39 protein-coding genes and 5 pseudogenes are annotated in these 44,760 nt (G+C 61.3%); 12 read left to right on the top strand and 32 right to left on the bottom strand.

What is annotated here, in order from left to right:
• Positions 1-77: 77 nt before the first annotated feature.
• Together NCT04_RS22200 and NCT04_RS22195 are read left to right on the top strand one after the other, a co-directional pair.
• Positions 78-350: pseudogene (locus NCT04_RS22200) on the top strand (IS3 family transposase); the annotation flags it as partial.
• Between the two features lie 177 nt (positions 351-527).
• Positions 528-926 (top strand): annotated as a pseudogene (locus NCT04_RS22195) (transposase); the annotation flags it as partial.
• A gap of 161 nt (positions 927-1,087) precedes the next feature.
• Here NCT04_RS22195 and NCT04_RS22190 read toward each other — a convergent pair.
• The 14 genes and pseudogenes from NCT04_RS22190 to NCT04_RS22125 form a co-directional block, all read right to left on the bottom strand.
• Positions 1,088-1,369, bottom strand: coding sequence for a transposase (locus NCT04_RS22190; RefSeq protein ID WP_250467750.1), 282 nt, complete (start codon positions 1,367-1,369; stop codon positions 1,088-1,090).
• Positions 1,370-1,612: 243 nt separating this feature from the next.
• Positions 1,613-2,545, bottom strand: coding sequence for a mechanosensitive ion channel family protein (locus tag NCT04_RS22185; RefSeq protein ID WP_502800691.1), 933 nt, complete (start codon positions 2,543-2,545; stop codon positions 1,613-1,615).
• A gap of 699 nt (positions 2,546-3,244) precedes the next feature.
• Positions 3,245-3,994 carry a GntR family transcriptional regulator gene (locus tag NCT04_RS22180; protein ID WP_250467749.1) on the bottom strand — a complete coding sequence of 250 codons (750 nt, stop codon included), beginning with the start codon at positions 3,992-3,994 and terminating at the stop codon, positions 3,245-3,247.
• Between the two features lie 47 nt (positions 3,995-4,041).
• A pseudogene (ltnD, locus tag NCT04_RS22175) lies at positions 4,042-4,931 on the bottom strand (L-threonate dehydrogenase).
• A 72-nt stretch (positions 4,932-5,003) separates the two neighbouring features.
• Positions 5,004-5,426, bottom strand: a complete 423-nt coding sequence (locus NCT04_RS22170) for a RidA family protein (protein ID WP_250467748.1) — start codon at positions 5,424-5,426, stop codon at positions 5,004-5,006.
• Between the two features lie 31 nt (positions 5,427-5,457).
• Positions 5,458-6,222, bottom strand: coding sequence for an SDR family NAD(P)-dependent oxidoreductase (locus NCT04_RS22165; RefSeq protein WP_250467747.1), 765 nt, complete (start codon positions 6,220-6,222; stop codon positions 5,458-5,460).
• A gap of 26 nt (positions 6,223-6,248) precedes the next feature.
• A complete protein-coding gene (locus tag NCT04_RS22160; RefSeq protein WP_250467746.1) occupies positions 6,249-7,343 on the bottom strand; it encodes an LLM class flavin-dependent oxidoreductase in 1,095 nt (364 codons plus the stop codon).
• Positions 7,344-7,415: 72 nt separating this feature from the next.
• Positions 7,416-7,913, bottom strand: a complete 498-nt coding sequence (locus NCT04_RS22155) for a flavin reductase family protein (protein ID WP_250467745.1) — start codon at positions 7,911-7,913, stop codon at positions 7,416-7,418.
• Positions 7,914-8,018: 105 nt separating this feature from the next.
• On the bottom strand, positions 8,019-9,170 hold the full coding sequence (locus NCT04_RS22150; protein WP_250467744.1) for a porin: 1,152 nt from the start codon (positions 9,168-9,170) through the stop codon (positions 8,019-8,021).
• A 118-nt stretch (positions 9,171-9,288) separates the two neighbouring features.
• The gene (locus tag NCT04_RS22145) at positions 9,289-10,050 is read right to left on the bottom strand and encodes an SDR family NAD(P)-dependent oxidoreductase (RefSeq protein ID WP_250467743.1); all 762 of its coding nucleotides are present in this window, start codon (positions 10,048-10,050) and stop codon (positions 9,289-9,291) included.
• Positions 10,051-10,086: 36 nt separating this feature from the next.
• The gene (locus NCT04_RS22140) at positions 10,087-10,815 is read right to left on the bottom strand and encodes an amino acid ABC transporter ATP-binding protein (protein WP_250467742.1); all 729 of its coding nucleotides are present in this window, start codon (positions 10,813-10,815) and stop codon (positions 10,087-10,089) included.
• Complete coding sequence (locus tag NCT04_RS22135) at positions 10,812-11,468, bottom strand: amino acid ABC transporter permease (RefSeq protein WP_250467741.1); 657 nt, start codon at positions 11,466-11,468, stop codon at positions 10,812-10,814. The genes NCT04_RS22140 and NCT04_RS22135 overlap by 4 nt, the downstream gene beginning before the upstream one ends.
• Positions 11,469-11,470: 2 nt before the next feature.
• Complete coding sequence (locus NCT04_RS22130) at positions 11,471-12,133, bottom strand: amino acid ABC transporter permease (protein ID WP_250467740.1); 663 nt, start codon at positions 12,131-12,133, stop codon at positions 11,471-11,473.
• A gap of 40 nt (positions 12,134-12,173) precedes the next feature.
• Positions 12,174-12,995 (bottom strand): transporter substrate-binding domain-containing protein, encoded by an 822-nt coding sequence (locus NCT04_RS22125; RefSeq protein ID WP_250467739.1) that lies wholly within the window; start codon positions 12,993-12,995, stop codon positions 12,174-12,176.
• A 338-nt stretch (positions 12,996-13,333) separates the two neighbouring features.
• Here NCT04_RS22125 and NCT04_RS22120 point away from each other — a divergent pair, with 338 nt between their 5' ends.
• On the top strand, positions 13,334-14,233 hold the full coding sequence (locus NCT04_RS22120) for an SMP-30/gluconolactonase/LRE family protein (RefSeq protein ID WP_250467738.1): 900 nt from the start codon (positions 13,334-13,336) through the stop codon (positions 14,231-14,233).
• A gap of 51 nt (positions 14,234-14,284) precedes the next feature.
• Positions 14,285-14,638, top strand: coding sequence for a cupin domain-containing protein (locus NCT04_RS22115; protein ID WP_250467737.1), 354 nt, complete (start codon positions 14,285-14,287; stop codon positions 14,636-14,638).
• Positions 14,639-14,761: 123 nt separating this feature from the next.
• Here the strand turns inward: NCT04_RS22115 and NCT04_RS22110 are convergent.
• The 9 genes and pseudogenes from NCT04_RS22110 to NCT04_RS22070 all read right to left on the bottom strand — a co-directional run bounded on the left by NCT04_RS22110 (position 14,762) and on the right by NCT04_RS22070 (position 23,171).
• A pseudogene (locus NCT04_RS22110) lies at positions 14,762-15,393 on the bottom strand (enolase C-terminal domain-like protein).
• Positions 15,390-16,607, bottom strand: a complete 1,218-nt coding sequence (gene andAa / locus NCT04_RS22105) for an anthranilate 1,2-dioxygenase system ferredoxin--NAD(+) reductase (protein ID WP_250467736.1) — start codon at positions 16,605-16,607, stop codon at positions 15,390-15,392. Before andAa ends, NCT04_RS22110 begins: the two are co-directional and overlap by 4 nt.
• Complete coding sequence (gene andAb / locus NCT04_RS22100) at positions 16,597-16,920, bottom strand: anthranilate 1,2-dioxygenase ferredoxin subunit AndAb (RefSeq protein WP_250467735.1); 324 nt, start codon at positions 16,918-16,920, stop codon at positions 16,597-16,599. The genes andAa and andAb overlap by 11 nt, the downstream gene beginning before the upstream one ends.
• Positions 16,921-16,930: 10 nt before the next feature.
• Positions 16,931-17,404, bottom strand: a complete 474-nt coding sequence (gene andAd, locus NCT04_RS22095) for an anthranilate 1,2-dioxygenase small subunit AndAd (RefSeq protein WP_250467734.1) — start codon at positions 17,402-17,404, stop codon at positions 16,931-16,933.
• A gap of 15 nt (positions 17,405-17,419) precedes the next feature.
• Positions 17,420-18,687, bottom strand: a pseudogene (andAc, locus tag NCT04_RS22090) (anthranilate 1,2-dioxygenase large subunit AndAc).
• A 96-nt stretch (positions 18,688-18,783) separates the two neighbouring features.
• Positions 18,784-19,896: a succinylglutamate desuccinylase/aspartoacylase family protein gene (locus NCT04_RS22085; protein WP_250467733.1), complete on the bottom strand. Its 1,113-nt coding sequence runs from the start codon at positions 19,894-19,896 to the stop codon at positions 18,784-18,786.
• A 20-nt stretch (positions 19,897-19,916) separates the two neighbouring features.
• Complete coding sequence (locus NCT04_RS22080; RefSeq protein ID WP_250467732.1) at positions 19,917-21,203, bottom strand: MFS transporter; 1,287 nt, start codon at positions 21,201-21,203, stop codon at positions 19,917-19,919.
• A 175-nt stretch (positions 21,204-21,378) separates the two neighbouring features.
• The gene (locus NCT04_RS22075) at positions 21,379-22,689 is read right to left on the bottom strand and encodes an NAD(P)/FAD-dependent oxidoreductase (RefSeq protein ID WP_250467731.1); all 1,311 of its coding nucleotides are present in this window, start codon (positions 22,687-22,689) and stop codon (positions 21,379-21,381) included.
• Complete coding sequence (locus tag NCT04_RS22070) at positions 22,689-23,171, bottom strand: DUF3830 family protein (protein ID WP_250467730.1); 483 nt, start codon at positions 23,169-23,171, stop codon at positions 22,689-22,691. The genes NCT04_RS22075 and NCT04_RS22070 overlap by 1 nt, the downstream gene beginning before the upstream one ends.
• 212 nt (positions 23,172-23,383) lie before the next feature.
• Here NCT04_RS22070 and NCT04_RS22065 point away from each other — a divergent pair, with 212 nt between their 5' ends.
• The 5 genes from NCT04_RS22065 (at position 23,384) to NCT04_RS22045 (ending at position 29,239) form a co-directional block, all read left to right on the top strand.
• Positions 23,384-24,010, top strand: coding sequence for a redoxin domain-containing protein (locus tag NCT04_RS22065; RefSeq protein ID WP_250467729.1), 627 nt, complete (start codon positions 23,384-23,386; stop codon positions 24,008-24,010).
• A 23-nt stretch (positions 24,011-24,033) separates the two neighbouring features.
• A complete protein-coding gene (locus tag NCT04_RS22060) occupies positions 24,034-26,007 on the top strand; it encodes an alpha/beta hydrolase domain-containing protein (protein ID WP_250467728.1) in 1,974 nt (657 codons plus the stop codon).
• Positions 26,008-26,012: 5 nt separating this feature from the next.
• On the top strand, positions 26,013-26,747 hold the full coding sequence (locus NCT04_RS22055; protein ID WP_250467727.1) for an SDR family NAD(P)-dependent oxidoreductase: 735 nt from the start codon (positions 26,013-26,015) through the stop codon (positions 26,745-26,747).
• Positions 26,748-26,758: 11 nt separating this feature from the next.
• Positions 26,759-27,994 carry a dienelactone hydrolase family protein gene (locus NCT04_RS22050; protein ID WP_502800690.1) on the top strand — a complete coding sequence of 412 codons (1,236 nt, stop codon included), beginning with the start codon at positions 26,759-26,761 and terminating at the stop codon, positions 27,992-27,994.
• 81 nt (positions 27,995-28,075) lie between these two features.
• Complete coding sequence (locus tag NCT04_RS22045; RefSeq protein ID WP_250467725.1) at positions 28,076-29,239, top strand: pyridoxal phosphate-dependent aminotransferase; 1,164 nt, start codon at positions 28,076-28,078, stop codon at positions 29,237-29,239.
• A 73-nt stretch (positions 29,240-29,312) separates the two neighbouring features.
• Here the strand turns inward: NCT04_RS22045 and NCT04_RS22040 are convergent, their stop codons facing one another.
• Complete coding sequence (locus tag NCT04_RS22040; RefSeq protein WP_250467724.1) at positions 29,313-30,446, bottom strand: porin; 1,134 nt, start codon at positions 30,444-30,446, stop codon at positions 29,313-29,315.
• A 252-nt stretch (positions 30,447-30,698) separates the two neighbouring features.
• Between NCT04_RS22040 and NCT04_RS22035 the strand changes: the two genes are divergently transcribed.
• On the top strand, positions 30,699-31,403 hold the full coding sequence (locus NCT04_RS22035; RefSeq protein ID WP_250467723.1) for a GntR family transcriptional regulator: 705 nt from the start codon (positions 30,699-30,701) through the stop codon (positions 31,401-31,403).
• A 1,019-nt stretch (positions 31,404-32,422) separates the two neighbouring features.
• Here the strand turns inward: NCT04_RS22035 and NCT04_RS22030 are convergent.
• The 5 genes from NCT04_RS22030 to NCT04_RS22010 all read right to left on the bottom strand — a co-directional run bounded on the left by NCT04_RS22030 (position 32,423) and on the right by NCT04_RS22010 (position 37,858).
• Positions 32,423-33,265 (bottom strand): GntR family transcriptional regulator, encoded by an 843-nt coding sequence (locus NCT04_RS22030; protein WP_502800692.1) that lies wholly within the window; start codon positions 33,263-33,265, stop codon positions 32,423-32,425.
• A 109-nt stretch (positions 33,266-33,374) separates the two neighbouring features.
• Positions 33,375-34,349 carry an ABC transporter permease gene (locus NCT04_RS22025; RefSeq protein WP_250467721.1) on the bottom strand — a complete coding sequence of 325 codons (975 nt, stop codon included), beginning with the start codon at positions 34,347-34,349 and terminating at the stop codon, positions 33,375-33,377.
• Positions 34,346-35,314, bottom strand: a complete 969-nt coding sequence (locus NCT04_RS22020; protein WP_250467720.1) for an ABC transporter permease — start codon at positions 35,312-35,314, stop codon at positions 34,346-34,348. The genes NCT04_RS22025 and NCT04_RS22020 overlap by 4 nt, the downstream gene beginning before the upstream one ends.
• Complete coding sequence (locus NCT04_RS22015; RefSeq protein WP_250467719.1) at positions 35,311-36,807, bottom strand: ATP-binding cassette domain-containing protein; 1,497 nt, start codon at positions 36,805-36,807, stop codon at positions 35,311-35,313. The genes NCT04_RS22020 and NCT04_RS22015 overlap by 4 nt, the downstream gene beginning before the upstream one ends.
• A gap of 64 nt (positions 36,808-36,871) precedes the next feature.
• Entirely contained in the window at positions 36,872-37,858 is a 987-nt protein-coding gene (locus NCT04_RS22010) for an ABC transporter substrate-binding protein (RefSeq protein ID WP_284509402.1), read from the bottom strand.
• A gap of 235 nt (positions 37,859-38,093) precedes the next feature.
• On the opposite strand from NCT04_RS22010, the gene NCT04_RS22005 reads away from it, so the two are divergent.
• Positions 38,094-39,212: a lactonase family protein gene (locus NCT04_RS22005; RefSeq protein WP_250467718.1), complete on the top strand. Its 1,119-nt coding sequence runs from the start codon at positions 38,094-38,096 to the stop codon at positions 39,210-39,212.
• Here NCT04_RS22005 and NCT04_RS22000 read toward each other — a convergent pair.
• The 3 genes from NCT04_RS22000 to manD form a co-directional block, all read right to left on the bottom strand.
• Entirely contained in the window at positions 39,202-40,521 is a 1,320-nt protein-coding gene (locus tag NCT04_RS22000) for an MFS transporter (protein ID WP_250467751.1), read from the bottom strand. The genes NCT04_RS22005 and NCT04_RS22000 overlap by 11 nt on opposite strands.
• A 56-nt stretch (positions 40,522-40,577) precedes the next feature.
• On the bottom strand, positions 40,578-41,615 hold the full coding sequence (locus NCT04_RS21995; protein ID WP_250467717.1) for an L-idonate 5-dehydrogenase: 1,038 nt from the start codon (positions 41,613-41,615) through the stop codon (positions 40,578-40,580).
• Positions 41,616-41,678: 63 nt separating this feature from the next.
• On the bottom strand, positions 41,679-42,887 hold the full coding sequence (gene manD / locus NCT04_RS21990) for a D-mannonate dehydratase ManD (protein WP_250467716.1): 1,209 nt from the start codon (positions 42,885-42,887) through the stop codon (positions 41,679-41,681).
• Between the two features lie 106 nt (positions 42,888-42,993).
• Here manD and NCT04_RS21985 point away from each other — a divergent pair, with 106 nt between their 5' ends.
• Positions 42,994-44,484, top strand: coding sequence for a mannitol dehydrogenase family protein (locus tag NCT04_RS21985; RefSeq protein ID WP_250467715.1), 1,491 nt, complete (start codon positions 42,994-42,996; stop codon positions 44,482-44,484).
• Positions 44,485-44,760 lie beyond the last annotated feature (276 nt).

The following is a 44,760-nucleotide window of genomic DNA, read 5'->3' as shown; positions in this document are numbered from 1 at the left end:
GACGCCTGCAGAAGCTCTGGACGAATACCTAAAATCTGTTCAACAATCCAGTGTTGCGACGACCGGTTGAATCCGCCCAATATCGAATGCCGGTCTATCGGAAGGCTTTGGACAAGCATTCTGTCAAACAAAGCATGTCGCGCCGGGGCAATTGCCTCGACAACGCGGCGATGGAAAGCTTCTTTGGCACACTAAAGTCAGAATTCTTCCACCTAAACAAGTTTCGAGACGTTGATGAACTCCACGCCGGACTGAAAAACTACATTCACTACTATAATCACAAACGTATCAAGATGAAGCTAGGAGGCGTGAGCCCGGTCGCATACCGGTCTCTGCTCGCAACAGCATAGCTGTCACACCGTCCAACTTTCGGGGGTCAGTTCAGCCTCGCATGCACCCCACAATATGTACTGGCCTGCAGGAGACGACAGATGTGGAGTAGCCCCTTGAATCTCAGGACACGAGACACCCCTTAAAATAAGAGGGAATCTTGTGACTAGTTTCAAGCTAGGCAAATCGTGAAAAGCATTGAAGTTCTGACCGAGCCGGAGCGCCGTCGTCGACGTTCGGTCCAGGAGAAGGTGGCCATCGTGCAGGAAACCCTGGAGCCGGGAGCAACGGTTTCAGCGGTTGCCCGGCGGCACGGGGTCAACCCAAACCAGGTGTTTGCGTGGCGCAAGCAATACGAGGAAGGCAGCCTGGCTGCGGTGAAGGCTGGAGAAGCCGTGGTACCCGCTTCGCAGTTGGCCACAGCGATGAAGGAAATCAGGGAACTGCAGCGTCTGCTTGGCAAGAAGACGCAGGAGGCAGAAATCCTGAAGGAAGCAGTCGAGTATGGCCGCTCAAAAAATGTATGGTCCGCTCCGGTTTTGCAAGCGGGTTTTTCAGGCGAGACAGTTTGCGTAAATGTATCCGGCCTCTCGCGAGTCAGCTGCTTTTGGCAGCAAGGCCATGATGGGATATGCGCGGTCGGTTCCCAATAAATGGACAGACCTCAGAGGCCGTTTTTTTGTCCCGGGCTTACCGAACGCCAGTGCACTGTTTCGTCATCAATTACCGTCTGCAAACTTTGAAGAGAGTGGGCTGATCATCGCGCTTGGGGCTGTCGCAAGTAGAACGTTCCTTGGCGTGTGAGAATCGTCCACGCGATACGTGCGAGTTTGTTGGCAAGCGCAACAATTACTTTGTTTCGATGGATTCCTTTCGCCTCCATCTGCGAGATCCAGACTCCAAGGTGATCTTTGGTTCGGTCGAGATGGAGAACACAAGCACGTGCGCCGTGGATCAATAGTCTGCGCAGATAGGGGTTTCCACGCTTCGTAATTCCGAGCAGATGTTGTTTGCCGCCGGTGGAAAATTCTCCAGGCACGAGTCCTAGCCACGCTGCAAAATGGCGACCGGATTTAAACTGTGTTCCGGTGCCCGATGCCGTTGGAGCAGCCAGCTTGTCATAAATGAATTAATATTTCGTAATGCGACGTATCTGAACGGGCAGATAACCGATCAAGCTAGATCGTCGACTCCATCAGGCATGTTCGATTGAGATGTTGTTGTTTGGGAGGGACGTCAACTTTGATTACTCTTTGCTGGCGCCCCCGCTTAGCGGCCTAAGCTACTCGCTTGTGGTCACCTCAAACCTTCGTGTACGAGTCTGGGTGTGCGGCTTCGCGTCTCCAACAGACTCCACGTTGTCGCTCAAACCCGCGACATGTGACGTTCTCGTTGGTAGGGCAAACGCAATGCCTCGCTTACTGAGTTCGGTCATGATCTCGAGGTTAACGCACTGCTGAATGTCCATGTACAAGTTGTAGCTGGGATCGGTCACGTAATACACAACTTCGTATTCGAGCGAGCTTTCGCCGAATTGTTTGAAATGGGCACGGTCAAATCGGGCGTCTCCTGCGGCAGTAACAGCTGCTTCAACGATTCTAGGAATCGTACGCAGCTGGTCCGGTGTACATTCGTAGGTCACCCGAAATCCGAATACGATGCGGCGCTCGGACATGCGCTTGTAGTTGTGGATGGTGCTTTTTAGAAGCTCCGTGTTGCTGCAGATAATCTCCTCTCCGCTCAGGCTGCGGATTCGGGTGGTCTTTAGACCGATGTGCTCAATGCTACCGGCCACGTCGTTGAACACGATGAAGTCGCCGATTGCAAAAGGCTTGTCAAGTCCGATTGCCAGTGAAGCAAAAAGATCGCTCAAGATGCTCTGCAGCGCCAAAGCCACTGCGACGCCACCGACGCCCAGGCTAGCTACAAAGGCGGTAATGTCGACGCCCATGTTCGCGAGAACAGCGAGCAACAACATCGACCACAGCAGTGCTCTCAGCATCCACGACATCATGGTGGTAATGACGGGGTTGTGAGAGGTTACGGTTGCTTTGTTGAGCCTATAGGCACTCCAGCGTGCGACGCTGTGATTCACCCATAGCGCGAATTGGAAACCGATGACAAGGAACCAGAGATGGCTGATCCGCGTGTCCCATTTCGCAGATAGCTCCAAAAATTCCGCTCCGATCAGGACGGAGGCCATGGCGATCGTCACGATGCGTACAGCTTAAGACTTCAACTGCGATGTCGTCAAGGTGAGTGGAAGTGAGTGCGGCGACCGATGCCAGCCGGCCGACGATGAATTTCAACATAGCGGACAAAAGGAGAAAACTTGCCAGCGCGGCGATCGCGGCATACAGCAAATCAAGCGTTGTAAAACTTGACACAACTGACAGGTCAAGCCATTTTTTCATACTCTAGTCTCCAAAAGCAAAAACTACTGTAGGCAATCACTAAGACTTACAGTCTGTGCACATCCGAGATTGAAAGCTCCCACGCTTCAGGGGTTGGATGCAGTCGTGCGGGCGGCGATAACCACTCGCTACTAATGTGCTACGCGTGGCACAGGCAATGCTGCCAACGGGCTGTCCATACTCAAAACCTTCGAAATATGGTCTTCGACGTCTCGCCTTCACCCAACAACCGAAATCACTTCGTTAGCTTGAGCGAAATTATTCGAATCGAACTCGATGCCATCGTTGATGAGTTCGCCGACTTTGCAAAAAAACACTTAACGCACTTTTAATTTGCAATCCATATCATTGAGAATAATCTGAGGCGTGGTGGATCATTGATCACGGCAATAGCCAGCGAGCCGATTCTGGAAATTGGCGCGCATCTCATGGATACACCTTCTCGCCATTTGCGGATATTTGCCCTTACGCCATACCGAGGAACAGTCGTGCGCGGAACGTCAATCCGGGCGTCCTCCATGGTCTAACGCTACCCGATCGATGAATCGTTCGGCGGCAAGCGTGAACGATTGACGCCAGATTCGTTCGGCCTTGACGAAATCCTTCTCTTTCAAAGCCTTCGCCAACGCATCGATGCGTTCCTCTGCGTCCTTCTCTCGGTCTGTGTAGGACATTTTCAGCAGATTGTTGAAGCGGATAACCTCCGCCGTCAACTCCTCGAAATAGCGCGCGGTCTTCTCAAGATTGCTCGCCTTGACGATGGCGTCCTGAAACTCGAGGTGGTTGTTGATGGATACTTCCTGGTCAGACTCTTTGGCAAACCGCTGCGCGTTGCGCGCGAGCCGTTCGAGATTTCGCAACACGGCGCCGGTGAGCAACTCGGGCTTCTTCGCAAGCGCGCCGAGCGCAATCGAGCCCAACGACGAGCGCAACGCGTACACCTCGAGAATGCTTTCCGGATTGATCTCCGCGACAATGGCTCCGCGGTTCGGCCGTACTTCCACAAAGCCTTCGCGGCTCAAGCGCTTCAGCGCTTCGCGGACCGGATGTCGCGAGACGTTCAACTGATCCGTCAACCGTGCTTCGATCAGACGAGTGCCCGGTGAGAGTCGACCGGAGACGATCGCGTCGCGAATTTGTTGAGCGGCGTATTCCACGCTATCTAGCGCGGACTTCGGAGTAAGTCCACCAAAGTCCGGCTTCATCTTAGTCGCCACCGACATCACCCTTGGAATGTTGACAATCGACATTATAGGGGAGTACCTGCTGCGTCAGAAATGTGAACGAAAACCTGGCATCATGCCGACGCGGGCAGACTGATACCGGGAAAGGTCTTGATAACAGCAGAGTCCTCTTCACTACCATGCCCTGCGCTCGACGCGCTCATGAACATCTGGTGTGCGGTGGCCGAAAGCGGGAGCGGAAACTTGCTGCGTCGCGCAGTATCGAAGACGAGACCGAGATCCTTGACGAAGATGTCTACCGCCGACAATGGTGTGAAATCACCGCTCAGAATATGCGGCACGCGATTCTCGAACATCCACGAGTTGCCCGCGCTGTGCTTGATCACCTCATAAAGACTGGTCGGATCGACGCCCTCGCGCAAGCCCAACGCCATCGCCTCCGCGGCAGCCGCAGTATGCACGCCCGCCAGAAGCTGATTGATGATCTTGACTTTGGACCCCGCGCCGCATGCATCGCCCAACCGATACACCTTCGCAGCGATGGCTGCGAGCACGTCCTCGCACGCAGCATAAGCCGATGCAGAGCCCGACGTCATCAGCGTCAGTTCGCCCGACGCAGCCCGCACCGCGCCGCCAGACACCGGGGCATCGAGCATTATGAGACCGGCCGCTTCGATACGCTTGCCCAACTCAACGGCAAACTCTGCGACACTGTGGCGCTGGCGATCACGATGCTGCCCAGCTTCATGCCGGAGACGGCACCGTTCTCGCCAAACAATACCGCGTCCGTCTGCTCCGCGTTCACGACGAACGTCATGATGACGTCGCACTGCGCACCCAGGTCTGCAGGCGTCGCGCACGGCGTGCCACCCTCTGCTGCAAACGCATCGAGCACGCTTTGGCGCAGGTCGCATGCATGCACGCGAAAGCCCGCGCGCAGCAGCGAACGCGCGACCCCCAAACCCATCGCGCCCAGACCGATGACTCCAATCTGACGTGACATGTGTTCTGGTTAATCGAAATGACAAATGCCGCGCGTCGATGCAAGCCATCGACGCGCGGCCGTATGTTCGCCTTACAGGGAAATGGTGATTCGTTCCTGTTGCTGATCGCCCGCGCCCTTATACGCCGTTATTTCGATCTCGAACAGATATTCTGAGCCGCCGAGCGGCGAGCACGTCACGCAGCTTGCGGGATCGATGCCGCGAAAGCGTTCGCCGATGAACGCCATGACATCCGGCACATCCGACTGGCGCGGAATGAACACGCGCGAACGCACGACATCCTTAAGCGTCGCGCCGACCGACGCCAGCGCGCCTTCCACGTTCTTGAACGCCTGTTCCGCCTGACCGACCGCCGTCTCCGGCATCTTGCGCGTCTTGTAATCGCGACCCGCCGTCAGCGACATGAACACCCAGTTATCCAGCACGACCACGCGCGAATAGCTTTCGCGGTCTTCAAGAATGCTGCCCGACTTCACTTTCGTAATTTGCGTCATCTGATTTTCCTTTACTGCGTTTCGATTCGATTCAACTCCAGCCGCCATCGACGACGAAGTTCTGCGCACTGCACATGCGGCTGTCGTCGGAGGCGAGCCACAACGCCATGCGCGCGACGTCGTCGGGCATGACGAGATCCTTGAGGCACTGGCGACGGGCGATTTCTGCCTTGCCTTTTTCGTCGACCCACAGGTCGATTTGACGCTGCGTCATGATCCAGCCAGGAATGAGCGTATTCACGCGAACATTGTGCTGGCCGAGATCGCGTGCGAGACCGCGCGTGAGACCTTCGATACCCGCTTTCGCCGCGGTATAGATCGGCATGCCGCCGAGTCCCACATGCCAGCTAAAGGAGCCAACATTGATGATCGATCCTTCGCCGCGCCGAATCATGCCGGGCACGACCGCTTGCGCGCAGAAGAACAGATGGCGCAGATTCAGCGCGATACGCTCGTCCCAATACTCGACCGACACGCTTTCCAGCGTGTGACGTTCGTCGTGCGCGGCGTTGTTCACGAGCACGTCGATATCGCCGTGCGACGCGATGTGCTGCTCGATCGTGGTCTTCACCGCGCCGACATCGCGCAGATCGACTTGCAGAAATACCGGCTTGTGCAGCCCCTGTTGATCGAGCTTGTCTAGCAGCGCATGAGCGGCCGCTGCGTCGCGCTCGATGAACGCCACGCGCGCGCCCTGCAAATAAAACTGCTCGACATGCGACGCGCCGATGCCGCCGCCACCGCCCGTCACCAGCACATGCCTGCCTTCGAGGCTCGGATATCGTGCGAACTTCATGGCTCTTCTCCCGTTGTGGCCGACGCTCAATGCTCGACGGCGACGCGCTTGCTCAAACGTCCCTGACCGATGTTCTCGATCGGGCCGACTTCCTTCTCGACGAGCGGCAGCACCTTGGTGACGAACAATTCCATCGAACGATGCGCGCGCTTGAGCGGCATGCAGCCGAACTGGAAGTTGCAGGCGTAGTGAGTCGGATCGAGCTGGCGAATATCCGTGACCATGCGATCAGCCACTTCCTCGACCGTGCCGCACAGGATATTCGCTGCGTATTGCTCGATGCTTTGCTCGCCCTCGAACGGCTCGTCGGCGATGAAGCTGCCGTCCATCGGCAAGTCGTTGAAGCGCAGATGATTCGCCATGCGGCCCAAGTAGCGCGCGCGTTCGCCTGCGTCGAGCGCTTCTGTGCGGCTGTCCGTCACGTGCACGTATTGCATGACCGACAGCGGCTTGCTCTTCGGATCGACACCGATCGACGCCCAGTTCTGATCGAGCTGATCGACCATTTTGTAAAGCACCGGAGAGCCGAGCGTGCTGGCCGCGAGGAAAGGCGACGCGTTCGTGTGCTTGATGCGTTCAAGCAGCGGTACTTGGCTTGTCGTCATGTAGACCGGCGGCATCGGCGATTGCAGCGGACGCACCGCGAAGGTCGAGCGCGGCACCTTAAAGTACTTGCCGTCGGCTTCGACTTCGCCGTGCATCAGCACGCTTTCGACCGCATTCCAGTATTCGAGGAACATCTCGACCTTCTCTTCGATCGGCAGGCGGAAGCGTTCGAACTCGAACTGCTGATAGCCCGTGCCAACGCCGATCACGGCGCGCCCTTCCGACTGCACGTCCAGCAGCGCGATTTCCTGCGCGACACGGATGGGGTTGTATAGCGGCAGCACAATCACGCCCGTGCCCAGCTTGATGCGCTTGGTCCAGCCCGCTGCATACGAGGCCATCATGAGCGGCGATGCGCACATCGAGTAATTGCAAAAGTGGTGCTCCGCGAACCACGCGATGTCGAAGCCGAGTTCCTCGGCGCCCTGCACCATCTCCCTGGTGTCCTTCATCACGCCGGCCGTGCCGTCGGGATGGTCACGCAGGGTCATCAGGCTGAAAATTCCAAACTTCATGAGCTTCTCCTTACTACGGTAATATTCAAAATGTGTGCGGCGCGCGCCGGACCGGACGCGCGATGAAACGGATCAGGCGCCGAGCGCGAGAGCACTCGCATACGCGCCGTTCTGATAGATCAGCGGGCTGACTGCGTCGGCGAAGCGCACTTCGTTGACTTCCCCGATCACGACGATGTGCGTGCCGAACTCGACCGTCTGACGCACCGCGCACTGCAGCGTGGCCTGTGCGTCGGCGAGATACGGGAGGCCGGAGGCGTCGCTTTGCCAGTCGCCCACGCCGAAGCGGGCATCGCCCTTCAACTTGCCGCCGAACGCGCTCGACACGTCCACATGCGTCTGGCTGAGCACGTTCACGTTGAAGCGCCCCGCCGCCATCAGCGGCTTGATGACGGACGACGAGGCGTTCAGGCACACGACCATCGAGCACGGCTCTGTGGAGAGCGACGTGACCGCCGTAGCCGCCATGCCGAACCAGCTTCCCTCATGCGCGCAACTGATCACGCTGACGCTGGCCGCCAGCCGGCGCATGCATTGGCGGAAATCCTGGGAAAGGTCTTGGGTCGTCATGGCCGTACTCAAATATAATGTGTGAAGGGTTCCAATATTGCGGATTATCTACAATCTGTCAAACGAAGATTGCCTGTCTGTGCGGCACTTGCGACACGCAGTGCGTCAGAAGCGATGCATCAGACCGACGCGATACACCATCTGGTTTCCCGACGATGACTCGCCTGCGGAGCCGACGATTTGCGCCTGATCGAAGCCCGTGCCGGTGTTGCCGTTGGCATGCTGCCACGCACCTTGCACGTAGGCCGAGGTACGCTTGCTGAGCGCGTAGTCGACCATCAGCGCGACCTGATGCCAGTCTGGGCTGTTCGATCCGGTGGCGGTCTTGAAGCTTGACGTGGTGTACGTATAGGACGCCGCCGCCGACAACGCGGGCGTGAAGAAGTACTGGCCGTTCACCTCGAAGTTGTCGAAGCGCCACGAGCGCCAGTTCTGCGTGCCGGGGTTCGACACGTATGCGCTCGACAGCGGGTCTTCCACGAGCACGTGCGAGTAGGCAAGCGCGATGTTGGCGTTGTTCGCAAAGGTCCAGCGCACGGCCGCGCCGAGGTTGCGCTGCGATGCCGCGACGAACAGGTTGTCGTAGCCGACCGCGCCGCCCGTCGTCGTGCCGGGGTTGTCCGTGCGGACATAGGCGACAGCCGCGGACAAGCCGCCCATCGTGTACGTCAGACCCGCGCTGTAGGAGCGGTTATTCTCGAAGCCGCCCGCTTCGTTGCTGAAGCCGTACATCGCTTCAGCTTGCAAGCCGCGATACGACGGCGACACGTACTTCACCGAATTGTTGGTGCGGTAATCCCAGTCGGCGTTGTCGTTATCGAACGGATGCGCCGACAGATCGCCGATCGACCAACCCGCCGCCGCAAACGGGCTCCACATGTCGAGCATCGCGTCGTACTGACGGCCGAGCGTCAGCGTGCCGAGCTTGTCCGAACTCAAACCCACATATGCCTGACGGCCGAACTCGCGCCCGCCCTGACCCAGCGTGCCGGTGAACGCGTTGAAGCCGTTTTCGAGCTTGAAGATCGCCTTCAGGCCACCGCCCAGATCTTCGCTGCCGCGCACGCCCCAGCGGCTGGCATTGGCATCGCCGCTGACCATCTGGAAGCCAGAGTGGCCACCAGCGTTGTTCGTGTAGTTCAGACCGCTGTCGATCACGCCAAACAGCGTCACGCTGCTTTGCGCATGCGCCGCCGTGCCGAGCGCCGACAACGCGCATGCGAAAACCACCTTCCCCTTCAAGTGTTGCTTGTTCATATTGTTTTATATCGTCGATGAGCTTGACCACCCGTCTTATCGGCAACTGCCGATAATCTACAATTCAAGTGGACGTGCGAGCCTCAAAAAACCCGGGTGTGTCCGCCGTGCTGCCGAATCAGAGACTGATACCGCCGTCGATGATGATCGTCTGGCCGGTCATCATGCGCGCGCCGAAGCCGAGATACAGGATCGATTCCGCGACGTCGGCAGGCGTAGCCCAACGCTTGAGCGGCGTCTTCTCGATCGATTCGGTCTTGTGCTCCTCCGTCCAGCCGATGCCCCACGAACTGTCGACCACGCCCGGTGCAACGGCATTCACGCGCACGTTCGGCGCGAGCGCGCGCGACAAGTTCTTCGTCAGGTTGATGACGCCCGCCTTCGCCGCGCTGTAGCACAGCGTGCTCGCCACCGATCCGAAGCCCGCGATGGACGCCGTGTTGACGATCGCGCCCTTCGACTCGACCAACGCACTCGCCGCCACCTTCGAGCAACGGAACACGCTCAGCAGGTTCGTATTCAACATGAACGACCATAGGTCTTCGGTGATCGATTCGAGATCGGTTACCGGGATTGCCTTCTTCACGCCCGGCGCGCCCGCGTTGTTGACGAGCAGATCGAGACGGCCCAGTTCGGCGACCGCCTTCGTCACCATCGATTCGACGCTGTCCGCATTGCCGACATCGCCCGGTGCGCCGATGGCTTTGCCGCCTTCCGCGATGATCGACTGAACCGCTTCGGGACCGCGCGGATCGCTCGGCAGATAGTTGATGGCGACGATGGCGCCCGATCGCGCGAGCATGCGCGCCGTCTCCAGGCCGATGCCCGATGCGCCGCCCGTGACGAGCGCTGCGCGGTCTTTGAGGTCGAACGAAATCATGATGTTCCTTTTATGCGTGATCGAATGTGCTGCAAGTTAAGCGAGATGCTCGCGCTGGAGGAACCGCTGGGTTCTTTCGTCGCGCGGATTTTCGAAGAGCTGCGAGACCGTGCCGACTTCGCACACGCGCCCAGAATGCAGGAACGCAATGCGGTCGCTCGATTGCCGCGCGAACTTGATGTCGTGCGTGACGACAACCATCGTCATGCCTTCAGACTTGAGAAGGCGCATGGTGTCGAGCACTTCGCCGACGAGTTCCGGATCGAGCGCGGACGTCACCTCGTCGAACAGCATGTATTCCGGTTCCATCGCGAGCGCGCGGGCAATTGCGAGACGCTGCTGCTGACCGCCTGAAAGACGCGAAGGCATCAAATCGGCCTTGTCGCCCAGACCCACGTGCGAAAGATGTTTGCGCGCGATCGCCGTTGCATCGGTTCGGTTGCGCTTCGCGACGAGCCGCAGCGCAAGCGCCACGTTTTCCAGCGCCGTCAGATGCGGAAACGCGTTGTACGACTGGAACACGATGCCCAGCTTGCGGCGCAGCTTGTTCACGTCGGTACTTTTCGCATGCACGTCGATGCCGTCCACCGTGATGGTGCCTTGCTGAATCGGCTCCAGTCCGTTGATACACTGAAGCAGCGTCGATTTGCCCGAGCCGCTCGGTCCGAGCAGGCACAGCAGTTCGCCCTTTTTCACATCCAGGTCGATGCCTTTGAGGATCTCGACTTCGCCGAATTTTTTATGGACCGAACGGATCTCAATCATGATGCGATGCCTTTTTGCAGATGCGCGCTGTAGCGCGAAACGGAGAAACAGATGACGAAGTAGAACAGTCCCACGCCCAGCAACAGCGGCAGTGTTTCATTCGTGCGCGAGATGAGAATCTGCGCCGACTTCATGAAGTCCACGTATCCCACCACGCTCACCAGCGCCGTGTCGCGCGTCAGACCGAGGAGCAGGCCGATCCACGCAGAAAGACCCGTGCGCAGCGCGAGCGGCGCGGAGATATGGATCAGCGTCTGAAAGTAGCCGATGCCGAGCGAACGCGAGGCACGAATGTAGGCATACGGGACGGTGGAAAGCGCACCGCGCACGACCTCGGACGTGACCACCGTCATCGACGAACTCAACACGATGATGCTCAGCCAGAACGTGCTGAACTGCGCCCCCGACATCGCGATGATGCTGTTGGCGAGGATCAGCTGGATAATGAGCGGCACACTGCGCGTGATATCGACATACGGCGTCGTGATCACGCGCACGGCCGGCAACGCCTGCCGCAGCCAGCCGAGCAGGATGCCAAAGAACGTGCCGATCACGCCTGAGATGATCGAGACCAGCAGCGTATGGCCCGCGCCTATCAGCAGAAAGTTCAGGTCGGTCCAGTGAAAGCCCTGATCGGGCAAGACAAAATCCATGGTCAAGCCCTCAAGGCACGGCGGAAAACGAGACGCGAGCCGAACTCCACGCCTTTCGCGAGCACGTAATAGATCGCAGCGGTCACGATGAAAAACTCGAAGCTGCGGAACGACACAGACTGCGCCGAATTGGCCGCGCCGCTCAGTTCCTTGAGACCGATGAGCATGCCGAGCGACGAGTTGAGCAACGCCCACACGGCCTGATTCGTGAACGGGAGAATGACGTGACGGAACACCTGCGGGAAGATCACCTTGCGGTAAGCCTGCACTTGCGTCATGCCGAGCGAGCGCGCCGCGCGAAGCTGCTGCGCGGGCACCGCCGCCAGCCCACCGCGAAAAATCTCGGCGAGATAGCCCGCGTTATTGAACGTCAACGCAATCAGCACGGCCGCGTAGCTCGAAATATTGAGTCCGATGGCGCCGACGCCGAAATACATCACGTAGACCTGAAACACCGTCGGCGTGTTGCGCGCCGTCTCGATCCACGTGGCCGACACCGCGTTCGCGACGCCCTTCGCATTTTGTCGCGCGACCGAGAGCGGCATCGCGAACAACGTGCCGAAGAGCACCGACAACACGGCGATCTGCACCGTCAGCCAGACGCCCGCCGCGAGTTGCGGCAGTGCGTCCCAGACGAGCGACCAGTAAAAGGTATAACCGAACACATCTCCTCCCTACAGCACGTTCCGTGAATCGCGACTGCTTTTAATAATCCACGCCCTTGACGTTGAGCGAAGCAGGCTCGCCCGGCGCGACGTACTTGTTGTACAGCTCTTTGTAGCGGCCCGATGCGACCTGGTTCCACACAAACAGCTTCACCCATTGCAGGAACTGGTAGTCGTCGCGCTTCACCGCGATCGAATCCATGTCGTTCAGATCGACATTACCCGCGACGACGAAAGTGGGGAACTTGCCGCTCTTCACCAGCAAGTTCGCCGTCGACGCCGAGACGAGAATTGCATCGACCTTGCTTTGCTGGAGCGCGAGATAGGCTTCCGTGTCCGACGAGAAGCCCGTATAGGTCGTCTTCGGGTCCTTCCATTCTGCGATATGGCTGTTGATGTACTGCTCCGTGGACGTACCGTTTACGCCACCCAGCGGATGCCCCTTCATGCCCGCCACGTTCTGGATGTCGGTGCCCTTGCGCGTGAGCAGGACCGTCACGTAGTTGATGTACGGCTGGCTGAACGCGACCGAGATGCCGCGCTGCGCGGTGTTCGTGGTCGACGCGATCAGCACGTCGATACGGTTCGACACCAGTGCGGGAATGCGGTCCTGCGACGGCGTTTCGACTACCTCCGGCTTGGCGCCGAGCGCCTTCGCCATGTCGTAACAATACTGCACGTCGAAGCCGTCCGGCTGGTTGGCCGAGGTCCGGAAGCCGGCGGGCGGCGAATCGAGCATGACGCCGCAGCGCAGCTTCTTCGACTGAATCACCGTGTCGAGCGTGGAACCATAGCTCGGCATCATCACGGCCGCGACGGCGATCCCCGCTGCGAGGCGTACGACTGCATTGAACTTCGACATAACAATCCTTTCCCTGTAACAGCGCCCGCCCGTGGCGGTATCCGCTGAATTGTTCGATTCCACCAACCGGACCGCGTTCGCGACCCGTCCCCATTGCAAAGCTTGCGGCTCATGTTGCCTACGTCCGAATAACGGTCATCGTGAAGTTATCCGTAGCCGGATGCCGCGACCGCCTGCCAACCCGTTATCGCTGTCTCCTCGATTAAGCAGCCGGCACGACAAAATTAAGTAGATTGTCTACAATTGTCAACTGATCAAAAATACGGGCTTGACGTCCGGCGCGCCCCGCGCCCTATGTCGCGAACGCTCGTACGACGGCCCATTCAGGGAGGAGAACCATGCAGGCTCACGAGTTCGAAGTGCACGATCCGCGCTTCAGGCGGCTCACTCAGCCGAACGCGCTGTTGCAAAAAATTACCGGCGATTGTCTGTGGACGGAGGGGCCGGTTTATCTGCCGGCGGCGGATTTGCTGGTCTGGAGCGATATTCCGAACAACCGGATGATGCGCTGGGCGCCGGGAATGGGCGCCGGCATGTTCCGCGCGCCGTCGAACTTCAGCAACGGCAACACACTGGACCGCGAAGGCCGCATCGTCACCTGCGAACACGGTGGCCGCCGTGTGACGAGGACGGAGCACGACGGCCGCGTGATCGAACTGGCCTCGCGTTTCGAGGGCAAGCGCTTCAACTCCCCGAACGACCTGATCGTGGACTCGCGCGGCATGGTCTGGTTCACCGACCCCGACTGCGACTACGAAGGCTATCGCGCTGAGAGCGAAATAAGACGATGCAATGTCTATCGCATTTCGCCCGCAGACGGACGCGTCCATCTCGCCACCGACGACTTCATCAAGCCCAACGGCCTGGCATTTTCGCCCGATGAATCGACGCTCTATATCGCCGACTCAGGCGCGACACACGATGAGAGCGGCCCGCGCCACATTCGCGCATTCGACGTCGCGCGCGACGGCGCGCTGTCGAGTTCGCGCGTGGTGATCGAGATGCGCAGCGGCGTCCCCGACGGCTTTCAAATCGACGAGCATGGCAACATCTGGACGAGCGCGGAAGACGGCGTGCATTGCTACGCGCCCGACGGCGCGCTGCTCGGCATGATAGCGCTGCCCGAAGTGGTTTCGAATCTTACCTTCGGCGGCGCGGCCCGCAACCGGCTGTTCATTACCGCGACGACGTCGGTGTACACGCTGCCGCTGTGCGTGCGCGCCGCAGGCGCGAATTAAGGGCTAGCGCACTCGCATCACTTCATCGAAACTCAACCGGAAAACAAGCTCATGTCGTCTCTCGTCACACTTAACACGCATCCCAGCTTCGAAGCGGAACACGGTGCGCCAGCGCCTGAACGTATTCTCTCGGGGAATCCGTCGGCTAAGACGTGGATTCTCGATCAGACATCCGAAGGAACGATCCACACAGGAATTTGGGAGGCCACACCCGGCGAAACGCGTGCGATAAAGGGCGATACATTCGAGTTTTGCCACATCTTGTCCGGTCTCGTCGAAGTGACCGAAGACGGTGGCGAACCCGTGCGCTACGGCGCCGGGCAAAGCTTTCTGCTGAAGCCAGGGTTCACAGGCGTCTGGAAGACGATCAAGACGGTGCGAAAGATTTTCGTGGTATGCGAGTGATAGTGCTTCGGCGCTCGTAGCCGGCGGCGAATATGAACGAAGCAACGCCCTGTAACTTTGCCTAAAAAGTGCATCGGTTAGAATACGCCTATTGAAGGGACTCTAAATTTACTGCCCTTTCAATTAGCACGATGGGCCCGACAGGGAGTGCAGCACCTTGTCTTCGTCCAGTTCGATGCCGAGACCCGGACCGTTCGACACCATCAGTTCGAAATCGCGGTATCGAGCGGCTGCGTGAGGATTTCTGCGTAGGGATTTCTTCGGTGATGAGCAACGGCCCGAACAGCTCGGTGCCCCATTGCAGATTCGCGAAGCTCGCAAAGAGATGCGCTGACGCCACCGTGCTGACTTGCGCCTTCCGGCATCGTGCCGCCGTACAGTTCGATGCCCGCAGCATCCGCAATGGCCGCCACGCGTTGCGCCGCGAACAGGCCGCCGCTTTGTTCGATCTTGATTGCGAACACATCCGCGCCCGCGAACGCCATCTTGTCCTGATAACACGCGCGGCATCACGGCCGATCGCGGCGGGTGCTAGATAGGCATCGATCGCGAGCTTCGTGGGCTCAGGCTTTTGGGGCCGTACGCCATCCCCGCGATGGTCGTGCCCTCGCCGTTCCAATGACGCCGTCGCTGCAAAACACTTTCACGAGCATCAGCGTCTGGCCGTGCATGGTCGCAACCGAAAGCTTGCGAGGGCGGATGGTCGGCAGATCGACCAGGAAGGTTTCATTACGCTCGATCGTTGCGTGAGTCATAGCAAACCTCGCAAGGGTATGGCTGTATTGCGTAGCGTCTCAGGATCTAGCGGATTGCCGGCTGCGATAAGTCGCTTGCACACGCCGATGTCCCGGCCCGCGTTGACGCCAGCCACGGCCTCGAGCTGACGCGCCTCATTCAGGCTCAGCACGCAGAACGACCCGCTCGACGGATCGCCCCTTGTAATCAGCGCATGTGCGGCATTGACAAGCCCGAGCGTCTGCAGATTGCATTCGTACTGATCCGACCAGAGCCACGGTGTTTCCGCATAACGCTCGCTCGCGCCGAGCATGTTCGCGGCCGCGATGGCGGGCTGATTCTGCGCCACTTGCCACGACTCGACACGCACATGCCGCTTCAGCAAGGGATTCAAATGCGACGTGACTTCACCGGCCGCGAAGATCGCCGGATCAACGGTCCTGCATTGTTCATCGACGACGATGCCTCCATTCACATCGAGGCCCGCTGCTTCGGCAAGCTCGACATTTGGCACCACACCTATTCCTGCCACGACGACATCCGCTTCTATCGAGCCGTGATCCGTTTCGACCACTGCGCCGTCAATACCACGACGAACCGCAAGCGGTTTCGTGTTCATGCGCACATCGACTCCCTTCACGCGATGCAAGGCGACGATGAACTCCGCGACTTCGCGCGGCATCGACCGCATGAGAAGCCGTGGCGCTGACTCGATCAGCGTCACCTGACAACCCGCATAAACCGCCGACGCAGCAACCTCCAGCCCGATGAACCCACCGCCCAGAACCACCACACGCTTGCCCCGAGCGAGCGCGGCACGCAGCAAGCGGGCATCCGCGACGGTGCGTACGTAATGCAGTGTCACGCCGTCATCGAGCTGGCCGGGGAAACGGCGCACGCGCGAGCCGGTCGCAAGCAGTAGCCGCTTGTAATCGATGCGCGTTCCATCGCTCACCATCACACACGACGATGCGCGATCGATCGATTCGACCCGCTGACCGAGCCGCAACTCGACACGCTGGGCGGCATACCACGCGGCGTCTTGTATGAACGCGCGCTGCTCGCCCTTTTCCGACAGCAGCGCGCCTTTCGAGAGTTCGGGCCGGTCGTAAGGCAACGCGTCCTCGTCGCCGATCATGACGATATGCGCTTGAGCATCCCGCTCACGCAACGTTTCGGCAGCGCGACGCGCAGCATGCCCCGCACCGGCAATCACATACGACTCACTCGACATGGATTTCGACCTTCCCGTCCACGATGCGAATCGGATAACTGCGCACCGCTTCCGTCACTGGCGCACATTGCGGCGCGCCGGTGCGGATATCGAAAAGCCCTTGGTGCAGGGGACATTCCACGCAACCGTTCTCGACGAAGCCTTCCGACAGACGCGCGTGGCCGTGCGTGCAAAGATCGTGCAGCGCGAAGACTTCATCGCCCATGCGGAACACGGCGACGGGTTTGTCGCCCGCGACCACCGCCGACGGCTCGCCTTCGGTGAAGTCTCCAAGCGTGCCGATGACCAGCCATTCGTTCGTCAATTGATCCATTTGTGTCTCCTCAGATCGGCGTCGCGAGCAAGGTCTGCACGCGCGAGGTATCGTAGATCACGCGCTTGGACCGATAACGCAGACCGTCCGGCGTGCGCACCACGCGGTCGAAATACTTGCCCGCCTGATACGCGTTCGACTCGCCGTTCGTGCGCGTCTGGATCACCACGTAATTGCTTTCCGTTTCGATCACGCCATCTTTTTCATCGATCACGGTCAGGCCGGATGTCATGTGACGGTAGCTGTGTTCTTCGTAGATATTCGCGTGACGCAGCGATACGACGCGATCGCGCAGCATCTTCTGGTTCGTGCAATAGATGATGCCGATGGGCAACCCCATGTCGGCGTTTTCCTTGGGCACGATCTCGTAGATGCAGTCTTCCGTGAAGAGCGCGGGCCACGCTTCGAGCTTGTCGTTATCGAGCGTGTTGATGTACTGATCCTGCAACATGTGCAGTTCAAACCACAATGTCATTCGTTCCATGGTGCCGGCCTCGATTCAATAGCCCATCAGCTTCTGATAGCCCACCCAGAACTTGCGGATCAGGCTCTCGGTGATGACGGTGTCCTGCTGGTCCGGATTGCCGCGCGACATTTCGATCACCGAGGTCGCACCCGCATCGCGCACGGTGCCGCGCTGGACGAGCTCGGTCGCCTCGGTGTCTTCCATCGAGATATAGCCGGCCGGTCCCACCAGATTCGCCTGCTTGATGCGAAGCTCGCGCAACTCGGGCGTGTCGTCCGTGTAGCCGAAGAAGTGGAAAATCAGTTCGAAGCTGTTTGGCCCCTTCGGCAGAAGCTGGCGCGCGACGAGCGTGTTGTGAATCTGCTGGATGACGAGTTGCGGGAAGATCGGCTGAATATGGTTCGTCGTGTCTTCTTCGTATTCGGAGACGAGGCCGAGAATCGAATCGTCTTCGAGCGCGAAACCTTCATCGAACGAGCGGATGTTCTGCTGCTTGTACGCCGACGAGGTATCTTCGCCCGTCTTCGTCACGGTGATGATGCTGTGCAGCCCGTGCGTGGCGTCGGGAATCGAACGCGCCTTCATGCCGACGCGAAAGATATTGAACGTCGTATGGAACAGATGCAGCATGCTCGCGTGGTACGGGTCCTTCACGTTCTCGAAATACAGCTTCCAGTTCGACTTCGAGAACTGGCGCGTGCAGCCGAGATATTCGATCGGCTTGTGAAAAATGCGATCGATCCACGGGCGCATTTCCGCCCGAGATAGTCGGGCAGCGGCGCGACTTCGTCGCTGAAGCTGGCGAATACCAGACCTTTGTAGCTATCCACGCGCAACTGGCGCAGGCCGTGGTTCTTCGGATTGAAATCGGCGGGCATGCCGGTCATGCCCTTCTGGCCGCGCCGGAACGGCACGCCGAGCAGGTTGCCGCTGTTGTCGAAGCTCCACTGGTGATACACGCACGTATGCGATGTCGCATTGCCGCGCGACTTGCGGCACACCGACGCGCCTCGATGCGCGCAGCGGTTCACCCAGGCCGCGAGGCCGCCGTCTTCCAGTCGCGTGACCACCACGGGCGTATCGCCCACGAAGGTGCTCTTGTAGTCGCCCGCGTTCGGGACTTCCGCTTCGAGCGCGACGAAATTCCAGGTCGGGCCGCGATAGATACGCTCCTGCTCGCGGTCGTACACGGCCTGCGAACTGAAGACTTTATAGGGCACGCGCGAGCCGTCGTCATGGGGAAAACGAACGTCGGCATCATTCGCGTCTTTCGGACGGTAGTGTAGTTCAACCGTTTCCACGGGCGCTTCTCCTGCTTTAAGAATAGGTATCCTGATGATTCGTCAAAGCATGTCTCTCGGGAAGACATGCCAGAAGGCATTGCGTGAATCTGCGGCTCAGTCGCGCGCGAAGTCGTTGGCGGCGATCTTGATCACGATGTCGTTGGGCCGCACCAATCGGTTCGACACCGCGGCGTACAACCTGCCCGGCCGTCTCGCGCGAATCTGCGTGCGCGCCTGCGCGGGGTCGTCCGCGTCGGGATCGACGATCTCGGCGATGACATCGCCCGCCTGCACGTCCGTGCCAAGGGGATACGGGTACACGATCACCCCGCCGACGGGCGTGCGCATCATCGAGATGGCTTCGTGCGGGGTTTTTTCTCCGGACCACGTTGCGTGCCGATCGAACTCGCCTTTCACGACGCCGATGCGCGCAAGGTGACGGAAGATGGCGTTCGCGTCGCGACTTGCGAGTTCGTCGGAGACATCGGCAGCGCCGCGCATTTCGATCGTCACGCTCACGTTGCCTTGCGGAATCGGATAGCGATCCCCGAGCGTTTGCCGCAGGTCATGCCACGGTTTGCTGCACGTACCGTCGAAAAGCGTGGGCGTATCGGTCACATGCACCAGCCCCGGATCGATCTCGGCGACGAACGGATCGAGCATCGCCTCGCACCAGGGCGCGACCACCATGCCGGCAATCGCGACGAGTTCAGTGTGCGAATCCACGACGAAATCGGCGTCGATGGCGAGCTTGAGCAGTTCGGTCTGCATCGACTGCACTTCGGTCGGCGGACGCAAGGCGTCGAGCGTGTCACGCAGCGCCTGGCGAATGGCATCGATATTGGCGTCGCCGTTTGCGCCGAGCTTGCCTTCCAGACGCGCGTCGAGACCCTTCGACAGATCGGGCCAGCCACGGTTGTAGTTGCCGCCGCCATCGAGCGCCTCGCGGCCGATCTGATTGCCGAGCACGTTGTCCGACAGACCGATTGGATTGGCGAACGGCATGATCACGAGTTCGCCCTTGAATGTACCCGCGCGGTCCGCGGCGAGCGCGAGACTCAGCAAATGATGAGCGATGAGCAAACCCGGCGTTTCATTGGCATGCAGCGACGCCTGAAAATATGCCTTGGGCCGCGCGCCGATATTGCCGATGCGATGAACCTTCAGCGTTCGTTGCGTACCCGGACTGGACGACAGAACAGATACGGTTTCGATCACATGTGCCATGAGAATTCCTCGTTCTTACTTCAGGTCGCCGGAGGCGTTCGCAGGCTGCCGCGACCGGACGACGATTTCACCACGTCGCCGTTACCCGCTGCGCGCGGATAAGCGCCGAGAAACAGCAACACACCGGCACCGACCACGACAATGGCAGCGTTGATGATCAGCACGGCGTCGTAGCCATCGAGCATCGAAAGCAGCTTGCTGAAGGAAAACGGCCCCAGCCCCGCGCCCACTGCGAAGCCGATGAACACACCGCCATAGATGGCCGAATAGGCGCGCATGCCGAAGTAACGCGAGACCAGATAGGCAAGCGCATCGTACTCCACGCCCGAAGATGTGCCGACGATCAACACCAGCAGCGATGCCACCCAGAAACTATTCACGCCGTGCGCGAGCAACAGGAACGCGGCCGCGCAGGGCAACAGCATCGTGAAGACGACGAGCGGTGCCCAGATGCGATCCAGGAACCATCCCGTGATCAGTCGTCCCAGAACGATGCCGATGCCATACCACGACGCGATGCTCACCGCATCCGACATGCTGAAGCCGGACTTGGTCCAGAAGCGCTCCAGATTCGGCGCGATGCCCGCCAGCGACAGCGACAACAGAAAGAAGCTCGCGCTCAGAATCCAGAAGGCCGGCATGCGCAGGGCCTGCTTCATCGTGAGTCCGGGCAACGCCGCGGAGGCATCGCTCGCGGTGTGTGCATGGGCCATGTCATCGACGGCCGGCTCGCGAAAGAAGAAGAACGCAATCGGCAAAGTGATAACGAGCAGAAATGCGCCGAGGCTCACATACGCCATGCGCCAGCCGAACAGGTTGAGCATGTGGAACGCGTACTGCTTGATGAGCGCGCCGAAGATGCCCGTTCCAACCAGACAGATACCGAGCGCGATGCCGCGTTTCTCCTTGAAATGCACGACCACGCTCTTGGTCCACGTCACGGGAAGCGTGCCCGCACCGAGCAAGGTGATGATCGCGAAGATCGCATAGAAGGAGACGATCGAGCTGGTGGTGAACGCCAGCAGCATCCAGCCGATGGCGAGCCCCACCACCGAGCACAGCACGATCTTGCGCGGCCCGATGCGATCCGCCAGCGTGCCGATGGTCGGCCCGAGCAGGCTGGAGCCGAAAAACAGGATCATGAAGATGATCATGACCTGCGAGTCCGCCCAGCCGAACGTTTTGGTCAGCGACGGCAGGAACACGCCCGCGCTGTATGACGCCATCGTGGTCAGGCTGGTCCCGATCCCAATCGTCGCGGCGAGGATGATGCCCCAACCCGTTTTGAATTCCCTTGCACCCGACACATCGTTCCCCTTGATCCAATTTGGCGTTAGCGACTGCGGAGCGGCTCGAACCTTGTGGAGCCGTTACACATCGCGCTGATATTTGATCAAATAATCAAATGATCTGGATGCATTCTTTTGCGGCAATAAAACGGGGTCAAGAAAAAGTCCTTCGTGTTGCAGATAATTTTGCGTCTCAGCGACGCATCGCGTCCTGGATCATGCCGACCGGCAGCAGCAATTGCGGCGCGTAGCGTGCGACCGCGTGCGCCTTGATCGGCGCTGCGGACATCAGCGGAACCGGCAGGCGCGAGGCATCGCGGTCGACGGCGTAATCGGCCATGCGCTGGCCCAGTGTGGTCGTCATTGCGATGCCGCGTCCGTTGCAGCCGATGGGCGCATACCAGTTCGGTCCGACCTCGAACAAGCGTGGCAGAAAATCAGGCGTGAGCGCAGCGCCACCGCGCCAGATGAAGTCGAAACGCACGTCGCCCAGTTGCGGAAAAATCCGCTCCATGCGGCGCGCAAGCGAGTGCAACAGACGCGGCTCGGCCATCCACTGCGTGAGCGGCGCCATGCCGCCGGTGACGATGCGGCCATCGACCGTGAACCGGAGTGCGAACAAATTATTGCGGGTGTCCGAGAGCGCTTCGTTGCCCTTGAGCATGGCGCGGCGCGCGGCCTGCGGCACGATCGAGGTGGCGAGTTGAAACACCGTCAGCGGCACGACACTGCGCGCGACCGCCGGCGCCAGCGCGCGCGGACCGGATGGCGCGGCGTTCGTGCATTGCAGGATGGTGGTGGCGCGTACCGTGCCGGTCGGCGTGCGCAGAAGGTAACGGCCGCTCGCTGCATCGATGCGCAGCACCGGGGAATCGATATGGATTCGCGCGCCCTTCATACTCGCCGTGCGCGCGAGTTCCTGCGTGTAGGCAAACGGATTGAGATGCCCGCCGCTTTCATCGTAGAGCGCGCCGTGGAACGACGCACTGCCGATGCGCTCGCACGCTTCGGCGCGATCCATCCAGCGCGCACGCGACCCGGCGCGGCTCCAGGCATCCACGCGCGCCTTGAGCCTGTCCACCAGTTCGCCCGCATGCGCGGGATTGATCCAGCCGCCCTGAACGGCATCGCATTTCATGTCGTGACGGGCGATGAGATCGAACACCGCCTGCGCGCTATCCGCGACGAGACTCACGAGACGCGGGCCGTAATCGTCGCCGAGGAGGCGCATCACATCGGCTGGGCCGACGCGCGGCAGGCTCGGCACCACCAGTCCGCCGTTGCGTCCGGATGCCGCCGTCGCGGGATGCTCCGCTTCCAGCACCGTCACGCTGGCCCCGCGTTCGCGCAACGCCAGCGCGCTGTTCAGACCCATGATGCCCGCGCCGATCACCGCGTAATCGCAGTCGATGTCCGCGTCCAGCCGATGAAACGCGGCCGCCGCGCCGGCCGTGGTCGGCCAGTAGTTCTGTCTGAGCGCGTCGGGTGGAGTGTCCGTGCTCATCAGGCCCTCGCGAGACTGAGCGTGCAAGCGCCATTCTTGCGGATGGCGGCACAGCCCGAAGCCAGCGCCTGAAGATCCTGCGAATCGACGCGCGCGACGACATTGCCCGCGAGCCAGCCGATCGGAAACAGCATGCGTCCGCCCGGACCGTAGAAGAAGCCGAGATCGAAGACCGGCTGCGGATTGCCGCCCCACATGTGCGCCGGCACATAGGCCAGCACCAGATCGCCAGCCTGTGGCGTGATGGTGGCGTTTTCCGGCGGCAGCGCGCGGGCGTTGCGCGCCGGGTCGATCATCGCGGTCGGCACCGGGCAGGAAATCTCCGGCCCGGTCCACATCGCGTGAATGGCGGGAATATCGCGCGGCGTGGCGAGCAAGTCCCACACGAACTCCGCGCTTTCGGGCGCTTGCTGGTCGAGCAAGGTGAAACGGGCTTGCAGGCCGCTGTTTGCTTCAGTCACGACAATACTTCGGGTAGTCATCTTTTCTCCGTGGTGAGGCATGCGGGGCTGGTTGGCCAATGCCACCGCATTCGCGTGACGATCATTTGATCAAATAATAAAACGTTAAGCAAGGGAATGTCATAACCGGGCCTGGTTTTCGACGACGCCGGTCAAATGCGCTTGACAGTGGGTTTTGTAGCCCCGACACTGTGCGCAGATATCATTTGATCAAATTATTTCGGGTGAACCGCATGACACTGACCGTCGGAAGCGCCCTGCCTGATTTCGAGGCGATCTCATCGCACGGCCCGATGCGCCTGCACGACTGGCTCGGCAGCGAGTGGGCGCTGATCTTCGCGTTCAAGGCGATGTCCCCCACGTGCAGCACCGAATTCGCCGCGCTCGAAACGCTGCGCGAAGCTTATGAGGCGTGTGGCGCGCGCGTGCTCGGCGTATCCATCGACACGGACGAAACGGTCGCCGCGTGGCTCGGCGATTTGCGCGACGCGCTCGATTGCGCACCGTCGTTCGCGCTCGTCAACGACCCGAGCGGTACGGTGCCGCGCGCGCTCGGTTTCGTCGACGAATCGGCTTTGCAAGCCAGCCTGTATCGCACTGCCTTGCTCGTCGCGCCGGATCGCCGTGTTGCCATGACGCTGACTTATCCGGTGACGAACGGCCGCAGCTTCAGCGAAATCCTGCGCACCCTGAAGGCGGTGCAACTCACTGCAAAGCGCAAGGTCGCCACATCGTCGACATGGATGGACGGACAGCCCGTGATGCTGCCGCCATCGCTCGCGCAGGAGCAGGCCGAAGCGATGTATCCGCAAGGCGTGAAGGTTCTGCGTCCGTATTTGCGCATCGTCGCGCAGCCGTGAAAAGCGCAGTCCAGGAGAATTCAATGTCAGGTGTAACGAGATTCGAAGTGCTGTCGCGGCAGCCCGTGTTCGACGGCATGGTGTTCGGCAAGGACGGCCGGGTCGGTGCGTACGAATTGTTGTCGGGCCGCGCGCATTGCGAGATCGACCCGGATGCGCCGCTCAATCGCGGCATCGTCAATCTGGCGCGTGCGCCGCGCCCGGCAAACGGACGCGTGCAGTACAGCGTGGACTTTCATGTCTACAAGCCCGTCGATCTGCCGCGCGGCAATGGCTGGCTGTTCTACGAGTACCTCAATCGCGGCACGCAACGCGGCATCGTGCGAATCAACAATGCGCCCGTGGTGGCGCTGCCATCGACGCCCGATGACATCGGCAATGGCTTTTTGATGCACGAAGGCTACGCGATCGTCTGGACCGCATGGCAAGGCAATGTCGAGCCGGGCGGCGGACGCATGCTCGCGCAATTTCCGGTGGCGAGCGAAAACGGCCAGCCGATCACCGGCACGGGCTGGGAAGAGTTCGTGCTCGATGCGCCCGATTCCATTCGCGGCGCCATCGTGCAGGAGATGGACGGCGAGCGCACCGTGCTGACGCTGTCCTACCCCGCGGCAAGCACGGAACCCGCCGGCGCGACGCTCACCGCGCGCCAGCACGAAAAAGACGTGCGCACGCCCGCGCCCGGCATCGAATGGCGCTTTCTGGATCGAAACACCATCGAGGTCCGGCGTCTGCCGCATTGCACGCTGGATCGCGGCGCGATCTACGAGTTCATCTACGAAGCGCAAGATCCGGTGGTGATGGGTCTCGGCTATGCGAGCGTGCGCGACGTGATGGCCTTCCTGAAGTACGAATCGCACGACAGCGAAGGCACGCCCAATCCGCTTTGGCCGGAGGACGCCGCGCCTCGTTCGCGCGCGCTTGGCTTCGGTCTTTCGCAAAGCGGGCGCGTGCTGCGCGACTTCATCCATCAAGGCTTCAACGAGACGCTCGATTCACGCATCGTCTTCGATGCCGCCGTGCCGATCATTTCCGGCTCGCGGCGCGCGTGGGTCAACGCGGCGTTCTCCCAGCCGGGCCGCTACTCGCGTCAGCACGAAGACCACAGCTATCCGGGCGACCAGTTTCCCTTCGCCTATCAAACGCTCACGGACCCGATCAGCGGAAACACCGACGGCATTCTCGCGCGCGCGGAGGCATCGAACACGGTGCCGAAGATCATGCAGATGGATACCGACTCCGAAGCATGGTCGGCGCGCGCATCGCTGGTCGCGACCGATTGCGAAGGCCACGATCTGCCCGGGCATCCGGACGTGCGCCTGTATCTGACGACCGGTATCGCGCATGGCGACTATCCGTTGCCGAAGTCGAAGGTCACGCGCCATGCCACCAATCCGCTCACGTATGGCGCCATCCTGCGCGCCCTGTTCGTGGCCATGCGTGAATGGGTCGATGAAGACATCGCGCCTCCTCCGAGCGCGTTTCCGTCGCATGCGGACGGCACATGGTGGACGCTGGATCGATTCGACGAACGCTTCGAAGCGACAACCGGCATCGACAGTCCGCGTGTCATTAACGAATTGCATTTGCTCGATCATTCGCAGGTTCCGCCGCGGCCGGGACCGCGTTATCCCGTGTTCGTCCCCGCCGTCGATAGCGATGGAAACGGCAGCGCGGGCGTGCGTCATCCGTTCGTCCAGGCGCCGCTCGGCACGCATGCGGGCTGGGCGCCACGCGCCGAAGGCTTCGCGCCGGGCGGCCTGTATAGCGTCTACGGTTCGTACATTCCCTTTGCGCGCGATGGCCTGCGCCCGGCCGGGATCGAAAACGACCGACGTCCCGCGTTCGAGGCCCGCTACGCGAACGCCGATGCGTGGCGCAGCGCGTTGCTCGACGCTGCTGCATCGCTGGTCGAACAACGCTTCATGCTTGCCGATGACGCCGCGCGACTCGCCGCTGAACTCGATTGCGCCACCGATATTTTCCACATCATCTGACTCTTATGATCGATCACAACACTGTCGCGCTCGTCACTGGTGCCGATCGCGGACTGGGCGCGATGTTCGTCGAAACGCTCGTCGCACGCGGTGCGGGCAAAGTGTACGCAGCCACGCATCGCGCTGCCGATGAGCGCGCTTTTCAGAACCCGTGCGTCGTGCCCGTCACGCTCGATGTCACGAATCCGGAAGATGTAAAACGCGTGGCGGCGATGGCATCCGACGTGAGCTTGCTGATCAATAACGCGGGCGTGAACACGCAAACGGGCGCGCTGCACGCAGGCCAGCCCGAGCGCGCACGCCTCGAAATGGAAGTGAATTTCTTCGCGACGCTCGCGATGGCCAATGCCTTCGCGACGCATCTGATTGCATCGCGCGGCGCAATGGTCAACATCCTCTCCGTGCTCGCACGCGTGAGCCTGCCTGCGATGACATCGTTATGCGCATCCAAAGCGGCGGGTTTGCGGCTCACCGAAGGACTCGACGCCGAACTCGCGCCGCAAGGCGTGCGCGTCTACGCGGTAATGCCCGGCGCCATCGACACGGACATGAGCCGCGATTACATCGGCGAGAAACTCACGACGCGCGAAGTCGTCGATGCCACGCTCGATGCAATCGGCGGTGCACCGCGCGAAATCTATATCGGTGCAATGGCGCAAGGCGTGGCCGGGATGCTGGCTGCGGATCGCACCACACTGCACGCGCAAATTCTCGGTGGCGCGCAAGCGCAGCCTCAATGAGCGGGGAACGCATGAGTCAAATGATTGAAATCAAGAGCCACGATGGTCGGAGTTTCGCGGCATACAAAGCCGTTCCCGCGCAAGGCTCCGGACCGGGGCTCGTCTTGCTGCAAGAGATCTTCGGCATCAACGCGTACATGAAAAGCATGGCGGATCGCTATGCGGAAGAAGGCTATGTCGTGCTCGTGCCCGATCTCTTCTGGCGCATGGACCCGGGCGTCGTGCTCGGCTATGAACAGGAAGACTTCGCGAAGGCGCTGGGCTTCAACGAGCGCGTGGATATCGACCTCGCGGTGCGCGATATCGAATCCACGGTCGATGCCATGCGCATGCAGCCGGAACATGCGGGCAAGATCGGCGCGCTCGGCTATTGTCTCGGCGGCAAGCTCGCGATGCTCGCCGCTGCGCGCACGCAGATCGACTGTGCGGTGAGTTACTACGGCGTCGGCCTCGACGCCTATCTCGACGAAGTGCCGGCCATTCAGTGTCCGATGGTCTTTCACTTCGCTGGTGACGATGCCTTCTGTCCGCTCGACGCACGTGAAGCGATCATGCGTGCGCTGGCGACGAATCAGGGCATCGAACAATACGTGTATCCGGGATGCGATCACGCCTTTGCATCGCCGGGGCGCCCACACTTCGACAAGCCCGCGACCACGATGGCCTACTCGCGCTCGCTCGCGTTGTTGCGCAAGGTCATGGGTCCGGTCCACGATCTGAACGCGCTGTGGGAGCGCCACTGCTATTACGAATTCGCCACGCGCGATGTCGATGCCGTCATGCCCACCATGGTCGCCGAACCCTACGTCAATCATGTTCCCACGATGACCGGCGGTGTCGGACACGACCAGCTCAAGCGCTTCTACAAGTACCACTTCGTCGATGCGAACCCGGCGGACACGCAACTCATTCCGGTGTCGCGGACGATCGGCTCGGATCGGATCGTCGATGAATTCGTATTCTGCGCCACGCACGACCGCGAGATCGACTGGCTGCTACCGGGACTCGCGCCCACCGGAAAGTACTTCGAGATTCCGATGCTGGCGGTGGTCTGCTTTCGCGGCGACAAGCTCTACAACGAACACATCTACTGGGATCAGGCCTCCGTGCTCGTTCAGATCGGCGTGCTGGACCCGAAGGGCCTGCCCGTCGCCGGAATCGAAACGGCAAAGAAGATGATCGACGAAGGTCTGCCAAGCAACACGCTCATGCGCAACTGGGCATCGAGCGAAGACAAGCCCGTCTGATTCGCACGCCGCATTCACCATCGCTATCGAACGGCCCGCGTTGATCGCGACACGGGCCATGACACTGTTATCGCCAACGCCATGAAACTCGCCAAACGCATCACCGAAACATCGAAGAAATCGTACGGCATGTACGAGAAAGCCCGCAATCTGCCCGGCGACACATCCGATGTGATTCACCTCGAACTCGGCTGCCCGCACGCGGACACGCCGATGCCCATCAAGCAGGCCACCATCGACGCCCTGCTGCGCGGCGACGTTCACTACAGCGACATGCGCGGCCTGCCCGCGCTGCGCCAGGCACTGGCCGACAAACTGCTCACGCGCAATAAGCTCGACGTGACCGAGAACGATATTCTCGTGACCAACGGCCTCACGCATGCTTCTTTTGCGGCGTTTTTCGCGCTCATCGATCAGGGCGACGAAGTCATTTTGCTGGCGCCGTACTATCCGCAGCACATCGGCAAGATCGAAATGGCGGGCGGCAAACCGGTGGTCGTCGATCTGGATCGAAAGAACTTTTCCATCGATGCCGCCGCCATCGAGCGTGCCATCACGCCGAGAACGCGCGCTATCGTGATCGTCAATCCGGCCAATCCGACCGGGCGCGTCTATACCCGCGACGAACTGAGCGCGCTCGCGGATATCGCGATTCGCCACGATCTCGCGGTGCTTTCCGATGAAGTGTACGAAGAGATCGTCTACGACGGTGCGCGTCACGTCAGCATCGGTTCCTTGCCGGGCATGAAAGAGCGCACGCTCTCCATGTTCGCGTTCACCAAGTCGCACGCGATGGATGGCTGGCGCCTCGGCTTCATGACCGCCCCCGCCGATGTGATGCCCGCCCTGCTCAAAATCACTGCCAACGATGTCACGCACGTCAACACGTTCATTCAGGCGGGCGCGCTGGCGGCCGTGAGCGGCGACCGCGCGATGCTCGAACGACTCGTCGGCGAAGATGCGCAGAAGCGCGCGATCGTCGTGGAAAGCCTCAACGCCATGCGCCACGTGCAGTGTGCGTCGCCAGAAGGCACGATTTACGCGTTTCCGGATATCAGCGCGACAGGTTTGTCGGCTCAGGAATGCGCGGACCGAATCCTCCATGAAGCGCGGGTCGTCGTGGAAGCAGGCAGCTTCTATGGCGCGGCGGGCGAAGGCCATCTGCGCGTGTGCTTCGGGTCGGAATCGAAGGACCGTATCGTCGAAGCGATGCAGCGCCTGCACGCGTTCTTCGATAAGCTCTGATAGGTTAAATGTAGTGCTAAATAAAAAGGCCGATAATCAATCGGCCTTTTTTCCGTGCTTAGATTGCGATCACTCAGAAGCGGTGACGAATGCCGACATCCCCGACGATCTGATTCGGGCTGGACGATGTGCCGATTCCGATGATCGACGCGCGCGCGTCATGTCCCTGCATGTGCTCGGCCAGCACCATCGCGTACACGTCGGTACGCTTGGACAACGCGTAGTCGAGCGTCGTGCTCAACTGATTGCATCGCGTGGAGCCGAGCGTCGTGAGCGTGTAGCCGGTGGCTGCGGTCAGTGAAGGCGTGAAGGAATACGTCATGCCGATTTGTCCGTTGCGGAACAGTGCATTCTCCACGCCCACGCCACGAATGCCCGCGTAGAGCGACTGCGTGTACATCGCATAGACGAAGGTCTTCTGGAAGCGGTAGCTCGTCGCCACGCCCATCGTTCGCAAGTAGCTTCCGCCCAGCACCGTGCGGCCCGTCGGCTGCCCGTAGATCGACGAGATATCCAGCAGCGAGGACGTGCCGGCCACTTCCGTATAAGCCGCCGCGATGTTCCAGGCGCCCGCCGTGTAGCTCGCCGAATAGCTGTACGAGCGGCCGTTGCCGTTGATGTCGCCCGCGAGATTGGAGAAGCCGTACTGCGCGCCGAACTGAAATCCGCTCCACACCGGCGTCAGATACTGAACAGAATTCGGCACGCGCTGGGCGTTCGCACGGTCGTTGGCGAACGGGTGATCCGAGAACTGGCCGAGGAACCACGTCGACGTTTCATACATGCCGAGCGTCAGACCCATGAAGTCATACTGATTCCCGAAGGTCAAGGAACCCCAGCGCTTGTCGGTCAGCCCGACGTACGCCTGACGTCCGAACAGTTTGCCGCCCTGCCCCAATGCGCCAGTGGTCGTGCTGTAGCCGTTTTCCAGCACGAAGACAGCTTTCGTGCCGCCGCCCAGATCCTCGACCCCGCGAAAGCCGAGCCGATTGGCCTGCATCACCGAGTTGGTCGCCATCCAGTCCGTCTTCCCGCCGACGTTGCTGACATAGGCCACGCCGGCATCGACGATTCCGTACAGCGTGACCGAGCTTTGCGCGCGCGCCTGCATCGGCAGGCCGAGCGCGGCGCAGGCGCCGAAGACCGCGAGCGCCGCGAGCCATGCGGGACGGGGCGATGGAGTTCTTGAAGTGGTGGTTCTGATCATGTGCCAGGAGTATGAGCGATGGGTTGTGGGTCAGACGCGCACCATCACAACAGGCTTTGGCGGCGCTCCATGATTTGATCAAATAATCAAATGATGGAGCGGATTTTTCTGGGACAAAAATTCTTTGTCAAGCAGTGGCTTTCGGCTTCACAACACAGGCAGGAAAAGCTTTTGGGTGCATTTCGTGGCGTATCAATAACTGGTAACATAACTGCGCCAGCCAACAGAATGATCGATTGATCACACACCACCATGACCGAGCAATTCACGCGCGTCGTGAAACGATCCACCATGCAGGAGTCGATCTATGCGCAACTGCGCGCATCGCTGATGCAGGGTCGCTTCGAGCCGGGCCGTCAGCTTACGGTGGCGACGCTGGCTGAAGCGTTCGGTTCAAGCGCCATGCCCGTGCGTGAGGCCTTGCGTCAGTTGGTGGTAGAGAATGGATTGGTCGCTCTGCCGAACGGAACCATTCAGGTTCCCGATATCAGCAGGAAGCATCTGCGCGATTTGTGCGATGCGCGCATCGCGTTGGAAGGGCTTGCCACCGAAATGGCCGCAAAGCATATCGATGAACCCGCGGTTCGCCGCCTGCGTCGGCTGATTTCGGAACATGAACTCGCCATCAAGCACGATGGCATTCACGAAAGTCTCGTCAAGAATCAGGAGTTCCACTTCCTGATTTATCGGGCGTCCGGTTCGACGGTGCTTCCTCCGCTTATCGAAACCGTGTGGTTGCAATGCGGGCCTTACATGCGCGTCATCACCGAAGAAGTCGAACGAGATGAAAAAGTGCCCTACAACACAGCGGGCACGGACTTGCATCATGTCGTCGTCGACGCGCTGGAAGCGCACAACGCTTCGGCCGCACGCAAGGCCATGGAGAAGGACATTCGCATGTCGTTCGACTTCCTGATCAAGACCATCGAGAAGCGAGAGGTTGTGGCGGCCGGATAGGAGCGCAGCTTGCGTTACATCGACCGCACGAGCTCGACGGTGGCGTTATTCAAGGCGTTAGAGGTGCTCGACCAGATTGCAGGATAGGCCGAACAAACCGTTGCGATCGAAGCGTTACGAGTTGCAACGGGTCTGATGGGCAACGCCGTCGTGAGCAAGGTGTTCGTGTTGGAGTTCGCTTGTCAGCAAGGCGTTGCTCCTACCCTGGAGAGCTCACTGACCGGTGCAGGCAAACCAAGACAGCAACGGTGCAAGTGAACGGGGCCGCACGCTCGTCGGGCCGGCACAGCGGCAGTCGATCCGTCTATCTTTCTTGTTTCCGCTAGGATCGACGTTGCAATCCAAATCGTCAGACGGCCCCGAAGATAGCTTTCAAGGCTATCATCGCGGACCATGCGCCAAGACTCATCGGCGGATGCGCGTGCGTTCTTATGCCGCTTTAACGGTCTTTGTCTGCAGCGCGGGTTCAACGTCCGGGAGACAAGGTAGCTGATGGGGAGGTTTGCCCTTTTTTCTCGTGACCTTGCCGTTAAGAAATTCGCCGAACGCCTGCGGTTGTGTGTGAATGGGTTCGATGTCGGCGATAACCAATGAAGGAAGCGTTCGTTTCCAACAATCGGATGGCTGATTATGGGGGCGAAGCCGACGCCTGATCGTCTGACCCGCGGGGCCTACGACCGTCGGCTTGTGGCCGAGGACTGCCGATGCGGTGGCGCAAGCAACCGGCTTGGCGCATCGCCATTATCGCTGGCGCAACGACATGGCCGTTTCGTGCAAGTGCTGTACCTTGTCGCGTCGCGCCGGCTAATCTGGTTCGCGCAATGTCTGCAGCCACCTTGCTCGCGATCTAGAACTAATGTCTCGACAGAGAAAGATCACGTTCGGGTAAAGCAACTTTTCTAAAAAAGCAAAATGATCAATAGGTGCCGCCCCGACAGAACTCGCACTGCAGAATTTGAGCAACAGATGTGTGACCGCTCGCGCCGTCGAGCGCATACGGCTCGGACGCATAGCGAAGATTATTCTAATAGCGGCACAATTTCACTCTCATCCGCCTCGAACCATGCCGGATTCCGCTTCGCAATCGGGCCCAGGGTGACAAGAATTTCACGCAGATGCGACCGCATGGCGTTTTCTGCGGCATCGGGATCGTGCGCGCGCAGGGCCGCGAGAATCTTCGCGTGCTGGCGGATGAGATGATCAAGCGGCGAATCGTCCGGCAGGCTCAGATAGCGCACGCGATCCATCTGCGCCTTGATGTCCTGAATGGTATCCCATGCGGCCTGACAGCCGATGGTCTGCGCGATCGTGCAATGGAACGCCTCGTCGAGCGCAAGGAACGCGGCGGTGTCGTTTGCCTTCGCGGCGATGCGCTGATCCTTCAGGTTATCGCCGAGCGTGCGCAATTGTGCATCGGTGATGTGCGCGGCGGCCTTGCGCGCGACGGCGGTCTCGATGGCCTCGCGGATGAAACGTCCCTCGCGCACGCGGCGCGGTGAGATGCGCTTTACGAAGGTGCCCCGTTGCGGCAAGACCTGAAGCACGCCCGCCTCGACTAATTTGATGAACGCCTCGCGCACCGGCTGGCGCGAGACATGGAACATGTCGGAGACTTCCTTTTCGGAGAGCGGCGTGCCGGGCACCATCTGACCGGCGAAGATCGCCTGCCGCAGCGCGCGGTAGATCTGCCGCGTGATCGGCTCAGGCGAATCCATCGACACTTGCGCGCCCAGGTCAGGCAACTGTTCTGCGACCGCGCCACCATCGCCCAGACGCCGGCGCGAGCGGCGGGGCGCGGGACTCGCGGGTTCGGCGCTGTCGGGTTCGAGCAGAATGACGTCGTCAGATTTGGCAGCTTTCATCGTCGTCGTGGCGGTGGGCGGAAACGCGCGGGGCGGTCGTGTTCGGTCGTGAATCGATGCCTCCATACTACTATGCTTCGTTACCGCAACTGGCCGCCTGCTCTCCTCATCAGCGACGCGCCGCCGGCGAGCCGCCCGCAATCGTCGTCACCGCGATGATGAGCGCGCCGTATACCACCGCGCGCACGCCCGCCCCCGCGCCGCTCGCATTGAGCAGCGCGTTGATCAGGAACAGGAAGCACGCCGCGCCCCACACGCCAGTCGGGCTGGCGCGGCCGCCGGACACCTGCGTGCCGCCGATCACCACCACCGCGACGGAAAGCAGCATGTAGTCCGCGCCCATGTCGAGCGTCGCGCCGCCGGAAAACGACGCCAGCAGCAACGCCGCCAGCGACACCAGCACCGAACAGCTCACGTAGGTCGCGCACCGCACGCGCTCCACGCGAACGCCCGCGAGATTCGCCGCGCGCGCATTCTGCCCGACCGCCGAGAGACTTCGCCCCGGCACCAGACGAAACAGCGCGCTCGCCACCAACAGCGTGGCGGCGAGCGCGACGAACGCGAGACTCGACACACCCGCCACATGACTCAGCGAGAAATTTTCGAGGATGGGTGGCGGCGCCGAACTGCCGCGTCCGAGGCTGATGGCCGTGGATTGCAGCACGAAGCTCGACGAAAGCGTCGCGATGATCGGCGGAATGCGCAGCAAGCGAATCAGCGCGTAATTGAACAGTCCGATGCCGATGCCCACGCCCACCGCCGCGCCAATGCCCGCGAGCAGCGCGCCGTCTTTCGCCGCCATCACGCGCATGCCGACGCCGCCCGCCAGCGCAATGGTCGCCGGAATCGACAGGTCGATGTTGCCCGGCCCGCTCGTCACCACGAGCATCTGTCCGAGTCCGACGAGCACGGTGAACACCACGAACGCGGACGCCGCCGACAGCATGTTGCCCGCCGTGAATGCGCCGAACGCGACCATCGCCGCGATGCCGGTCACGACCGCGCCGGCCACCGACCAGAGCCACGGCAAGTCGCGAAGCGTGGTGGCGAACGCGGGCTTGTTCATCGATTGTGCGCCTTTCATTGACGGCCTCCCCGGTTGCGGAACACAAGCCGCAGCGACAACACGACGATGAGAATCAGCCCTTGCAGCCCGACCTGCCATTCAGGCGGAATCTGCAGGAAGGACAGGAACGACGACGCCAGCGTCAACGTAATCGCCCCGAGCACCGCGCCGAACGCCGACACGCGCCCACCGACGAATTCGCCGCCGCCGAGGATCACGCCCGCGACCGACAGCAAGGTATAGCGCAGCGCGATGTTCGCATCTGCCGAGGTAGTGAGGCCAAGCAGCGCCAGCCCCGAGAACACGCCGAACAAACCCGCGCAGCCGAACAGCAGCGCCTTCGCGCGGATGATCGACCAGCCGAAACGGCGCATCGCGGGCGCGTTGCCGCCCACGCCGCGCAGCGCGACACCGGCGGGCGAGCGCATCAACAAAAGATGCGCGACCAGCGCGATACCCGCAGTCCAGACGAGCGGCGCGGGAATCACCGGCGACTTGAAGCCCATAATCGAGGAAAGCCAGTCGGGGCTCGTGCCGCCCGGCGACGGCAGCAGAAGCACCGACAGCCCGTTCCAGATGAAAGACAGCCCGAGCGTGACCACCACCGACGAGATGCGGCGCAACTCGATCAGCGCGCCGACGAGCGCATACAGCACCACGCATCCCGCGAGCGCGAGCCAGCCGAGCACGGGATGCTGAACCAGCAGCGTCGCGCCAATGCACGCCACCAGACTCACGAACGCACCGATCGACAGATCGAGTTCGTTCGCCGTGATGACGGCCAGTTGTGAGAGCGTGGCGAAAACGATCGGCACACCGAGGTTGAGCAGCATCACTATGCCGAAGTAGCTAAGCGTGTTCGGCTGGATGATCGCCATCGGAACCAGCACGGCCAGCAACGAGACGAACGGCAGCGCCGCGCGATAGTCGATGCGCCGTGCCGCGCGAGGGGAAGCCGTTCTCACGGCGGTAGTCGTGTTCATGCGGGAACCTCATCGAAACTGGCGGCAAGCAGCGCGTCTTCGGTGCATTCGGCCGCGTCGAGCACGCGCGTCACGCGGCCCGCACGGAAGACGTAGGTGCGGTCGCAGTAGGCGAACTCGTCGTTTTCCGTGGTGTACCACAGGAAGGTGCGGCCCTTCTCGGCTTCGGCCTGCAACAATCCGTAGATTTCGAGCTTCGTGCCGATATCGACGCCGCGCATGGGGTCGTCCATCAGCACAAGTTCGGCGTCGGAGGCGAGCGCGCGGGCGAACAGCACTTTCTGCTGATTACCGCCCGAAAGCGAGAGAATCGGCGCGGCCGGTCCCGCACCGCGGATATTGATGCACTGCTTCCACGTATCGAAGCGCGCGCGCAGTCCTTCGCGGTCGATCCACGTCGGGCTATTACTGTCGTAGAGCGCGCGGATGTCGAAGTTCTCGGCAATCGACCAGTCCGCGAACACGCCGTCCGCGCGCCGGTCGCCGGCGACGAACGCCACCGTCTGTCCCGATCCGCGTTTGCGGGCTTGCGCGTAGATGGCGAGCAAGGCGTCCGTCTGCCCTTGTCCCGCCAGCCCCGCGAAGCCGACGATGCTCCCGCGCGCTGCCTCGATTCTTGTGCGTCCGCGCGGGCCGACGTTCCATTGCATGAGCGCGCCTGCCGCGTTCGCTTTCGCCGCGCGTTGCTGCGATAGCGCAGCGGCTTCGGTGAACTGCCCCATCGCGCGGATGATGTGTTCCTTCTCCAGATTCGTCGCGGGCAGCGTGGCGACGATCTTGCCATCGCGCATGACCATCACGCGGTCGGCGCTTTGCAACATCTCCTCCAGCATGTGCGTGATGAGAATGCAGGTGATGCCGCGCCCCGCGCAGACGCGGATATACGCGAGCAGTTGTTGCGCCGTGTAGCGGTCGAGGCTTGACGTGGGTTCATCGAGAATGACGAGGCGCACGGGCGCATCCACCTGAGCGAAACCACGCGCGATCTCCACCATCTGCTGCTGCGTGAGCGAGAGATCGCCGACGACGTCAGTGCCGCGCAAACCGTGCCCCGGAAAGATCGCGTCCAGTTGCGCCTCGATGATGCGCCGCGCCTGCCTGCGCCATCTGACGCCGCGTAACTGCGGATGCACCGCGCGCATGTTTTCCTCGATGGTGAGGTTTGCGCACAGCGACAGTTCCTGAAACACGCAGCGGATGCCGAGCGCGCGCGCCGTGGCCGCATCAAAGCCGTTGGCGTGCGTGTCGCCTTCCATCTCGACCGCGCCTTCGCTCGCGCGCCTCGCGCCGGACAACACCGACATGAGCGTGGACTTGCCCGCGCCGTTGTGCCCGGCGATGGCGACGCACTCGCCCGCCGCGAAATCGAAATCAACACTTTGCAACGCGCGCACCGGACCGAAGGACACGGCCAGTGCGCGGATCGACAGAAGCGTTCTCAGAGGAGACGAAGCGTGCGGCGCGTCGAGCACGATGCTATCGGAGTGATTCATCCGCCAGGGCTCCAGATGGAGTGGGTTCGAGTAAGGAAATACGAAAGCGCTTTTACTTCCGCTTTTACTTCTTCACGCCCTGCACCATGTCGACCACCTGTTCGCGCGAAAACACATTGCTCGCGACCGTGCCCGGCGCGGTCTTCGGCAAGACTGTCGGCAACGATTCCGGCGTGACGGTCAGTGTCGGCAGGGACATTTCGTGCGGCAGCTTGTTGCCCGCGAGAATCTGTTGCGCGGCCCAGAACGCGAAGGTCGACGAACCCGGATCGGCGGCAATCGACATGGTCTTGTACGCGCCTACGCCCTGTTGTTGCCACCACGCCAGTTCTTCCTGCCGATTGCCGAGGATGATGGTCGGCACCTTGCGGCCCGCCGCGCGGAATGCCTGCGCCACACCGTAACCATCGCCGCCTTGCGTGACGACGCCATCGATTTGCGGCAGCGACGGCAGAATGCCCGCGACTTCCTTCTGCGCGACCGTCTGCGTCCACTGGCCGTACACCGAACCGGCGATCTTCATGTTCGGATACTTCTTCAGTTCATCGACGATGCCTTGATGAATCTCGTCATCCACCGACACGCCTGCGAGCCCGCGCACTTCGAGGAGCGTGCCCTTGCCGCCCAATTGCTTCGCGAGGAAATCGACCTGCTCCGCGCCCATCTTGTGGAAGTCCGCTGCGATGCGATACGCACACGGTTCGGTCACGATGCCATCGAACGACACCACCACCACACCCGCCGCGCACGCCTGCTTGATCGAGCCATTGAGCGCCGTCGGCGATGCCGCGTTGATGACAATCGCCTTGTAACCCTGCAACACGAGATTCTGGATCTGCTGCGCCTGCTCGGTCGCCTGATTCTCGGCCGTCGTGAAGGCGGGGGCATCGGCGACGAGTCCGGCCTTCTTCGCCTGCGTCGCGACATCGGCCCAACTCTTCAACTGCTGTTGACGGAACGTGTTGCCCGCATAGCTGTTGGATAGCGCGATCTTGTCCTTCGAGGTATCGCCCGTGGCGACAGCGGCGGAAGCGGCCGCGCTGATCGCCATGCAGGCGATGCCCGCGAGTTGTGCTGCGCGAATGGATGTGAGTGCCACTGTCGTCTCCTTGAATCGGCTGGTCTGCCCTAAATGAGCGTGCGAGGGGTTGTTCTTCTGCATCGTTGTCTGAATCATAGAGATCAACCTACTACCATACAAGTAGGTATTTGTCCGGAATCGGACATTCGACGCGGCGCGTAAGCTGCGTCATCGGATAGACATCGGAAGACATGAAGGAGAAACGATGAATCAACGCAAGGGCGCGCTCGTTTTCGTGGGCAGCGTGAATCGCGCGGTGCCGCATTTCGCGACGGCCAACGGGCGCGGCATCACCACGCTGTCGCTCGATGAAACCACCGGCAAACTCAAACGGCTCGCGGAACTCGACGGCATGGACAATCCCACCTATCTCGCCGTGCTGCCCGCGCGCCGCATGCTGTACGCATCGAGCGAGGTTTTCGGCGTCGCGGAAGGCGCGATAGGCGCGTACACATTCGATGACGCAAGCGGCACGCTCGCGGCCGTCGGCGAAAGCCGCTCGACGCGCGGCAGTCTGTCCGCTTACTGCACGACCGATCGCGCAGGACGCCATGTCTTCGTCGCTAACTATGCGCACGAAACACCGGGCGAAACCCCAGGCCGCCATGTCGTGAGTTTCGCGGTGCAGGACGACGGCACGCTGACGAAGGCGCGCGGAGAATACGCGCATCGCGGAGCGGGACCGCGTGCGGATCGGCAGGGCGTGCCCCATGCGCATTGCATCGCGGTCGCGCCGGACAATCGCTTCGCGCTGGTGACGGACCTCGGCACGGACACTGTATCGACCTATCGCATCGATGCGGACGGCGACGGGCTGTTGCCGCCGCTCGCACAACCGTTGCGCTGTGTGCCGGGGAGTGGTCCGCGTCATCTGGCGTTTCATCCTGCGCTCGACCGTGTGTATGTCGTCAACGAGTTGAACAACACGCTCGACGTGCTGGCTTACGAACCAGCGAACGGCACGTTACAGATCGTGCAGACCGTCGATGGCCTTCCCGCGTCCTGCGCCGTGAGCCACGCCGCCGATCTCGCCGTGTCGAACGACGGACGCTTTCTCTATGCGTCGTTCAGAGGCGAGGACTGCATCGGCGTGTATGCGCTCGCGGACGATGGCGCGATCGGCGAGCGTCGCGGCATCTACGAAAGCCGTGGAAAGACACCGCGCAGCTTCGCGTTGTCGCCATCGAACCGATTTCTGCTCGCGGCGAATCAGGACAGCGATGACCTCGTCGTGTGGCGGCGCGATCCGGCAAGCGGCGCGCTCGTCGACCAGGCGGATGAAATGCCGATCGGCACGCCGATGTGCGTGAAGATCATCGCGTAGACGCGCGTGCTTCTGCCGGGCGCGCCTGCATTACGCCGCGGCCTGCGTGGCGCGGCTCGCGAATCCAGATGAACGCGCACAACGCACCCAGCACCGCGACCACGCCCGCTAGCACGAACGCCGCGCCATACGCTCCATGCGTCGCCTCGACGATGAAGCCAGTCACCGCCGGCCCGATCACGCCCGCCAGATTGGCAAGCAGATGCACGAAGCCGCCGACGCCGCCCACGTTTTCGCGTCGCACGGTGTCCTGAATTACGGCCCAGTAAACCGAGCCGGTGACATACAGAAAAAAGATCGTGACCGACATCAGCGCGACCGCGCCCTGCGTGGTCTGCACGCGTCCGGCGAACGCCACGCACAGCGCCGCGATGCCCAGACATACCGACAACACCAGCCGCCGCGACAACAAGGGCTTGCCGGTGAAGCGCAGAATCGCATCGGTGATGAACCCTCCCGCCGCGAGCCCGATGCTGCCGAGCAGCCACGGAATCACGGTCGCGAAGCTCATGTCGCGCAAGGACATGTGATGCGCTTCGGTCAGATAGGTCGGGAACCACGAGAGAAAGAAAAACAGCACGTAGTTGTACGAGAAAAACGCGAACGCCGTGGCCAGAATGAGCGGCTGACGCAGATAGAAGCCAAGCCCGGCCTTTTCGCCATGCGCGCCCTGCTCCATCGACACGTCGGTCTGCTGGCCCGCGACGATCAGCGCGAGTTCATTGCGGCTCACGCGCTTGTTTTCCTGCGGATGCTCGGTCGTCGCGAAGGTCCACAACACGAGCCACGCCAGTCCGATCACCATGATGATGACGAAGGCCCAGCGCCAGCCGAACTGAATTGCCATGAAGCCCACGATCGGCCCCGCCAGCGCGCCGCCCAGCGGCGTGCCCGAACTGATGACGCCGATCGCGCTCGCCACTTCGCGACGCGGGAACCAGTTGTTCACCATCTTGCTGTTCGACGAACTGAACGGTCCTTCGCCCATGCCGAACAGCACACGCAGCACGATCAGCGAAACGAGGCTGCTCGCCAGCGCGGTCGCCCCGCAAAAGAGCGACCAGATGCCCATCGCGCCGCCGAATACTTTCTTCGCGCCGATCTTGTCGGACAGCACGCCGCCCACGAAATTGAACAGCGCATAGCCGATGAAAAAACTGCTGAACACAACGCCCATTTGCGCATGCGTGAAATGCAGGTCTTTCTGAATCAGCGGCGCGGCAATTGACAGCGCCGCGCGGTCGAGATAGTTCACCACGCCCGCCAGAAACAGCAGGCCGACGACGAACCATCGCTGGCTTTTAATCATCATCACGTCTCCGGTGTGCCGCCTGTTTTTATCGTCGTTATGGCGGATGGAACAGTTCAGTCGAATTGCAGATGCACCTTCATCGACTGATTTCGGTCCAGCGCGACTTCAAAAGCGCGATTGGCTTCCGCGAGCGGGAAGGCATGCGTCATCAGCGGACGAAGATCGATACGTTGCGACGCCAGTTCCTCGGCGGCGACCGCGTATTCGTCGGTGAAGCGGAACGAGCCTTGATAGCGCAGTTCCTTCGCCATCACGAGATTGGCCGCGACCGGCGATTGCCCCGCCGGCAGATTGCCCAACTGGATGACCGCGCCGCCCGCACGCACCGAACGCAACGCGGTGTCAAGTCCGGCCGGGCTGCCGGATGCCTCGATCACGACATCGAAGGTGCCGCGTTCGCGGGACCATTGCTCGATGCGCGCGGCATCGGTCGCGAGCACGATTTCATCCGCGCCCAGCGATTCGGCCATCTGCAAGGCCTTCGGCGCGAGATCGAGCGCCACCACGCGATGCGCGCCCGAACGCCGCGCCGCCGCCAGCACGATGCAGCCGATCGGCCCGCACCCCACCAGCAGCACGCTCGCGCCGACCAGCGAGCCGGCCTGTTTCAGCGCGTGCAGCGCGACGGCCAGCGGTTCCGCCATCGACGCCTGCGCGTAATCGAGCGTGTCGGGCACCGGCGCGCACTGACGCGCCGCCGCCGTGATGTACTGGCGGAACATGCCCTGAATGTGCGGGAACGTCGATGCGCTGCCCATGAAGCGCATGTTCAGACAATGGTTCGGCATGCCCTTCACGCAAAAACGGCACGTACCGCAATTCAGGCCCGGATTCACCGCCACGCGTTGGCCCACGCGCAGGCCCGTGACGCCTTCGCCGAGCGCCGCGACTTCGCCCGCCACTTCGTGACCGAGCACGAACGGCTCGCGCACGGTAAAATCCCCGCTCTTGCCCTTGAAGTAATACGACAGGTCCGAGCCGCAGATGCCGCCCGCGTGCACGCGAATCTGCACCTGGCCCGCGAGCGGTTGCGGCGTGTCGATTTCATCGATAAGGAGCTTCTTTGCTTCGTGGAGTACGGCTGCGAGCATGGTCAGGTTCCTGTGCGTAACGCGTGAATCCGAATGTTTGATGTCGGGTGCCGACCGATGCCGTCACCAGTTCCAGAGCGTGCCGTCTTCCAGTCGCGCGACGGGCAGATAGGCAGGCTCGTAGGGATACTTCGCCGCAAGCGTTTCGTCGATATCGACGCCGTGGCCGGGGGCATCGCCCGGATGCATCATGCCGTGATTGAACGACCACGCATGCGGGAACACGTCGAGCGCTTCCGCTGGGAAGCCCATGTATTCCTGCACGCCGAAGTTCGGCACCCACAGGTCGAAATGCAGCGCCGCACCCATGCAGACCGGCGAGAGATCCGACGGTCCGTGACAGCCCGTGCGCACCTGATAGAGGGACGCGAAATCCGCGATGCGCTTCAGATGCGTGATGCCGCCCGCATGCGTCAACGTCGCGCGGATATAGTCGATGAGTTGTTCCTCGATCAGCGTCTTGCAATCCCAGATGCTGTTGAAGACTTCGCCCACGGCAATCGGCGTGACCGTGTGCTCGCGGATCAAACGAAAACCGGCCTGATTCTCGGCGGGCGTCGGGTCTTCCATCCAGAACAGGCGATACGGTTCGATGGATTTCCCCAGCCGCGCGGCCTCGATGGGCGTGAGACGGTGATGCACGTCGTGCAGCAGATGCGTGTCGAAACCGAACTTCTCGCGCACCGCTTCAAACAGCTTCGGCACGAAATCCAGATACTTTTCAGAGGACCAGCTTTGCTCGTCCACCGCGCCCTTGGTCGCCGGCTCGTACATGCCGTTGCCTTTCGACACGCCGTAGACCGAGCGCATGTTCGGCACGCCGCACTGAATGCGAATGGCCTTGTAGCCTTGCTCGACGTGTTCTGCGTAGCGATCCAGCGCCTCGGGAATGTCGCGGCCCGTGGCGTGACCATAGACCATCACGCCTTCGCGCGAGGCACCGCCTAGCAGCTTGTACAGCGGCATGTTCGTGACCTTGCCGAGGATGTCCCACAGCGCCATGTCTACTGCCGCGATCGCAGTCATCGTGACCGGACCGCGCCGCCAGTACGCGCCCTTGTAGAGCAACTGCCACGCATCCTCGATGCGTCCCGGATCGCGCCCGATCAACATCGGGCAGACGTGATCCTTCAGATAGGACGCGACGGCCAGTTCGCGGCCGTTAAGCGTGGCGTCGCCGATGCCGTACACGCCCTCGTCCGTCACTACTTTCAGCGTGACGAAGTTTCTGCCGGGGCATGTCACGATGACGTCAGCGCGAATGATCTTCATAGGGATTTCCTTGAATGGGCAAGCGGTCAAGCGCATACTACCATACCAGTATGTCACTTAGTCATTCCGGGTTTTCCCTGCCGGACCTCATCAGATACGCCGAAAAATGACGCAAAACTCAAGCCTTTCCCTTGCCGGACTTCCCGCGCTGAGCGGCCGTGTACTCTCCGCCGAATGGCGCGCGCCGGCGATTGGCATCGTGCATCTGGGCATCGGCAACTTTCATCGCGCGCACGAAGCGCTTTACACGGAAGAGGCGATGCTTGCGCGCGGCGGCGACTGGGGCATTTGCGGCGTCACCTTGCAGGGCGACGTCGGCAAGCGCGATGCCCTGATGGCGCAGGACGGTCTTTACAGCGTCGTCGAACGTGGCCCGGCAGGTGTGAGCGTGACGGTCGTGCGCTCGCTAGTAGAAGTCCTGGCGATGCCGTTCGACCGCGTGCGTCTGTTCGAATTACTGGCCGATGCGCGCGTGAAGGTCGTCTCGGTGACCGTCACCGAAAAAGGGTATTGCCGCGATACGAAGACCGGCGACGCGGATTTCGACCACGCGGGCGTGATTCACGATCTCGCCCATCCCGACAACGCGACAACGGTGCCCGGCATTCTCAGCGCCGCCCTCAAAGCGCGCCGCGATGTCGGCACGCCGCCGTTTACCGTGCTGTCGTGCGACAACCTCTCGCACAACGGCGCGGCCTTGCAGCGAGTGGTGCGCTCATTCGCTGCCAGGCTCGATGCAACGCTTGGCGCGTGGATCGCGGAACACGTCGCCTTTCCCTCGACGATGGTGGACCGCATCGTTCCCGCCACGACCGATGCCGACCGCGAATCCGCACGCGCCGCGCTCGGCGTGACGGACGACGTGCCCGTGCCGTGCGAGCCGTTTCGTCAATGGGTGATCGAGGATCGCTTTCCGCAAGGACGCCCTGCGTGGGAAGTTGCGGGCGCGCAACTCGTGGACGATGTCACGCCATTCGAAATCGCCAAGCTGCGCATGCTCAACGCGACGCATTCGACGCTCGCCTATCTTTCTATGCTCGCGGGTTTCGAAGCCATCAGCGATGCGGTCGGCCACGCGCCGCTGCGCGCACTCATCCACGCGATGATGACGCATGAGATTGCGCCGACGCTCGACGTGCCTGCATCGTTCGATCTGCTCGCCTACCGTGATGCCTTGCTCGAACGTTATGCGAATCCGGCGCTCAAGCATCGTTGTGCGCAGATTGCGATGGACGGCAGTCAGAAAATCCCGCCGCGCATTCTGTCGTCGATTTCGGCCCGACTGGATGCGGGACAGTCGTTCGACGGGCTCGCGCTGGCGGTGGCGGCGTGGTTGCGCTTCCTGCGCGGCCGCGCCGACGACGGCACGTCATACCCGATCAGCGATCCGATGGCGCAACGCCTGACCGAACTCGCCGCGAATGCTCCAAGCCCGGAAGCGCTCGTAACCTCGATACTCGGCGTTCGCGAAGTCTTTCCCGAAGCGCTCGCCAATGCGCCCGTCTTCGTCGAAAGTTTAAAGGTGGCGTCAAAAGCGCTAGATGCGGGGACGCTTATCGCTGTCGATGAATACTTAAGGATTTTTCCCCAAACTTGATCGTTTTGCTTGATTTTCGCTGGCTTATATCGCCAGCGGCTTCATGACCGCTTTCCTCGTTTTGGCCAGGCCGAGTCTGCGACGGTGCCATGCCATTCGGCGACGTCCAGGCGTTGAAGGTGCTCCAGTGCCAGAAGTAGGGGCACCACCAGCCCGGCGAACAGGACCAGACCTTCCCAGTCAAAGCGGTCTGAACCGCCCCGGAAATGTAGGAGACTTCGGATCTTGGCTGTAACGGGAGATTTGAAGCATGGAAAGCGAAGGCAAGACAAGGAA

The sequence above is a fragment of the Caballeronia sp. GAFFF2 genome (assembly GCF_023631485.1).
Classification (GTDB): Bacteria; Pseudomonadota; Gammaproteobacteria; order Burkholderiales; family Burkholderiaceae; genus Caballeronia.
Note: the sequence above shows the minus strand (reverse complement) of the source record. Positions and strands in the feature narration are given on the sequence as shown.

What these genes read in the sequence shown, in the direction of transcription:
- NCT04_RS22180 (WP_250467749.1), bottom strand. Translation starts at nt 3,994, where the DNA reads ATGTCGATTGTCAACATTCCAAGGGTGATGTCGGTGGCGACTAAGATG.
- NCT04_RS22165 (WP_250467747.1), bottom strand. Translation starts at nt 6,222, where the DNA reads ATGAAGTTCGCACGATATCCGAGCCTCGAAGGCAGGCATGTGCTGGTG.
- NCT04_RS22020 (WP_250467720.1), bottom strand. Translation starts at nt 35,314, where the DNA reads ATGAACACGACTACCGCCGTGAGAACGGCTTCCCCTCGCGCGGCACGG.
- NCT04_RS22060 (WP_250467728.1), top strand. Translation starts at nt 24,034, where the DNA reads ATGTCAGGTGTAACGAGATTCGAAGTGCTGTCGCGGCAGCCCGTGTTC.
- NCT04_RS22085 (WP_250467733.1), bottom strand. Translation starts at nt 19,896, where the DNA reads ATGGCACATGTGATCGAAACCGTATCTGTTCTGTCGTCCAGTCCGGGT.
- NCT04_RS22030 (WP_502800692.1), bottom strand. Translation starts at nt 33,265, where the DNA reads ATGAAAGCTGCCAAATCTGACGACGTCATTCTGCTCGAACCCGACAGC.
- NCT04_RS22035 (WP_250467723.1), top strand. Translation starts at nt 30,699, where the DNA reads ATGACCGAGCAATTCACGCGCGTCGTGAAACGATCCACCATGCAGGAG.
- andAa (WP_250467736.1), bottom strand. Translation starts at nt 16,607, where the DNA reads ATGTCGAGTGAGTCGTATGTGATTGCCGGTGCGGGGCATGCTGCGCGT.
- NCT04_RS22010 (WP_284509402.1), bottom strand. Translation starts at nt 37,858, where the DNA reads ATGGCGATCAGCGCGGCCGCTTCCGCCGCTGTCGCCACGGGCGATACC.
- NCT04_RS22120 (WP_250467738.1), top strand. Translation starts at nt 13,334, where the DNA reads ATGCAGGCTCACGAGTTCGAAGTGCACGATCCGCGCTTCAGGCGGCTC.
- NCT04_RS22160 (WP_250467746.1), bottom strand. Translation starts at nt 7,343, where the DNA reads ATGAAGTTTGGAATTTTCAGCCTGATGACCCTGCGTGACCATCCCGAC.
- NCT04_RS22070 (WP_250467730.1), bottom strand. Translation starts at nt 23,171, where the DNA reads ATGACTACCCGAAGTATTGTCGTGACTGAAGCAAACAGCGGCCTGCAA.
- NCT04_RS22065 (WP_250467729.1), top strand. Translation starts at nt 23,384, where the DNA reads ATGACACTGACCGTCGGAAGCGCCCTGCCTGATTTCGAGGCGATCTCA.
- NCT04_RS22040 (WP_250467724.1), bottom strand. Translation starts at nt 30,446, where the DNA reads ATGATCAGAACCACCACTTCAAGAACTCCATCGCCCCGTCCCGCATGG.
- andAd (WP_250467734.1), bottom strand. Translation starts at nt 17,404, where the DNA reads ATGGAACGAATGACATTGTGGTTTGAACTGCACATGTTGCAGGATCAG.
- NCT04_RS22115 (WP_250467737.1), top strand. Translation starts at nt 14,285, where the DNA reads ATGTCGTCTCTCGTCACACTTAACACGCATCCCAGCTTCGAAGCGGAA.
- NCT04_RS22140 (WP_250467742.1), bottom strand. Translation starts at nt 10,815, where the DNA reads ATGATTGAGATCCGTTCGGTCCATAAAAAATTCGGCGAAGTCGAGATC.
- NCT04_RS22170 (WP_250467748.1), bottom strand. Translation starts at nt 5,426, where the DNA reads ATGACGCAAATTACGAAAGTGAAGTCGGGCAGCATTCTTGAAGACCGC.
- NCT04_RS21985 (WP_250467715.1), top strand. Translation starts at nt 42,994, where the DNA reads ATGACGCAAAACTCAAGCCTTTCCCTTGCCGGACTTCCCGCGCTGAGC.
- NCT04_RS22015 (WP_250467719.1), bottom strand. Translation starts at nt 36,807, where the DNA reads ATGAATCACTCCGATAGCATCGTGCTCGACGCGCCGCACGCTTCGTCT.
- NCT04_RS22005 (WP_250467718.1), top strand. Translation starts at nt 38,094, where the DNA reads ATGAATCAACGCAAGGGCGCGCTCGTTTTCGTGGGCAGCGTGAATCGC.
- NCT04_RS22150 (WP_250467744.1), bottom strand. Translation starts at nt 9,170, where the DNA reads ATGAACAAGCAACACTTGAAGGGGAAGGTGGTTTTCGCATGCGCGTTG.
- NCT04_RS22055 (WP_250467727.1), top strand. Translation starts at nt 26,013, where the DNA reads ATGATCGATCACAACACTGTCGCGCTCGTCACTGGTGCCGATCGCGGA.
- NCT04_RS22145 (WP_250467743.1), bottom strand. Translation starts at nt 10,050, where the DNA reads ATGATTTCGTTCGACCTCAAAGACCGCGCAGCGCTCGTCACGGGCGGC.
- NCT04_RS22025 (WP_250467721.1), bottom strand. Translation starts at nt 34,349, where the DNA reads ATGAAAGGCGCACAATCGATGAACAAGCCCGCGTTCGCCACCACGCTT.
- NCT04_RS22075 (WP_250467731.1), bottom strand. Translation starts at nt 22,689, where the DNA reads ATGAGCACGGACACTCCACCCGACGCGCTCAGACAGAACTACTGGCCG.
- NCT04_RS22050 (WP_502800690.1), top strand. Translation starts at nt 26,759, where the DNA reads ATGAGTCAAATGATTGAAATCAAGAGCCACGATGGTCGGAGTTTCGCG.
- manD (WP_250467716.1), bottom strand. Translation starts at nt 42,887, where the DNA reads ATGAAGATCATTCGCGCTGACGTCATCGTGACATGCCCCGGCAGAAAC.
- andAb (WP_250467735.1), bottom strand. Translation starts at nt 16,920, where the DNA reads ATGGATCAATTGACGAACGAATGGCTGGTCATCGGCACGCTTGGAGAC.
- NCT04_RS22135 (WP_250467741.1), bottom strand. Translation starts at nt 11,468, where the DNA reads ATGGATTTTGTCTTGCCCGATCAGGGCTTTCACTGGACCGACCTGAAC.
- NCT04_RS22155 (WP_250467745.1), bottom strand. Translation starts at nt 7,913, where the DNA reads ATGACGACCCAAGACCTTTCCCAGGATTTCCGCCAATGCATGCGCCGG.
- NCT04_RS22000 (WP_250467751.1), bottom strand. Translation starts at nt 40,521, where the DNA reads ATGATTAAAAGCCAGCGATGGTTCGTCGTCGGCCTGCTGTTTCTGGCG.
- NCT04_RS22045 (WP_250467725.1), top strand. Translation starts at nt 28,076, where the DNA reads ATGAAACTCGCCAAACGCATCACCGAAACATCGAAGAAATCGTACGGC.
- NCT04_RS22125 (WP_250467739.1), bottom strand. Translation starts at nt 12,995, where the DNA reads ATGTCGAAGTTCAATGCAGTCGTACGCCTCGCAGCGGGGATCGCCGTC.
- NCT04_RS21995 (WP_250467717.1), bottom strand. Translation starts at nt 41,615, where the DNA reads ATGCTCGCAGCCGTACTCCACGAAGCAAAGAAGCTCCTTATCGATGAA.